This window comes from Rossellomorea sp. QJM3NY_18 (genome assembly GCF_056173145.1).
In genome coordinates this window covers 102,501-159,789 of the sequence record NZ_CM149659.1, presented here as the reverse complement: position 1 = coordinate 159,789, position 57,289 = coordinate 102,501, and the positions used below count along the sequence as shown (strand labels likewise).

The 57,289-nt window shown below is 43.9% G+C and carries 61 protein-coding genes, 9 tRNA genes, 5 rRNA genes, 1 pseudogene and 2 other annotated features (2 of these 78 only partly in view); all 76 genes and pseudogenes read right to left on the bottom strand.

The window, feature by feature from the left end; genetic code table 11:
- Positions 1–171, bottom strand: the 5' portion of a protein-coding gene (rplQ, locus tag AC0VXY_RS00885; protein ID WP_064091234.1) for a 50S ribosomal protein L17. The gene continues 192 nt to the left of window position 1, outside the view; 171 of the gene's 363 nt are visible here — the first part of the coding sequence; the start codon lies at positions 169–171; its stop codon lies off the left edge, out of view.
- 46 nt (positions 172–217) lie between these two features.
- On the bottom strand, positions 218–1,162 hold the full coding sequence (locus AC0VXY_RS00880) for a DNA-directed RNA polymerase subunit alpha (RefSeq protein ID WP_034765941.1): 945 nt from the start codon (positions 1,160–1,162) through the stop codon (positions 218–220).
- A 170-nt stretch (positions 1,163–1,332) separates the two neighbouring features.
- Positions 1,333–1,722 carry a 30S ribosomal protein S11 gene (rpsK, locus tag AC0VXY_RS00875; protein WP_032085294.1) on the bottom strand — a complete coding sequence of 130 codons (390 nt, stop codon included), beginning with the start codon at positions 1,720–1,722 and terminating at the stop codon, positions 1,333–1,335.
- Positions 1,723–1,747: 25 nt separating this feature from the next.
- Positions 1,748–2,113 carry a 30S ribosomal protein S13 gene (gene rpsM, locus AC0VXY_RS00870; protein WP_034765943.1) on the bottom strand — a complete coding sequence of 122 codons (366 nt, stop codon included), beginning with the start codon at positions 2,111–2,113 and terminating at the stop codon, positions 1,748–1,750.
- Positions 2,114–2,137: 24 nt separating this feature from the next.
- Entirely contained in the window at positions 2,138–2,251 is a 114-nt protein-coding gene (rpmJ, locus tag AC0VXY_RS00865) for a 50S ribosomal protein L36 (protein ID WP_435994197.1), read from the bottom strand.
- A gap of 38 nt (positions 2,252–2,289) precedes the next feature.
- The gene (gene infA, locus AC0VXY_RS00860; protein WP_034765945.1) at positions 2,290–2,508 is read right to left on the bottom strand and encodes a translation initiation factor IF-1; all 219 of its coding nucleotides are present in this window, start codon (positions 2,506–2,508) and stop codon (positions 2,290–2,292) included.
- On the bottom strand, positions 2,501–2,824 hold the full coding sequence (locus tag AC0VXY_RS00855; protein ID WP_034765947.1) for a KOW domain-containing RNA-binding protein: 324 nt from the start codon (positions 2,822–2,824) through the stop codon (positions 2,501–2,503). The genes infA and AC0VXY_RS00855 overlap by 8 nt, the downstream gene beginning before the upstream one ends.
- Before the next feature lie 15 nt (positions 2,825–2,839).
- Positions 2,840–3,586 carry a type I methionyl aminopeptidase gene (gene map, locus AC0VXY_RS00850; RefSeq protein ID WP_034765949.1) on the bottom strand — a complete coding sequence of 249 codons (747 nt, stop codon included), beginning with the start codon at positions 3,584–3,586 and terminating at the stop codon, positions 2,840–2,842.
- Positions 3,583–4,236 carry an adenylate kinase gene (locus tag AC0VXY_RS00845; RefSeq protein WP_435994200.1) on the bottom strand — a complete coding sequence of 218 codons (654 nt, stop codon included), beginning with the start codon at positions 4,234–4,236 and terminating at the stop codon, positions 3,583–3,585. The genes map and AC0VXY_RS00845 overlap by 4 nt, the downstream gene beginning before the upstream one ends.
- Before the next feature lie 61 nt (positions 4,237–4,297).
- Complete coding sequence (secY, locus tag AC0VXY_RS00840; RefSeq protein WP_435994202.1) at positions 4,298–5,590, bottom strand: preprotein translocase subunit SecY; 1,293 nt, start codon at positions 5,588–5,590, stop codon at positions 4,298–4,300.
- Entirely contained in the window at positions 5,590–6,030 is a 441-nt protein-coding gene (gene rplO / locus AC0VXY_RS00835; RefSeq protein WP_060674101.1) for a 50S ribosomal protein L15, read from the bottom strand. The genes secY and rplO overlap by 1 nt, the downstream gene beginning before the upstream one ends.
- A gap of 32 nt (positions 6,031–6,062) precedes the next feature.
- Complete coding sequence (gene rpmD / locus AC0VXY_RS00830; protein WP_044340532.1) at positions 6,063–6,245, bottom strand: 50S ribosomal protein L30; 183 nt, start codon at positions 6,243–6,245, stop codon at positions 6,063–6,065.
- Between the two features lie 13 nt (positions 6,246–6,258).
- A complete protein-coding gene (gene rpsE, locus AC0VXY_RS00825; protein ID WP_060674103.1) occupies positions 6,259–6,759 on the bottom strand; it encodes a 30S ribosomal protein S5 in 501 nt (166 codons plus the stop codon).
- A gap of 23 nt (positions 6,760–6,782) precedes the next feature.
- Positions 6,783–7,145 (bottom strand): 50S ribosomal protein L18, encoded by a 363-nt coding sequence (gene rplR, locus AC0VXY_RS00820; RefSeq protein WP_201716422.1) that lies wholly within the window; start codon positions 7,143–7,145, stop codon positions 6,783–6,785.
- 33 nt (positions 7,146–7,178) lie between these two features.
- Positions 7,179–7,718 carry a 50S ribosomal protein L6 gene (rplF, locus tag AC0VXY_RS00815; protein ID WP_435994206.1) on the bottom strand — a complete coding sequence of 180 codons (540 nt, stop codon included), beginning with the start codon at positions 7,716–7,718 and terminating at the stop codon, positions 7,179–7,181.
- A gap of 30 nt (positions 7,719–7,748) precedes the next feature.
- Positions 7,749–8,147, bottom strand: coding sequence for a 30S ribosomal protein S8 (gene rpsH, locus AC0VXY_RS00810; RefSeq protein WP_060674108.1), 399 nt, complete (start codon positions 8,145–8,147; stop codon positions 7,749–7,751).
- 30 nt (positions 8,148–8,177) lie between these two features.
- Positions 8,178–8,363, bottom strand: a complete 186-nt coding sequence (locus AC0VXY_RS00805) for a type Z 30S ribosomal protein S14 (protein ID WP_010191505.1) — start codon at positions 8,361–8,363, stop codon at positions 8,178–8,180.
- Between the two features lie 24 nt (positions 8,364–8,387).
- A complete protein-coding gene (rplE, locus tag AC0VXY_RS00800) occupies positions 8,388–8,927 on the bottom strand; it encodes a 50S ribosomal protein L5 (RefSeq protein ID WP_060674110.1) in 540 nt (179 codons plus the stop codon).
- A gap of 26 nt (positions 8,928–8,953) precedes the next feature.
- Complete coding sequence (rplX, locus tag AC0VXY_RS00795; RefSeq protein WP_034765969.1) at positions 8,954–9,265, bottom strand: 50S ribosomal protein L24; 312 nt, start codon at positions 9,263–9,265, stop codon at positions 8,954–8,956.
- Between the two features lie 39 nt (positions 9,266–9,304).
- Complete coding sequence (gene rplN, locus AC0VXY_RS00790; RefSeq protein WP_060674112.1) at positions 9,305–9,673, bottom strand: 50S ribosomal protein L14; 369 nt, start codon at positions 9,671–9,673, stop codon at positions 9,305–9,307.
- Positions 9,674–9,717: 44 nt separating this feature from the next.
- Positions 9,718–9,981: a 30S ribosomal protein S17 gene (gene rpsQ / locus AC0VXY_RS00785; RefSeq protein ID WP_032085279.1), complete on the bottom strand. Its 264-nt coding sequence runs from the start codon at positions 9,979–9,981 to the stop codon at positions 9,718–9,720.
- Between the two features lie 20 nt (positions 9,982–10,001).
- The gene (rpmC, locus tag AC0VXY_RS00780) at positions 10,002–10,205 is read right to left on the bottom strand and encodes a 50S ribosomal protein L29 (protein WP_060674114.1); all 204 of its coding nucleotides are present in this window, start codon (positions 10,203–10,205) and stop codon (positions 10,002–10,004) included.
- Positions 10,195–10,629 (bottom strand): 50S ribosomal protein L16, encoded by a 435-nt coding sequence (gene rplP, locus AC0VXY_RS00775; protein ID WP_060674116.1) that lies wholly within the window; start codon positions 10,627–10,629, stop codon positions 10,195–10,197. The genes rpmC and rplP overlap by 11 nt, the downstream gene beginning before the upstream one ends.
- 2 nt (positions 10,630–10,631) lie before the next feature.
- On the bottom strand, positions 10,632–11,288 hold the full coding sequence (gene rpsC / locus AC0VXY_RS00770) for a 30S ribosomal protein S3 (protein WP_060674118.1): 657 nt from the start codon (positions 11,286–11,288) through the stop codon (positions 10,632–10,634).
- A 3-nt stretch (positions 11,289–11,291) separates the two neighbouring features.
- Positions 11,292–11,633, bottom strand: a complete 342-nt coding sequence (gene rplV, locus AC0VXY_RS00765) for a 50S ribosomal protein L22 (protein ID WP_034765976.1) — start codon at positions 11,631–11,633, stop codon at positions 11,292–11,294.
- A gap of 19 nt (positions 11,634–11,652) precedes the next feature.
- Entirely contained in the window at positions 11,653–11,931 is a 279-nt protein-coding gene (gene rpsS, locus AC0VXY_RS00760) for a 30S ribosomal protein S19 (protein ID WP_060674120.1), read from the bottom strand.
- A 60-nt stretch (positions 11,932–11,991) separates the two neighbouring features.
- Positions 11,992–12,822 carry a 50S ribosomal protein L2 gene (gene rplB / locus AC0VXY_RS00755; RefSeq protein ID WP_060674122.1) on the bottom strand — a complete coding sequence of 277 codons (831 nt, stop codon included), beginning with the start codon at positions 12,820–12,822 and terminating at the stop codon, positions 11,992–11,994.
- 31 nt (positions 12,823–12,853) lie between these two features.
- Positions 12,854–13,138, bottom strand: a complete 285-nt coding sequence (rplW, locus tag AC0VXY_RS00750) for a 50S ribosomal protein L23 (RefSeq protein WP_034765982.1) — start codon at positions 13,136–13,138, stop codon at positions 12,854–12,856.
- Complete coding sequence (rplD, locus tag AC0VXY_RS00745) at positions 13,138–13,761, bottom strand: 50S ribosomal protein L4 (RefSeq protein WP_475526611.1); 624 nt, start codon at positions 13,759–13,761, stop codon at positions 13,138–13,140. The genes rplW and rplD overlap by 1 nt, the downstream gene beginning before the upstream one ends.
- 30 nt (positions 13,762–13,791) lie before the next feature.
- Positions 13,792–14,421 carry a 50S ribosomal protein L3 gene (gene rplC, locus AC0VXY_RS00740; RefSeq protein ID WP_060674124.1) on the bottom strand — a complete coding sequence of 210 codons (630 nt, stop codon included), beginning with the start codon at positions 14,419–14,421 and terminating at the stop codon, positions 13,792–13,794.
- Between the two features lie 35 nt (positions 14,422–14,456).
- Positions 14,457–14,765: a 30S ribosomal protein S10 gene (gene rpsJ / locus AC0VXY_RS00735; protein WP_034676072.1), complete on the bottom strand. Its 309-nt coding sequence runs from the start codon at positions 14,763–14,765 to the stop codon at positions 14,457–14,459.
- A gap of 1,147 nt (positions 14,766–15,912) precedes the next feature.
- Positions 15,913–17,103 (bottom strand): elongation factor Tu, encoded by a 1,191-nt coding sequence (gene tuf / locus AC0VXY_RS00730; protein ID WP_034765989.1) that lies wholly within the window; start codon positions 17,101–17,103, stop codon positions 15,913–15,915.
- A 127-nt stretch (positions 17,104–17,230) separates the two neighbouring features.
- Positions 17,231–19,309 (bottom strand): elongation factor G, encoded by a 2,079-nt coding sequence (fusA, locus tag AC0VXY_RS00725; protein WP_435994213.1) that lies wholly within the window; start codon positions 19,307–19,309, stop codon positions 17,231–17,233.
- Between the two features lie 51 nt (positions 19,310–19,360).
- The gene (rpsG, locus tag AC0VXY_RS00720; protein ID WP_034765993.1) at positions 19,361–19,831 is read right to left on the bottom strand and encodes a 30S ribosomal protein S7; all 471 of its coding nucleotides are present in this window, start codon (positions 19,829–19,831) and stop codon (positions 19,361–19,363) included.
- Between the two features lie 44 nt (positions 19,832–19,875).
- Positions 19,876–20,298, bottom strand: a complete 423-nt coding sequence (gene rpsL / locus AC0VXY_RS00715) for a 30S ribosomal protein S12 (protein ID WP_034765995.1) — start codon at positions 20,296–20,298, stop codon at positions 19,876–19,878.
- 98 nt (positions 20,299–20,396) lie between these two features.
- On the bottom strand, positions 20,397–20,645 hold the full coding sequence (locus AC0VXY_RS00710) for a 50S ribosomal protein L7ae-like protein (RefSeq protein WP_034765997.1): 249 nt from the start codon (positions 20,643–20,645) through the stop codon (positions 20,397–20,399).
- A 160-nt stretch (positions 20,646–20,805) separates the two neighbouring features.
- A complete protein-coding gene (gene rpoC / locus AC0VXY_RS00705; protein ID WP_435994216.1) occupies positions 20,806–24,405 on the bottom strand; it encodes a DNA-directed RNA polymerase subunit beta' in 3,600 nt (1,199 codons plus the stop codon).
- A 51-nt stretch (positions 24,406–24,456) separates the two neighbouring features.
- Positions 24,457–28,014: a DNA-directed RNA polymerase subunit beta gene (rpoB, locus tag AC0VXY_RS00700; RefSeq protein ID WP_475526610.1), complete on the bottom strand. Its 3,558-nt coding sequence runs from the start codon at positions 28,012–28,014 to the stop codon at positions 24,457–24,459.
- 232 nt (positions 28,015–28,246) lie between these two features.
- A complete protein-coding gene (locus AC0VXY_RS00695; RefSeq protein ID WP_475526609.1) occupies positions 28,247–28,855 on the bottom strand; it encodes a class I SAM-dependent methyltransferase in 609 nt (202 codons plus the stop codon).
- A 123-nt stretch (positions 28,856–28,978) separates the two neighbouring features.
- Positions 28,979–29,338, bottom strand: coding sequence for a 50S ribosomal protein L7/L12 (gene rplL / locus AC0VXY_RS00690; RefSeq protein ID WP_060674138.1), 360 nt, complete (start codon positions 29,336–29,338; stop codon positions 28,979–28,981).
- A 59-nt stretch (positions 29,339–29,397) separates the two neighbouring features.
- Positions 29,398–29,898: a 50S ribosomal protein L10 gene (gene rplJ / locus AC0VXY_RS00685; RefSeq protein ID WP_060674140.1), complete on the bottom strand. Its 501-nt coding sequence runs from the start codon at positions 29,896–29,898 to the stop codon at positions 29,398–29,400.
- A 42-nt stretch (positions 29,899–29,940) separates the two neighbouring features.
- Positions 29,941–30,085: a sequence feature (ribosomal protein L10 leader region), on the bottom strand.
- A 50-nt stretch (positions 30,086–30,135) separates the two neighbouring features.
- Entirely contained in the window at positions 30,136–30,837 is a 702-nt protein-coding gene (rplA, locus tag AC0VXY_RS00680) for a 50S ribosomal protein L1 (protein WP_435994222.1), read from the bottom strand.
- A gap of 125 nt (positions 30,838–30,962) precedes the next feature.
- Positions 30,963–31,388: a 50S ribosomal protein L11 gene (gene rplK / locus AC0VXY_RS00675; protein WP_032085258.1), complete on the bottom strand. Its 426-nt coding sequence runs from the start codon at positions 31,386–31,388 to the stop codon at positions 30,963–30,965.
- 177 nt (positions 31,389–31,565) lie between these two features.
- Positions 31,566–32,099 carry a transcription termination/antitermination protein NusG gene (gene nusG / locus AC0VXY_RS00670; protein WP_435994225.1) on the bottom strand — a complete coding sequence of 178 codons (534 nt, stop codon included), beginning with the start codon at positions 32,097–32,099 and terminating at the stop codon, positions 31,566–31,568.
- A gap of 170 nt (positions 32,100–32,269) precedes the next feature.
- A complete protein-coding gene (gene secE / locus AC0VXY_RS00665; protein WP_044340513.1) occupies positions 32,270–32,449 on the bottom strand; it encodes a preprotein translocase subunit SecE in 180 nt (59 codons plus the stop codon).
- A gap of 44 nt (positions 32,450–32,493) precedes the next feature.
- On the bottom strand, positions 32,494–32,640 hold the full coding sequence (gene rpmG / locus AC0VXY_RS00660; RefSeq protein ID WP_079534455.1) for a 50S ribosomal protein L33: 147 nt from the start codon (positions 32,638–32,640) through the stop codon (positions 32,494–32,496).
- Positions 32,641–32,712: 72 nt separating this feature from the next.
- Entirely contained in the window at positions 32,713–33,372 is a 660-nt protein-coding gene (gene sigH, locus AC0VXY_RS00655) for an RNA polymerase sporulation sigma factor SigH (RefSeq protein WP_397545354.1), read from the bottom strand.
- Positions 33,373–33,434: 62 nt separating this feature from the next.
- A complete protein-coding gene (locus AC0VXY_RS00650; protein ID WP_435994228.1) occupies positions 33,435–33,944 on the bottom strand; it encodes an NYN domain-containing protein in 510 nt (169 codons plus the stop codon).
- Between the two features lie 5 nt (positions 33,945–33,949).
- The gene (gene rlmB, locus AC0VXY_RS00645) at positions 33,950–34,693 is read right to left on the bottom strand and encodes a 23S rRNA (guanosine(2251)-2'-O)-methyltransferase RlmB (RefSeq protein WP_475526607.1); all 744 of its coding nucleotides are present in this window, start codon (positions 34,691–34,693) and stop codon (positions 33,950–33,952) included.
- Positions 34,690–35,115, bottom strand: a complete 426-nt coding sequence (locus AC0VXY_RS00640) for a Mini-ribonuclease 3 (protein ID WP_435994232.1) — start codon at positions 35,113–35,115, stop codon at positions 34,690–34,692. The genes rlmB and AC0VXY_RS00640 overlap by 4 nt, the downstream gene beginning before the upstream one ends.
- Positions 35,115–36,515 carry a cysteine--tRNA ligase gene (cysS, locus tag AC0VXY_RS00635; protein WP_475526606.1) on the bottom strand — a complete coding sequence of 467 codons (1,401 nt, stop codon included), beginning with the start codon at positions 36,513–36,515 and terminating at the stop codon, positions 35,115–35,117. Before cysS ends, AC0VXY_RS00640 begins: the two co-directional genes overlap by 1 nt.
- Entirely contained in the window at positions 36,512–37,162 is a 651-nt protein-coding gene (gene cysE / locus AC0VXY_RS00630; RefSeq protein WP_435994235.1) for a serine O-acetyltransferase, read from the bottom strand. The genes cysS and cysE overlap by 4 nt, the downstream gene beginning before the upstream one ends.
- 71 nt (positions 37,163–37,233) lie before the next feature.
- Positions 37,234–37,453: a binding site (T-box leader), on the bottom strand.
- A 43-nt stretch (positions 37,454–37,496) separates the two neighbouring features.
- Positions 37,497–38,954: a glutamate--tRNA ligase gene (gene gltX, locus AC0VXY_RS00625; protein WP_475526605.1), complete on the bottom strand. Its 1,458-nt coding sequence runs from the start codon at positions 38,952–38,954 to the stop codon at positions 37,497–37,499.
- 85 nt (positions 38,955–39,039) lie between these two features.
- Complete coding sequence (gene ispF, locus AC0VXY_RS00620; protein ID WP_435994239.1) at positions 39,040–39,516, bottom strand: 2-C-methyl-D-erythritol 2,4-cyclodiphosphate synthase; 477 nt, start codon at positions 39,514–39,516, stop codon at positions 39,040–39,042.
- Positions 39,509–40,213, bottom strand: coding sequence for a 2-C-methyl-D-erythritol 4-phosphate cytidylyltransferase (ispD, locus tag AC0VXY_RS00615; RefSeq protein ID WP_435994241.1), 705 nt, complete (start codon positions 40,211–40,213; stop codon positions 39,509–39,511). Before ispD ends, ispF begins: the two co-directional genes overlap by 8 nt.
- An 80-nt stretch (positions 40,214–40,293) precedes the next feature.
- Positions 40,294–41,385 carry a PIN/TRAM domain-containing protein gene (locus tag AC0VXY_RS00610; RefSeq protein WP_435994243.1) on the bottom strand — a complete coding sequence of 364 codons (1,092 nt, stop codon included), beginning with the start codon at positions 41,383–41,385 and terminating at the stop codon, positions 40,294–40,296.
- A gap of 213 nt (positions 41,386–41,598) precedes the next feature.
- Positions 41,599–42,672 (bottom strand): DNA integrity scanning diadenylate cyclase DisA, encoded by a 1,074-nt coding sequence (gene disA, locus AC0VXY_RS00605; RefSeq protein ID WP_435994245.1) that lies wholly within the window; start codon positions 42,670–42,672, stop codon positions 41,599–41,601.
- Positions 42,673–42,675: 3 nt separating this feature from the next.
- On the bottom strand, positions 42,676–44,052 hold the full coding sequence (gene radA / locus AC0VXY_RS00600; protein ID WP_435994247.1) for a DNA repair protein RadA: 1,377 nt from the start codon (positions 44,050–44,052) through the stop codon (positions 42,676–42,678).
- 448 nt (positions 44,053–44,500) lie between these two features.
- Positions 44,501–46,948, bottom strand: a pseudogene (gene clpC / locus AC0VXY_RS00595) (ATP-dependent protease ATP-binding subunit ClpC).
- Between the two features lies 1 nt (position 46,949).
- Complete coding sequence (locus AC0VXY_RS00590) at positions 46,950–48,032, bottom strand: protein arginine kinase (protein ID WP_435994251.1); 1,083 nt, start codon at positions 48,030–48,032, stop codon at positions 46,950–46,952.
- Positions 48,029–48,577 carry a UvrB/UvrC motif-containing protein gene (locus tag AC0VXY_RS00585; RefSeq protein ID WP_435994253.1) on the bottom strand — a complete coding sequence of 183 codons (549 nt, stop codon included), beginning with the start codon at positions 48,575–48,577 and terminating at the stop codon, positions 48,029–48,031. The genes AC0VXY_RS00590 and AC0VXY_RS00585 overlap by 4 nt, the downstream gene beginning before the upstream one ends.
- A gap of 20 nt (positions 48,578–48,597) precedes the next feature.
- Positions 48,598–49,059 (bottom strand): CtsR family transcriptional regulator, encoded by a 462-nt coding sequence (locus AC0VXY_RS00580; RefSeq protein WP_060674173.1) that lies wholly within the window; start codon positions 49,057–49,059, stop codon positions 48,598–48,600.
- A 599-nt stretch (positions 49,060–49,658) separates the two neighbouring features.
- A 5S ribosomal RNA gene (rrf, locus tag AC0VXY_RS00575) occupies positions 49,659–49,775 on the bottom strand.
- Between the two features lie 111 nt (positions 49,776–49,886).
- A 23S ribosomal RNA gene (locus tag AC0VXY_RS00570) occupies positions 49,887–52,822 on the bottom strand.
- 223 nt (positions 52,823–53,045) lie between these two features.
- Positions 53,046–54,596, bottom strand: a 16S ribosomal RNA gene (locus AC0VXY_RS00565).
- A gap of 162 nt (positions 54,597–54,758) precedes the next feature.
- A tRNA-Ala gene (locus AC0VXY_RS00560) sits at positions 54,759–54,834 on the bottom strand.
- Between the two features lie 8 nt (positions 54,835–54,842).
- Positions 54,843–54,919, bottom strand: a tRNA-Pro gene (locus AC0VXY_RS00555).
- Between the two features lie 5 nt (positions 54,920–54,924).
- Positions 54,925–55,001, bottom strand: a tRNA-Arg gene (locus AC0VXY_RS00550).
- A gap of 64 nt (positions 55,002–55,065) precedes the next feature.
- Positions 55,066–55,154, bottom strand: a tRNA-Leu gene (locus tag AC0VXY_RS00545).
- Between the two features lie 5 nt (positions 55,155–55,159).
- A tRNA-Gly gene (locus AC0VXY_RS00540) sits at positions 55,160–55,234 on the bottom strand.
- Positions 55,235–55,242: 8 nt separating this feature from the next.
- Positions 55,243–55,327: transfer RNA gene (locus AC0VXY_RS00535), tRNA-Leu, on the bottom strand.
- Between the two features lie 34 nt (positions 55,328–55,361).
- Positions 55,362–55,437 (bottom strand) — tRNA-Lys (locus tag AC0VXY_RS00530).
- Positions 55,438–55,472: 35 nt separating this feature from the next.
- Positions 55,473–55,548 (bottom strand) — tRNA-Thr (locus AC0VXY_RS00525).
- Between the two features lie 61 nt (positions 55,549–55,609).
- Positions 55,610–55,685: transfer RNA gene (locus AC0VXY_RS00520), tRNA-Val, on the bottom strand.
- Between the two features lie 12 nt (positions 55,686–55,697).
- Positions 55,698–55,814: ribosomal RNA gene (gene rrf, locus AC0VXY_RS00515) — 5S ribosomal RNA — on the bottom strand.
- A gap of 111 nt (positions 55,815–55,925) precedes the next feature.
- Positions 55,926–57,289, bottom strand: a 23S ribosomal RNA gene (locus AC0VXY_RS00510); it runs 1,573 nt beyond the window's last position.
- The 16S, 23S and 5S rRNA genes sit together here with 9 tRNA genes alongside, the layout of an rRNA operon.

Below are 57,289 nucleotides of genomic sequence, written 5' to 3'. Positions count from 1 at the left end.
GTGAATGTCACCACGTTTACCTAGTGTGATCATTTTTTCCACAACTGAACGAAGCTCTTTCGCACGAGTTTCAGTTGTTTCAATGCGCTCGTTAATGATTAGGTCTGTAGCTAAATCACGTAGCATTGCTTTACGTTGAGCACTGGTACGTCCTAACTTTCTGTAAGCCATTAAGGGTTCCCTCCTTTGTTGAATCTATATATGAAAGAAGATGTTATCAGTCGTCTTTACGTAATCCAAGTCCAAGGTCTTCAAGTTTAACTTTAACCTCTTCAAGGGATTTACGTCCTAGGTTACGCACTTTCATCATATCTTCTTCAGTCTTGTTAGCAAGCTCTTGAACAGTATTGATTCCAGCACGCTTCAGGCAGTTATAAGAACGAACAGAAAGATCCAATTCTTCGATAGTCATCTCAAGAACTTTTTCTTTTTGGTCTTCTTCTTTTTCTACCATGATTTCAGCATTCTGCGCTTCATCTGTAAGGCCAACGAAAATATTTAAGTGTTCTGTCAGAATCTTAGCACCTAAAGAAATCGCTTCTTTCGGTCCAATACTTCCATCAGTCCATACATCAAGAGAAAGTTTATCGTAATTCGTCATTTGACCAACACGAGTATTTTCTATTTGATAGTTAACGCGTGAAACTGGAGTGTAAATAGAATCGATTGGGATCACGCCAATAGGAAGATCCTCACGTTTGTTTTGGTCTGCTGGTCTGTACCCACGACCACGGGATGCACTTAAACGTACTCGGAAGTGACCACTCTTGGATAACGTTGCGATGTGTAAATCAGGATTTAACACTTCAACATCACTATCATGAGTAATATCTGCAGCCGTTACGACTCCTTCGCCCTGTACATCAATTTCTAGCGTCTTTTCTTCATCAGAGTAGATCTTCAACGCTAATTTTTTGATATTCAAAATGATGGATGTGACATCCTCTACGACGCCTTCAATTGTTGAAAACTCATGCAGTACTCCATCTATTTGAATAGATGTGACAGCAGCACCTGGGAGTGACGATAGTAGGATACGACGTAAGGAGTTACCCAAAGTTGTACCATATCCACGCTCAAGTGGTTCTACGACGAACTTTCCATATGTGGCATCATCGCTGATCTCAACCGTTTCAATTTTTGGCTTTTCAATTTCGATCATTAATATTTACCCTCCTTCAAAACGTCGAAACTCCGGGCTAAATAATATAAAGTCCGAAATTCCCCATGTTTACGTTCCCTATTGTGCACCAACAACTGGTTACTTTTCTGAATGAACATATCTTGTATCATATCCCATTATAGACAACGATACAAAATTTATACAGAAAATTAAACGCGGCGACGTTTTGGTGGACGGCATCCATTATGTGGAACTGGAGTAACGTCTCTGATTGCAGTAACTTCTAGACCTGCTGCTTGAAGAGCACGGATAGCTGCTTCACGACCAGCACCAGGACCTTTAACTGTTACTTCAAGAGTTTTTAAACCGTGTTCCTGAGAAGCTTTAGCTGCAGTTTCAGCTGCCATTTGAGCTGCGAATGGAGTGGATTTACGAGAACCTCTGAATCCTAGTGAACCAGCACTTGACCATGCAACAGCATTTCCGTGAACATCAGTAATAGTTACGATTGTGTTATTGAATGTAGAACGAATGTGTGCAATACCAGCTTCGATATTCTTTTTCACACGACGTTTACGAGTATTTGTTTTACGTGCCATACTAAGAAGTAACCTCCTTTACCTATTATTTTTTCTTGTTAGCTACAGTCTTACGAGGACCTTTACGTGTACGAGCATTGTTCTTCGTATGTTGTCCACGAACAGGTAGTCCACGACGGTGACGAAGACCGCGGTATGAACCGATTTCCATAAGACGTTTGATGTTTAGTGATACTTCACGACGAAGATCACCTTCTACTTTTAATTTATCAACGATATCACGAATCTTTCCTAGTTCGTCGTCAGTTAGATCGCGAACGCGAGTATCCTCAGATACACCAGCTTCAGATAAGATTTTCGCAGCAGTATTTTTACCAATACCGTAGATGTATGTTAATGAAATGACAACACGTTTGTCACGTGGAATGTCTACACCAGCAATACGTGCCATAGTGATAGCGCACCTCCTTTAAGATTAGCCTTGTTTTTGTTTGTGTTTAGGGTTTTCACAGATAACCATGACTTTACCTTTTCTACGAATAACTTTACATTTTTCGCAGATTGCTTTAACAGATGGTCTAACTTTCATCTTATTCTAACCTCCTTAATAGTACGGAGTGCAATAGATTATTTATAACGATAAGTGATTCTACCACGAGTTAAGTCATACGGTGATAATTCCACTGTTACCTTGTCTCCAGGTAGGATACGAATGAAATGCATACGGATCTTTCCTGAAACATGTGCCAGTACTGTATGACCATTTTCTAATTCTACCTTAAACATCGCATTGGGCAAAGTCTCGGCGACCTTACCTTCAACTTCAATTACATCATCCTTAGCCATCGAACATGTCTCCCTTCTTCTCATCATTTAATACTTCGTTAACAAACTTTGAAACAGCATAACGCAGTTTACCGTTCGTTACTCTGCCTGATTCTATAATACTGTTTTGAACTTCTGGAGAAACATAGTCACACAAGTGAAGATGAGCGATGTTCTTTCGCTTGGCGCGATCGAACTTTCGTCTATCCCCATCTGCTATCAGTACAAAACGTTCATCCAACTGCTGAATAACGACCGAGTAGCTTCCAGTCTCTCTCCCTTTCAGGGTTTGAACAATCTGGCCTATCCTCGGAACCGTTGATTCTGACTCGATCAATCCAATCACCTTCACTTAGGCTTTCGTCAATATCTCATAGCCGTCTTCAGTAATTGCTATGGTGTGTTCAAAGTGCGCACACATTTTATCATCTACTGTGACGACTGTCCAGTTATCTGATAACGTTCTAACATATCGACTTCCTGCATTAACCATTGGTTCAATAGCCAGTACCATGCCAGGCTTTAAACGCGGACCTTTGTTGGGTGGTCCATAATGAGGGATTTGCGGGTCCTCATGTAAGTCTTGACCAACTCCGTGTCCTACATACTCCCGAACGATTGAAAAGCCGTTAGCCTCAACAAAAGTTTGAATACTATGAGAGATATTCGACAGACGCTCGCCTGGTTTCGCTTCTTTAAGTCCCAGAAATAATGATTCTTCTGTTACATCAAGAAGCTTCCGGGTTTCATCATCTATTGTTCCAACTGGATATGTCCAAGCTGAGTCACCGTGATAACCATTATATTTAGCACCGATATCGATGCTGATAATATCGCCATCTTTCAATACCCGATCGCCTGGAATTCCATGTACCAACTCATTGTTGACTGAAGCACAGATGCTGCCACGAAACCCATTATACCCTTTAAAAGATGGAATTGCATCATGTTTACGAATGAATTTTTCAGCAATTGCATCCAATTCCTTCGTCGATATTCCCGGAGAAATATACTTTTGCAATTCCGCATGAGTCAATGCAACAATCTTACCAGCATGCCGCATAATCTCAATCTCTCTCGGAGTTTTAGAAATGATCATTTTGAAAGGCCTCCAAGTAGTTCATCAATGTCATCAAACACTCTATGGATGTCTTGTTGACCGTCAATGTTTTTCAGATAGCCTTTATCTTCGTAGTAAGCCAATAGTGGTTGGGTTTGTTTGATGTTTACGTCCAAACGGTTTTGAACCGTTTCTTCGTTATCATCTGCGCGTTGATATAACTCGCCACTGCAGCGATCACAAACACCCTCTTCTGTTGGCGGATTAAAGACAAGATGATAAGTAGCGCCGCACTCTTTACAGATCCTGCGACCTGTCAAGCGCTCCATCAGGATGTCCTTATCTACATTTATATTAATGACATAATTCATTTTCTTACCAAGATCAGCTAGGATGTTTTCAAGTGCTTCTGCCTGAGCAACCGTTCTTGGAAACCCATCCAGTAAGAAGCCTTTTTCACAGTCCTCTTTGCTTAACCGTTCACGGACGATACCGATTGTCACTTCATCAGGAACAAGATCGCCATTATCCATGAATGATTTAGCCTTCAAGCCTAGTTCAGTACCTTCTTTGATAGCTGCACGGAACATATCGCCTGTAGAGATATGGGGGATACCATATTTATCTACGATTTTTTCAGCTTGAGTGCCTTTTCCTGCGCCTGGTAAGCCCATAAGAACTATATTCACTCGTACTCCCCCTAATTGTCTATAAAATGGTTTCAGGAACAAGTTGTTCCCGAAAACCCTCTTATTTAATAAATCCTTTGTAGTGACGTTTCACTAACTGTGCCTCTAGTTGCTTCATAGTCTCAAGTGCAACCCCTACTACGATCAGTAGGCTTGTTCCACCAATTTGAGCTGCAGGAGGTAATCCTGCAAAGTTAATGAAGAAAACCGGTAGGACTGAAATAACAGCTAAGAAAATGGCCCCGACAAATGTTAGACGATACAGAACGCGAGTGAGATACTCTTGTGTGGTTTTACCTGGACGAATACCAGGGATATATCCACCTTGCTTCTTCAAGTTTTCAGCCATTTGTTCTGGATTCACTTGAATGAAAGCATAGAAATACGTAAAGGCAACGATCAGAGCTACATAGATGATCATACCAACTGGTTTGGTGTAATCAAAGATGTACTGGATAGTACTGGTCACATCATTATCTCCAAAAAAGGATGAAATGGTCTGTGGAGTGATGATAAAAGAAATCGCAAAGATAACTGGAATAACACCCGCAGCATTCACCTTTAATGGTAGATGTGTTGATTGTCCACCAACCGGACTACGCCCCACTAAACGTTTTGCATATTGAATCGGAATCTTACGAAGTGCTTGTTGGATAAACACGACACCAACCACGATTGCAATAACTGCTAAAACAAGAAGTGCAAGAACCACAATACGAAGGAAGAGCTGTTCGCCTGCTCCCTCAATTTGTTGAGCATAGATTTGGTTTACAGTGTTAGGGATCGCAGCAACGATACCTGCAAAGATCAGGATCGAAATACCATTCCCAACACCTTTAGCCGTGATTTGTTCACCCAGCCACATAAGAAAAGCCGTACCAGCTGTTAGAACTAAAGCAATTAGTAGGTACGTACTGACTCCGGGGTTTTGGATAAGCATTCCACCGTAAATTCTATTAAAGCCGTAGGACATTCCCAAAGCCTGGATGAATCCAAGAATGATAGTGAAATAACGTGTGAACTGAGCTAATTTACGGCGCCCGACTTCACCTTGCTTAGACCACTCAGTAAACTTCGGTACAACATCCATTTGCAGGAGCTGCACGATGATCGAAGCCGTGATATAAGGCATGATTCCCATCGCAAAGATGGAGAAGTTCTTTAACGCACCGCCACCAAATGTATTCAGGAATCCAAGGATCCCTGCCTGGTCTTGCATTTTCAATACATTAGCGTCTACGCTTGGTACAGGAATAAAGGTACCAAGACGAAAGACTATTAACATTAGAAGGGTGAAGATAATTTTGTTTCTTATATCACCCACGCGCATAAAATTGGAGACAGCTTGAAACATTAGATCACCTCGGATGTACCGCCAGCAGCTTCGATAGCTTCTTTAGCAGTGGTTGAGAATTTGTGTGCTTTTACTGTAAGCTTTTTCTCGATTGAACCTTTACCAAGAATCTTAATTCCTGCTTTTTCGTTACTCACTACACCAGATTCTACAAGTAGAGCTGGAGTAACTTCTGTACCATCTTCGAAGCGATTCAATACGTCAAGATTGACGATTGCATATTCTTTACGATTGATGTTCGTGAATCCACGTTTAGGTAGACGTTGGAACAATGGTGTTTGACCACCCTCAAAGCCAGGACGAGTTCCGCCACCTGAACGGGCGTTTTGTCCTTTATGACCTTTACCAGAAGTCTTTCCATTACCTGAACCAATACCACGTCCTACACGATTGCGGACTTTACGTGAACCTTCTGTAGGCTTTAACTCATGTAATTTCATGTCGGCACCTCCTTTTTTTTAAGCGTTAAAAATTATTTTTCAGTTACTGTAACAAGGTGAGCCACTTTGTTGATCATACCGCGGATAGCAGCATTATCTTGTTGCTCAACTGTTTGGTGCATTTTGCGAAGCCCTAAAGCTTCAACCGTTTTGCGTTGATCTTGAGGACGACCAATTGTACTGCGAGTGAGGGTAATTTCTAGTTTGTTAGCCATCGTTATCCCTCCCTTATCCTAAAATCTCTTCTACTGATTTACCACGTAATTTTGCAACGTCTTCAGCGGTCTTTAATTGTTTTAAACCTTCGATTGTTGCGCGAACCATGTTAATTGGAGTGTTAGATCCTAAAGACTTAGATAGGATATCTTGAACACCAGCTAATTCAAGTACGGCACGAACAGGTCCACCAGCAATAATTCCTGTACCCGCAGAAGCAGGTTTGATCAGAATTTGACCAGCACCAAATCGTCCAGTTACTAGGTGAGGTGTTGTACCTTCAACCATAGGAACTTCAATTAGATTTTTCTTCGCATCTTCAATCGCTTTACGGATTGCTTCAGGTACCTCTTGAGCTTTACCCGTTCCGAAACCAACGTGGCCGTTTTTGTCGCCCACTACTACAAGAGCAGCGAAACGGAAACGACGTCCACCTTTAACAACTTTCGCAACACGATTGATTGTAACTACGCGTTCTTCAAATTCTAGTTTACTTGGATCAATACGACGCATCTGGATTGTCCCTCCTTTTTTTATTAAAATTCTAAGCCGTTTTCACGAGCTGCTTCAGCTAAAGCTTTGATACGGCCATGATATAAATATCCACCACGGTCAAATACTACGGATTTTAATCCTTTTTCTACTGCACGTTTCGCAACTAGTTCTCCAACTTTAGCTGCTGCATCAGCAGTAGCAGATGAGTCTAGATTGAAATCTTTATCTTGAGAAGATGCACTAACTAGAGTAACACCATTCATATCATCGATAAGTTGAGCGTAGATATTTTTGTTAGAACGGAAAACGTTCAAACGAGGACGAGTTTCAGTTCCAGTAATCTTTGAACGGACACGAGCATGTCTCTTCTTACGTGTTTTGTTCTTATCTGGCTTAGTAATCACCTACGGTCACTCCTTTCTGTTGCCTACGCGGCATTATTTACCTGTTTTACCTTCTTTACGACGAACATATTCACCTTCGTAGCGAATACCTTTTCCTTTGTAAGGCTCAGGAGAGCGTACAGCACGAATGTTAGCAGCTAATGCTCCAACACGTTCTTTGTCGATACCTTTGATAGATATCTTTGTATTAGCCGGTACTTCGATCTCGATACCTTGTTCTGGTTCAATCTCAACTGGGTGAGAGTAACCAACATTAAGGATAAGCTTAGTACCTTGTTTTTGAGCACGGTAACCTACACCGACTAGCTCAAGATTTCTTTGGAATCCTTTAGATACACCTTCAACCATGTTCGCGATTAGGGCACGAGTTGTACCGTGTAACGCGCGGTGTTCTTTTGCATCAGAAGGACGAGTAACTGTTGCTACATTTCCTTCTAATTCAACTTTAATATCAGAATTGAATGTACGAGAAAGTTCCCCTTTAGGTCCTTTTACAGTTACTGTGTTATCTTCAGCAATTGTTAGAGTAACGTCAGATGGAATTTCTACTGGTAGTTTTCCTACACGTGACATCCTGTTGCACCTCCATTCATATAAAAAATATTACCAAACGTAAGCTAGTACTTCTCCGCCTACTTGTTGAGCACGAGCTTCTTTATCAGTTAACACACCTGTAGAAGTAGAAACAAGCGCGATACCTAAACCGTTTAGCACTCTAGGTACCTCTGTAGATTTAGCATATACACGTAAACCAGGTTTAGAGATACGCTTTAATCCAGTAATTACACGTTCGTTGTTTGCTCCATATTTCAAGAAAATGCGGATAACACCTTGCTTGTTATCTTCTACATATTCTACGTCACGTACGAAACCTTCACGTTTGAGGATTTCTGCAATTTCTTTCTTGATGTTAGAAGCAGGAACTTCTAATCTTTCGTGACGAACCATGTTCGCATTACGGATGCGAGTTAGCAAATCTGCAATTGGATCTGTCATTGTCATAATAATTTACCTCCTTCCCAATATGGGGTATTACCAACTAGCTTTCTTAACGCCAGGAATCTGACCCTTGTATGCAAGTTCACGGAAACAAATACGGCAAAGCTTGAATTTACGGATAACTGAATGAGGACGTCCGCAACGTTCGCAACGAGTATACGCTTGAACATTATGCTTTGGCGTGCGTTTTTGTTTCGCAATCATAGATTTTTTAGCCACATTTTCGCCTCCCTTATATAGCGATTACTTTTGGAATGGCATTCCGATTTGTGTCAACAATTCACGAGCTTCTTCGTCTGTGTTCGCAGTTGTTACGATTACGATATCCATACCGCGTGCTTTAGACACTTTATCATAATCAATCTCAGGGAAAATCAATTGCTCTTTTACTCCTAATGTATAGTTACCGCGACCGTCGAATGCTTTTTTAGAAACACCGCGGAAGTCACGTACACGTGGAAGTGAAACAGAAATTAATTTATCTAAGAATTGGTACATACGCTCTCCGCGAAGAGTAACTTTTGCACCGATTGGCATACCTTCACGAAGACGGAAGCCTGCGATAGATTTTTTAGCTTTTGTTACAACTGGCTTTTGACCAGTAATTTGAGTTAATTCATCAACAGCTACATCAAGAGCTTTTGAGTTTGAAACAGCATCGCCAACACCCATGTTGACAACGATCTTTTCAACTTTAGGTACTTCCATTACTGATTTGTAATTGAATTTGCTAACTAGAGCTGGACTGATTTCTTGTTGGAATTTTTCTTTTAGGCGGTTCATTCAGAATACCTCCCTTCTTAATCGTACTATTTATCTAGAACTTCACCTGATTTTTTTGCTACACGTACTTTTTTGCCGTCTTCTGTCTTATAACCTACACGAGTTGGCTCGTTAGATTTCGGATCTAGAAGCATAACATTTGATACATGGATAGATGCTTCCTGGCTGATGATTCCGCCTTGCGGATTCATCTGTGAAGGTTTAGCGTGTTTTTTTACAACGTTGATTCCTTCAACTAGCACTCGGTCTTTCTTTGGGAATGAAGCAAGAACAACACCTGTCTTACCTTTGTCTTTCCCAGTAATGACCATTACTTTATCGCCTTTTTTTACATGCATTTCATCGCACCTCCTTGAATGGCCCAATGCTAATATCTATTAAAGAACTTCTGGAGCTAAAGATACAATTTTCATAAAGTTGCTGTCACGCAGTTCACGGGCAACAGGTCCGAAGATACGAGTTCCACGTGGTCCCTTATCGTCACGGATAATGACACAAGCGTTCTCGTCGAACTTAATGTAAGTACCGTCTTGACGACGTACACCAGATTTAGTACGTACAACAACTGCTCTGACTACGTCACCTTTTTTAACAACGCCACCTGGTGTTGCTTGTTTTACTGTACACACGATAACATCACCGATGTTAGCCGTCTTGCGTCCAGAACCACCAAGCACTTTAATAGTTAATACTTCACGAGCACCAGAGTTGTCAGCAACTTTTAAACGTGATTCTTGTTGAATCATGTAGGTAACCTCCCTTCGGAATATAAAATATCCGAACAAATATATTAGATAATAACTGCTTTTTCAACAACTTCTACTAAACGGAAACGTTTTGTAGCAGATAGTGGACGAGTCTCCATGATACGTACGATATCGCCTACTTTTGCTTCGTTGTTCTCATCATGAGTTTTAAACTTCTTAGAGTACTTAACGCGCTTGCCGTATAGAGAATGCTTTTTATAAGTTTCTACCATAACCGTTACTGTTTTATCCATTTTGTCGGAAACAACACGGCCAGTGTATACCTTACGTTGGTTGCGGTCACTCATTTAAGCAAACCTCCTCTCATTTATCGATTGTTAACCCCGATCTCTCTTTCACGGATTACAGTTTTCATACGAGCGATCCCTTTGCGGACTTCACGGATGCGAGCTGTATTTTCTAATTGTCCAGTCGCGAGTTGGAAGCGAAGGTTAAATAACTCTTCTTTCAGAGTCTTTACTTTTTGTTCAATTTCAGCAGTGGTTAGGTCACGAATTTCATTACTTTTCATTTGATTCACCACCAATTTCCTCACGTTTTACAAACTTCGTTTTGATTGGAAGTTTATGTGATGCTAGACGAAGCGCTTCACGAGCTACCTCTTCAGAAACACCAGCGATTTCAAACATGATTTTTCCAGGCTTAACTACTGCTACCCAACCTTCTGGAGCACCTTTACCTGAACCCATACGTACTTCTAAAGGTTTTGCAGTGTAAGGTTTATGAGGGAAGATTTTAATCCATACTTTACCGCCACGTTTCATGTAACGAGTCATAGCGATACGAGATGCTTCGATTTGACGGTTTGTGATCCAAGAAGCTTCAACTGCTTGTAAACCGTATTCACCGAACGCTACTTCTTGACCGCCTTTAGCACGTCCACGCATTTTTCCGCGGTGTTCGCGACGATGTTTAACGCGTTTAGGTAATAACATAATTATTTGCCTCCTTCCTCAGATTTCTTTCTTGTAGGAAGAACTTCTCCACGATAGATCCATACTTTAACGCCAAGCTTACCATAAGTTGTATCAGCTTCTGCATGAGCATAGTCAATGTCAGCGCGTAGAGTATGAAGTGGAACAGTACCTTCACTGTAATGTTCTGAACGAGCGATATCTGCTCCGCCTAAACGACCAGATACTTGTGTTTTGATTCCTTTTGCACCGGCACGCATCGCACGTTGTAGCGATTGTTTCTGAGCACGACGGAAAGAAACACGATTTTCTAATTGGCGAGCGATGTTTTCAGCTACTAGTTTAGCATCAACGTCAGCTCTTTTGATTTCAACGATGTTGATGTGTACACGTTTTGAAGTAAGTTCGTTTAATGCTTTACGAAGTGCTTCAACTTCTGTACCACCTTTACCGATAACCATACCAGGTTTAGCTGTATGAACAGTAATGTTAATACGATTTGCTGCGCGTTCGATTTCTACTTTAGAAACAGAAGCGTCAACTAAACGTTTTGCAATATATTCACGTACTTTAATGTCTTCGTGTAATAGATTAGCGTAATCTTTATCTGCGTACCATTTAGATTCCCAATCACGGATTATTCCGACACGAAGTCCGACCGGATGTACTTTTTGACCCACAGCTTATCCCTCCTTCTTTTCTGATACGACAAGTGTAATGTGACTTGTACGTTTGTTAATTTGACTTGCACGTCCCATCGCACGAGGACGGAAACGTTTAAGTGTTGGTCCTTCATTTACATAAGCCTCAGTTACCACTAGGCTATTAATATCCATGTCAAAGTTGTGCTCTGCGTTCGCAATAGCAGACTTAAGTACTTTTTCGATTACTGGTGAAGCAGCTTTAGGTGTATGCTTTAAAATAGCAACCGCTTCTCCAACTTGCTTTCCTCGGATTAGATCAACGACTAAACGTACTTTACGAGGAGCAATACGTACTGTTCTTGCAACAGCTTTTGCTTGCATTAGGATACCCTCCTCTCAATTAGCGTCTTGTTTTCTTATCATCACTTGCATGACCTTTGTAAGTACGAGATGGCGCGAATTCACCAAGCTTGTGTCCTACCATGTCTTCAGTGACGTATACAGGTACATGTTTACGACCATCGTAAACTGCGATAGTGTGACCGATGAATGCTGGGAAGATTGTTGAGCGACGAGACCAAGTTTTAACAACTTGTTTGCCTTCAGTTTCGTTCAATTTCTCAACCTTATTCATTAAATGATCATCAACAAAAGGTCCTTTTTTTAAGCTGCGACCCATGTTTGAACCTCCCTTCGTGACTGATCTACGGCTCTTTTCAGGAACCGTAGTACAATCCCGTTATTTTTTGCGACGACGCACAATAAATTTATCAGATTTGTTGTTTTTCTTACGTGTCTTGTATCCAAGAGTAGGTTTACCCCATGGAGACATTGGTGATTTACGTCCGATTGGAGCGCGACCTTCACCACCACCGTGTGGGTGATCGTTAGGGTTCATGACAGAACCACGAACTGTTGGGCGTTTACCTAACCAACGAGAACGACCGGCTTTACCAATGTTGATAAGTTCGTGTTGTTCATTTCCAACTTGACCTATAGTAGCACGACAAGCAGAAAGAATCATACGAGTTTCACCAGAGTTCAAACGTACAAGTACATATTTACCTTCTTTACCAAGTACTTGAGCAGATGTACCAGCAGAACGAACTAACTGACCACCCTTACCTGGTTTAAGTTCAATATTGTGTACGATTGTACCAACTGGGATGTTGATAAGTGGTAATGCATTACCTACTTTGATATCTGCTTCTGGTCCAGACATTACTTCCATACCTACAACAAGTGTTTTAGGTGCTAGAATGTAACGTTTTTCTCCATCAGCGTAGTTGATTAGTGCAATATTAGCTGAGCGGTTTGGATCGTATTCGATCGTAGCAACGCGTCCAGGTATACCATCTTTTTCACGTTTGAAATCGATGATACGGTATTGGCGCTTATGACCGCCACCTTGATGACGAACTGTTAACTTACCTTGGTTGTTACGGCCACCCTTTTTGTGTAGGGGTGCTAAAAGTGACTTTTCCGGAGAATCAGTCGTGATTTCAGCGAAATCAGAACTAGTCATGCCGCGACGACCATTAGAGGTAGGTTTATACTTTTTAATCGCCATGTTTTTCCCTCCTCTTCTTAATTAAAGAATTTTATACTTCAAAGAATTCGATTTCTTTACTGTCAGCAGTAAGCTTAACGATAGCTTTACGACGCTTGTTAGTGTAACCAGCGTGTTTACCCATGCGTTTGAACTTACCTTTGTAGTTCATGATGTTTACTTTATCTACTTTCACGTCAAAGATTGCTTGAACGGCGTCTTTTACTTGAGTTTTGTTGGCTCTAGTATCAACTTCGAAAGTATACTTTTTCTCAGACATAAGATCAGTTGAAGCCTCTGTAATTACGGGGCGCTTAATGATTTCACGTACATCCATTATGCGAGCACCTCCTCTACTTTTTCAACAGCTGATTTAGTCATCACTAGTTTGTCATGTCCTAATACATCCAGAACGCTAATTCCTTCTGCAGTGACAACCGTTACACCAGGGATGTTACGAGCTGAAAGTGCTACGTTTTCGTCAAGACCGTCAGTGATTACTAATGTTTTAGAATCAACAGAAAGACCCTTTAGGACGCTAGCAAATTCTTTTGTTTTAGGAGCATCGAATGATAATGCTTCTAATACTAAGATGTTTTCTTCTACTACTTTAGAAGATAGTGCAGATTTAATCGCTAAGCGACGAACTTTCTTAGGAAGTTTGTAGCTGTAGCTGCGTGGAACCGGTCCAAATACAGTACCACCACCGCGCCATTGTGGAGAACGGATTGACCCTTGACGAGCACGACCTGTTCCTTTTTGACGCCAAGGCTTACGCCCACCGCCACGTACTTCAGAACGATTTTTTACTTTGTGATTACCTTGACGTAAAGACGCTCTTTGCATCAATACTGCTTCAGTCAACACATGTGTGTTTGGTTCAATACCAAAAACAGTGTCATTAAGTTCAATATCACCAACTTTAGAACCGCTTTGGTTAAATAATGCTACTTTCGGCATTCTTGTTTCCTCCTTTCTTGAAAAGTTCTATTAGTTTGCTTTAATAGCAGACTTTACTTTGATCAGTTGTTTCTTAGGTCCAGGTACATTACCTTTGACTAAGATAAGGTTACGTTCAGCATCTACTTTTACAATTTCAAGGTTTTGAATTGTAATTTGCTCTCCGCCCATACGTCCAGGTAGTAATTTACCTTTGAATACACGGTTTGGATCAACAGGACCCATTGAACCGGGACGACGGTGGTAACGAGAACCATGGGACATAGGTCCGCGTGATTGGTTGTGACGCTTGATAGCACCTTGGAAACCTTTACCTTTTGAAACTCCTGTTACATCTACGATTTCGCCTGCAGCGAAAATATCAACTTTGACTTCTTGACCAACTTCGTACTCTTCTACGTTTACACCGCGGATTTCACGGATGAAGCGCTTAGGAGCAGTTTCAGCTTTAGCAACGTGGCCTCTCTCTGGTTTGTTAGAAAGCTTTTCACGTTTGTCTTCAAAACCTACTTGGATAGCTTCGTAGCCATCAACGTCTGTAGATTTCTTTTGAAGTACCACGTTTTGAGCAGCTTCGATAACAGTTACAGGGATAAGATCACCGTTTTCAGCGAAAACTTGAGTCATACCAATCTTTCTTCCTAAGATTCCTTTGGTCATAAGTCACACCTCCTAATTATTATGGTTTTTATGAATTAAAGTTTGATTTCGATATCTACACCTGATGGTAAGTCTAAACGCATAAGCGCATCAACTGTTTGAGGTGTTGGGTTTACAATGTCGATTAAGCGTTTGTGAGTACGCATTTCGAATTGCTCACGAGAATCTTTGTATTTGTGCACAGCACGTAAAATTGTATAAATAGACTTTTCAGTCGGTAGTGGGATCGGTCCTGAAACCGCCGCACCAGAACGTTTTGCTGTTTCAACAATTTTCTCAGCTGATTGATCAAGAATCCTGTGATCATAAGCCTTTAAACGGATACGAATCTTTTGTTTTGCCATTATTTTCCCTCCTTTATCGCCTATTTTTGAATAGACATTCTCCACAGAAATTTCCCACACACTCGCCATGGCAAAGCGGCCGTGTGTGTCAGCAACCTTCTGTTTCATCGCAGTCAAAGACCAACATTGTCTATTATAACTAAAACACCCAGAAGAAGCAAGGGTTTCTTGCAATTTCTTTATGTTTTGCACACTTTCTCTATTATACAAACGAACGGGGATATTTTCAAGGTTATGTGGTATTTTCACAATATTTAATATAACGACCAATACATAACTTTTTGCTGCAATAATACCTTGCAATTTGGATTTACCTATATACATGTTCATGAGTGTGTGCCTGTTGATTTCCACTGCAGGCTCGCTTTCCGCGGGGCTGGCGGTGAGCCTCCTCGGGCTTCGCCCTGCGGGGTCTCAAGATCCAGCTCCGGCGGCTAGTCCCTCGAGGTCATAAGTCAAATCAACCAAAAAGGCAAAGAACGCCTTTCCGGTTGATTCGCCTTATGCTTGTCGGGCCTGACCAAGCCGCCTCCGCTTTTCGTACCTATCCCACATTTCCCGCAGGAGTCAAGCTGCCTTCCGTTCCAATCAACAATGGGTTTTAAATATAAGAATTCATAAATGAATTCTTATTATCTCTTTTATATAAAAAGGTGATAGTAACCTTAACTTCATGAGAGCCATTAAGAATAATCAAATCACCTTACTTATATAGAAGAAAGTCGCAAATTTTATTATTTACCCTTGTTGGATCTAGAGTCGAAGTCATAAAACAGAAAGTGGTGGAATAAAGTGTGAAATTGAAAGGTCGTTCTTCTTTTTGAATCGGCATAGGATATAAATTTTATTTATTTGAACCACCCAGCACTTATTCTGCAGATGCTAGCTGTTGATTGGAGTGCAAGACGGAGACTCCTACGGGAAAAGCGGAATAGGTGAGACCCCGCAGGAGCGACAGTGACGAGGAGGCTCGCCTTCCGCCCGAGGAAAGCGAAGTCTTGCACGGAAATCAACAGCGGTGCAACAAAGCGATTTTTAAGTCCCTTATATTACATATAGTTTTGAATATACTTATCTTCCCATTAATATAATTTTGCACACAAAAAAACAGATGGACATGGTGTCCATCTGTTTTTGATATCAAAGATTACTCAGTGATTGTAGCTACTACTCCAGCACCTACAGTACGTCCACCCTCACGGATAGAGAACTTAGTACCTTCTTCGATAGCGATTGGAGCGATAAGCTCAACAGTCATTTCGATGTTATCGCCAGGCATAACCATTTCTACACCTTCAGGAAGGTTACAGATACCAGTTACGTCAGTTGTACGGAAGTAGAACTGTGGGCGGTAGTTAGTGAAGAATGGAGTGTGACGTCCACCTTCTTCTTTAGAAAGAACATAAACTTCTGCTTTGAACTTTGTGTGTGGAGTGATTGTACCTGGCTTAGCAAGTACTTGTCCACGTTGGATATCTTCACGAGCTACACCACGAAGTAGTGCACCGATGTTGTCTCCAGCTTCAGCATAGTCAAGAAGCTTACGGAACATTTCTACACCTGTTACAGTAGTAGATTTTGGTTCTTCAGAAAGACCGATGATGTCGATAGTGTCTCCAACTTTAACTTGTCCACGCTCAACACGACCAGTAGCAACTGTACCACGACCTGTGATTGAGAATACATCCTCAACAGGCATCATGAATGGCTTATCAGTGTCACGCTCTGGAGTTGGGATGTAGCTATCTACAGCTTCCATAAGTTCGAAGATTTTCGCTTCCCACTCAGCATCTCCTTCAAGAGCTTTAAGAGCAGAACCTTTGATTACTGGTACGTCATCGCCAGGGAAATCGTACTCAGAAAGAAGGTCACGAACTTCCATTTCTACTAATTCAAGTAGTTCTTCGTCGTCTACCATGTCACATTTGTTCATGAATACAACTAGGTATGGAACACCTACTTGACGAGAAAGAAGGATGTGTTCACGAGTTTGTGGCATTGGGCCGTCAGCAGCAGAAACTACTAGGATCCCACCATCCATTTGTGCAGCACCAGTGATCATGTTCTTAACATAGTCAGCATGTCCTGGGCAGTCAACGTGTGCATAGTGACGAGTATCAGTTTCGTACTCAACGTGCGCAGTAGAGATTGTGATTCCACGTTCTCTTTCTTCTGGAGCACCGTCGATTTGGTCATATGCCATTGCAGTTCCACGACCATACTTCTTGTGAAGTGTAGTTGTGATTGCAGCTGTTAGAGTTGTTTTACCATGGTCAACGTGACCGATTGTACCGATATTCGCATGTTGCTTGGAACGATCAAATTTTTCCTTACCCATTTGAAAATCCTCCTTTGATTTTAAAGAAAATAAGTATATGTTGGGTGTCTCAGAGACAGTGAAAACCATCTCTGACACAACAATTGCTTACATTAGTATTTATACTTTATAAAAGCGAATAAATCAATTATTCACCTTTATTTTTTTTGATGATTTCTTCTGAAATCGATTTAGGTACTTCTTCGTAGTGATCGAAGTGCATGGAGTATGTTCCGCGCCCTTGTGTATTAGAACGAAGGGAAGTTGCATATCCAAACATTTCTGATAGAGGTACGAACGCTTTAACGACTTGAGCGTTACCGCGTGCTTCCATACCTTCTACGCGTCCACGACGGGAAGTAACGTCACCCATGATATCTCCAAGGTATTCCTCAGGGATAACAACCTCAACTTTCATCATCGGCTCAAGGATGACCGGCTTACATTTAGAAGCAGCATTCTTAAGGGCCATTGATGCAGCGATTTTGAACGCCATCTCAGAGGAGTCGACGTCATGGTATGAACCATCGAATAATCTTGCTTTAACATCAACAAGTGGGAAACCAGCTAAGACACCATTTTCTAAAGCGTCAGTTAGACCGGCTTGTACAGCAGGGATGTATTCACGAGGAACTACACCACCGACGATACCGTTCTCGAATTCGAATCCTTTACCTTCTTCGTTAGGTGAGAATTCGATCCAAACGTGTCCGAATTGTCCACGTCCACCAGATTGACGGGCGAACTTACCTTCAACTTTAGCCGTATCACGGAAAGTCTCACGGTAAGATACTTGAGGAGCACCTACGTTTGCTTCTACTTTGAATTCACGTCTCATACGGTCAACGATGATATCTAAGTGAAGCTCACCCATACCCGCGATGATAACCTGTCCAGTTTCCTGGTCAGTGTGAGCGCGGAATGTTGGATCTTCCTCTTGAAGTTTTTGAAGAGCAGTCGTCATTTTATCTTGGTCAGCCTTTGATTTAGGCTCAACAGATAGAGAGATAACCGGCTCTGGGAATACCATGGATTCTAAGATAACAAGGCTCTTTTCATCACATAGTGTATCTCCAGTACTTGTATCCTTCAGACCAACTGCTGCTGCAATGTCCCCAGCGTAAACAGTGGAGATCTCTTCACGGGAGTTAGCGTGCATTTGCAGGATACGTCCTACGCGTTCACGTTTACCTTTAGAAGAGTTTCTTACATATGAACCAGAATCTAATGTTCCTGAGTACACACGGAAGAATGTTAATTTACCAACATAAGGGTCAGTTGCAACTTTGAACGCTAAAGCAGAGAATGGTGCATCGTCTGTTGAAGGACGAGTAACTTCTTCTTCTGAATCAGGAACAAAACCTTTGATATCTTCAACATCTGTTGGTGCTGGAAGATAATCGATAACTGAGTCAATTAGTAATTGAACCCCTTTGTTTTTGAAGGCAGACCCACAGACTACTGGATAGAACTCTACAGTTAGAGTTGCTGTACGGATAGCTGCTTTAAGCTCATCGTTTGTAAGCTCTTCACCTTCTAAGTACTTCATCATAAGCTCTTCATCAAGTTCAGATACCGCTTCAATTAGTTTTCCACGGTATTCTTCAGCTTGATCTTTGTACTCTTCAGGAATGTCACGAGCTTCTGCGCGAGTTCCAAGGTCATCTTCATAGAAGTAAGCTTTCATTTCTACTAAGTCGATGATTCCTTCGAAGTCATCCTCAGCACCGATTGGAAGCTGAACAGGATGTGCATTAGCTTGTAGACGCTCATGTAGTGTACCTACAGAGTAAAGGAAGTCAGCACCGATTTTGTCCATTTTGTTAACGAACACAACACGGGGAACCCCGTAAGTTGTTGCTTGGCGCCATACAGTTTCAGTTTGAGGCTCAACACCAGATTGAGCATCAAGTACTGCTACTGCACCATCAAGTACACGCAGGGAACGTTCAACTTCAACAGTGAAGTCTACGTGACCCGGTGTATCGATGATGTTGATACGATGGCCTTTCCATTGGGCTGTCGTCGCAGCAGAAGTGATAGTGATACCACGTTCCTGCTCTTGCTCCATCCAGTCCATTTGAGAAGCACCTTCGTGAGTTTCTCCGATTTTATGGATACGACCTGTATAAAATAGGATACGCTCAGTTGCAGTTGTTTTACCGGCATCGATGTGAGCCATGATACCGATATTACGAGTGTTTTCTAAGGAGAACTCTCTAGGCATGCGGTCTTTCTCCTTCCTTATAAAAGAATGATTTGTTTGATTAAGGTCAGATTACCAACGATAGTGAGCAAACGCTTTGTTCGCTTCAGCCATCTTGTGTGTATCTTCACGCTTCTTGACAGAAGCTCCAGTGTTGTTAGCTGCATCAAGGATTTCGTTAGCTAAACGCTCTTCCATTGTCTTCTCACCGCGAAGACGAGAGTAGTTTACTAACCAACGAAGACCTAATGTAGTACGACGCTCTGGACGCACCTCTACAGGTACTTGATAGTTTGAACCACCTACACGACGAGCTTTTACTTCCAATACCGGCATGATATTTTTTAAAGCTGCATCGAATACTTCCATTGCATCTTTACCTGAACGCTCGCTAATGATATCAAACGCTGCGTATAATTTCTTTTGAGCTTTACCTCTTTTACCGTCAATCATGATTTTATTGATTAAACGAGTAACTAGTTTAGAATTGTACATTGGATCAGGTAAAACGTCTCTTTTTGCTACAGGACCTTTACGTGGCATGTGATTTCCTCCTTTCAACGAGAAATGAATTTATAGTAGTTTGATTATTTTTTAGCTGCTTTAGGGCGCTTAGTTCCGTATTTAGAACGTCCTTGCATACGGCCGTCAACTCCAGCTGTATCAAGTGCACCACGTACGATGTGATAACGTACTCCCGGTAAATCCTTTACACGTCCTCCACGGATAAGAACAACACTGTGCTCTTGAAGGTTGTGCCCGATACCAGGAATGTAAGCAGTAACCTCGATTCCATTCGTTAAACGAACACGTGCATATTTACGTAGCGCCGAGTTCGGTTTCTTTGGAGTCATTGTACCAACACGAGTACATACACCACGTTTTTGTGGAGAAGACAAGTTCGTGTGCACCTTCTTAAAGCTGTTATAACCTTTGTTAAGAGCTGGTGACTTTGATTTAGTTGATTTTGACTGACGAGGCTTGCGAACTAATTGGTTAATAGTTGGCATTTTGTTTTCCTCCCTTCTTATTTGGTAAGCCCACACATCCAGGTGGTTCTTTTTTGGGTAAAAGTAAAGTTTTTGTAGATCCTTCTACAAAAACTATTTTACTGTATAATCGCAACAGCTGCTGCTCCAACATCTATTCCGCACGATTTTCCAAGTTTCTTCATCGAATCCACTTTGTTAACCGGTACATTAAGATCAATCGCGGCCTGAACTACTTTTGCTGTAACCTTGGGATCAGCATCCTCCGCAATTACAACTTCGAGTACATGACCTGTTTTTAGAGCTTTCACTGCTTGCTTTGTTCCTACAATAATTTCTTTAGCCTGCGCTACTTTTTCATAAGACATTTCATATCCTCCAAAGTAACAGGTTATTAATAGGAGCAACCTTGAATATATTATCATCTTAAAAGCTCTATGTCAACATAGATTTGAAAGATTTATAAAAGCTAACTCTTAAGACTGATGTTTGAGCAATCAAACCTGCCTAAGAGTTAGCCTAAATAGATTACTCTACTGTTACTGTTTCTTCACTAGTATCTTCTGCTAATACCGGTTCTGCCTTGCGGTAACGTTCCATACCTGTTCCAGCTGGAACCAGTTTACCAATGATTACATTTTCTTTCAATCCAAGTAACTCATCACGTTTTCCTTTAATCGCAGCGTCCGTCAACACACGAGTTGTCTCCTGGAATGATGCTGCGGACAAGAAGGAATCCGTTTCAAGCGAAGCTTTGGTAATTCCAAGCAGTACAGGGCGTCCTGTTGCCGGAAGTTTGCCGCCGAACAATGCTTTCTCATTCGCATCTCTGAATTGGTGGATATCCATAAGAGTACCTGGTAGTACTTCGGATTCACCAGCGTCGATAACACGAACTTTACGCATCATTTGACGAACCATGACTTCAACGTGTTTGTCGCCGATTTCAACCCCTTGCATACGGTATACCTTTTGTACTTCGCGCAGCAAGTATTCTTGAACGGCTGATACATCACGAACTTTAAGAAGTTCTTTAGGATCAATTGAACCTTCAGTGATTTCCTGACCGCGTATGACTTTATCGTTCACAGCGAACTTCAAGCGCGCTGTGTAAGGAGCTGTGTAACTTCTCGTTTCCACGTCACCTTGTACGGTAATTTCATACTGGCGATCTTTTCCTTCACTGATGGACGTGATTACACCATCGATTTCAGAAATGACCGCTTGACCTTTAGGGTTACGCGCTTCGAATATCTCTTGGATACGAGGCAAACCTTGAGTGATATCGTCTCCTGCAACCCCACCAGTATGGAACGTACGCATCGTTAACTGAGTGCCCGGTTCCCCGATGGATTGTGCAGCGATGATACCAACAGCTTCCCCGACTTCGACTTTTTGACCTGTTGCAAGGTTCGTTCCGTAACATTTTTCACATACACCGTGTCTTGTGTTACATGTGAAGGCAGAACGGATCGAAACATGTTCGACACCAGCATCAATGATAGTCTTAGCCAAGTCTTCTGTGATCAGCTGATTTTCTATAATGATGATTTCATCTGTCTCAGGGTGACGTAACGTCTTACGTGAGTAACGACCGAGTAAACGTTCTTCAAGAGGTTCGATGATTTCCGTACCCTCTTTAATGGAGCCTACGAGTAGGCCTCTGTCCGTTCCGCAGTCTTCTTCACGAACGATGACATCCTGGGCCACATCAACAAGTCGACGTGTCAGATATCCTGAGTCAGCTGTTTTCAGTGCCGTATCGGCAAGACCTTTACGGGCACCATGGGTAGAGATGAAGTACTCAAGAACCGTCAGACCTTCACGGAAACTTGATTTGATCGGTAACTCAATGATACGACCAGCCGGGTTGGCCATCAGTCCACGCATACCTGCAAGCTGAGTGAAGTTGGATGCATTACCACGGGCACCTGAGTCACTCATCATGAAGATCGGGTTACGTTTATCCAGTGTCGCCATTAACTTACCTTGAATCGTATCTTTCGCAGCACTCCAGATGGAAATAACGCGATCGTATCTTTCATCCTCTGTAATGAGACCACGTTTGAATTGTTTCAATACGTTGTCTACTTTACTTTGCGCTTCGATCAAGATCTTTTCTTTTTCCGCTAGTACGACGATATCTGCGATACCAACCGTAATACCGGCTTTTGTAGAATATTTGAATCCAAGGTCCTTCATCTTATCAAGCATACGAGACGTTTCCGTGATGGCAAACTTCTTGAACACTTCCGCGATGATATTTCCTAAGAAACCTTTTTTGAACGGATTGATTAACTCACGGCTTTGGAATACTTCCTTAACGTTTGTTGACGGATCAACAAAGTAGTTCTCAGGAGTCGCAACTTCCAAGTTCGTTCTTGTTGGTTCGTTAATGAACGGGAATGTATCCGGCAAGATTTCGTTGAAGATCACTTTACCAACCGTTGTTAATAATAGTTGTTTGTTTTGCTTCTCGGTGAACGTTTGATTGTTGATGGTGCTTGCATGAATCGCAATACGGGTATGCAAGTGTACATAACCATTTTGATAAGCAAGGATGACTTCATTTGCATCATTGAAGATCATACCTTCACCAACAGCGTTTTCACGTTCAAGTGTCAGGTAATAGTTACCTAATACCATATCCTGGGACGGAGTAACAACCGGTTTACCGTCTTTCGGATTTAGAATGTTTTGGGCAGCAAGCATCAGCATGCGCGCTTCAGCTTGAGCTTCAGAAGATAGTGGTACGTGAACCGCCATTTGGTCACCATCAAAATCCGCATTGTATGCTGTACATACAAGTGGGTGAAGACGGATCGCTCTACCTTCGACAAGTGTAGGTTCAAATGCTTGAATCCCTAGTCTGTGAAGAGTAGGTGCACGGTTTAACAATACCGGATGTTCTTTGATGACGCCTTCTAATACATCCCAGACTTCCGGCTGGACGCGTTCAATCTTGCGTTTGGCACTCTTGATGTTGTGAGCCAATCCTTTTTCGACGAGTTCTTTCATGACGAATGGTTTGAATAACTCAAGAGCCATTTCCTTAGGAAGACCACATTGGTACATCTTAAGGTTAGGTCCAACTACGATTACAGAACGGCCGGAATAGTCAACACGTTTACCAAGAAGGTTCTGACGGAAACGACCTTGCTTCCCTTTAAGCATATGTGAAAGGGATTTTAATGGACGGTTACCCGGTCCAGTAACTGGACGGCCGCGACGACCATTATCAATTAAAGCATCCACCGCTTCTTGTAGCATACGCTTCTCATTTTGAACGATGATGCTTGGAGCACCAAGGTCCAATAAACGCTTAAGACGGTTATTACGATTAATGACACGACGATAAAGATCATTTAAGTCAGAAGTCGCAAAGCGTCCACCGTCAAGTTGAACCATCGGGCGAAGCTCCGGAGGAATGACAGGAAGGACATCAAGGATCATCCAGTCCGGATCATTCCCTGAGTTTCTGAAAGATTCCACAACTTCCAAACGCTTGATTGCACGGGTACGGCGTTGACCTTGGGCTGTTTTCAGTTCTTCCTTCAAGAAATCAGCTTCTTTATCCAGGTCAATGTCCTGCAGAAGCTTTTTAATTGCTTCCGCTCCCATTGCAGCTTGGAATTTCACTCCGTACTTCTCACGGTATGCACGGTATTCTTTTTCAGAAAGAAGTTGCTTTCTTTCAAGAGCCGTGTCACCTGGCTCTGTTACAACATAGGAAGCGAAGTAAATGACTTCTTCCAAAGCACGCGGAGACATGTCTAAAACAAGACCCATACGGCTTGGGATTCCTTTGAAGTACCAGATGTGAGATACAGGGGCAGCAAGTTCAATGTGACCCATACGTTCACGACGAACTTTAGCCTTTGTTACTTCGACACCACAGCGGTCACAAACGACGCCTTTATAGCGGACACGCTTGTATTTACCACAGTGACATTCCCAGTCCTTCGTAGGACCGAAGATACGTTCACAGAACAAACCATCTTTTTCTGGTTTTAACGTACGATAGTTAATGGTTTCGGGCTTTTTAACTTCCCCGAAAGACCACGAACGGATCTTATCGGGGGAAGCTAAACCAATTTTCATATACTCAAAATTATTTACATCTAGCAAGGGGCCTACCTCCCTTTTAATCTACAGGCTCTAACCCTAATTGCTCTAAATTTATTCTTTAGACCCTACTGTCTCGGATTCCTGTGCTTTAGATTCAGAGATATTTAGCGTGTCTGCTTGTTGTACTTCTTCTTCATCCTCTAAGTCGCGCATTTCGATTTCTTCTTCGTTACTAGAGAGGATCTTAACATCCATACCTAAACTTTGAAGCTCTTTGATCAGAACTTTGAATGATTCCGGAACGCCAGGTTCAGGAACGTTTTCACCCTTGACGATGGCTTCGTATGTTTTCACACGACCCACTACGTCATCGGACTTAACTGTTAGAATTTCTTGTAGAGTGTAAGCAGCACCGTAAGCTTCAAGTGCCCAAACCTCCATCTCACCGAAACGCTGTCCACCGAATTGAGCTTTACCACCGAGTGGCTGTTGCGTAACAAGTGAGTAAGGACCGGTTGAACGTGCGTGAAGTTTGTCATCAACCATGTGTGCAAGTTTGATCATATACATGATACCAACTGATACACGGTTATCAAACGGTTCACCCGTTCTACCATCGTAAAGAACGGTTTTGGCATCGCGTGCCATACCTGCTTCTTCAATTGTTGCCCATACATCTTCCTCACGCGCTCCATCAAATACTGGTGAAGCGACATGAATACCGAGGTATCTTGCTGCCATTCCCAAGTGAAGCTCCAGCACCTGACCGATATTCATACGTGATGGTACCCCTAGTGGGTTAAGCATGATATCAATCGGTGTGCCGTCTGGTAAGAACGGCATGTCTTCTTCAGGAAGGATTCTTGAGATAACACCTTTGTTACCGTGACGACCAGCCATTTTGTCACCTTCAGAAATCTTACGTTTCTGAACGATATATACACGTACAAGCTGGTTTACACCTGGTGGTAATTCATCCCCATCTTCACGGTTGAAGACTTTCACATCAAGGATGATTCCGCCGCCGCCGTGTGGCACGCGAAGGGATGTATCCCGGACTTCACGGGCCTTCTCACCGAAGATTGCATGAAGTAGACGCTCTTCAGCAGTCAGCTCTGTTACACCCTTAGGCGTTACTTTACCAACAAGCAGGTCGCCATCTTTAACTTCAGCACCGATGCGGATGATTCCACGTTCATCAAGATTGCGAAGTGCATCTTCACCAACGTTAGGAATATCACGAGTGATTTCTTCAGGTCCCAATTTCGTATCACGGGACTCAGACTCATATTCTTCAATATGAATAGAAGTATAGACATCGTCTTTTACAAGACGCTCACTCATGATGATCGCATCTTCATAGTTGTAACCGTCCCAAGTCATGAATCCAACCATGACGTTACGTCCTAAGGCGAGTTCACCTTTCTCCATGGAAGGACCATCAGCAAGGATTTCGCCTTTCACTACACGGTCACCTTCACTTACGATCGGACGCTGGTTGTAACATGTACCCTGGTTGGAACGGATGAATTTCTGCATACGATACTTATCGAGGTCACCTTTTACTTCCTGACCATCGATTTCTTTCACACGACGCACCCAAACTTGTTTCGCTTCAACTTTTTCCACGATACCTTCGTATTTACAGATCACGGCTGCACCGGAGTCTTTCGCAGATACGTGTTCCATACCTGTTCCGACGATCGGTGATTCCGGATTCATCAAAGGTACTGCTTGACGCTGCATGTTCGCTCCCATTAGAGCACGGTTGGAGTCATCGTTTTCTAAGAATGGAATACATGCTGTCGCAGCTGATACTACTTGTTTAGGAGATACATCCATGTAGTCGAGACGTTCACGCTTGATGACCGTGTTCTCACCGCGGAAACGGGAGATGACTTCTTCATCAAGGAATGCGCCGTCATCTCCAAGACGTGCGTTCGCCTGTGCCACTACATAGTTATCTTCTTCGTCTGCTGTCAAGTAATCGATACGATCGGTTACTTTTCCGGTATCGGGATCGACGCGACGATACGGCGTTTCAATAAAGCCGAATTTATTCACTTTCGCAAAGGAGGAAAGTGAGTTGATCAGTCCGATGTTCGGACCCTCAGGTGTTTCAATCGGACACATACGACCATAGTGGGAATAATGGACGTCACGCACTTCGAATCCAGCACGTTCACGCGTTAATCCACCGGGCCCTAAAGCAGAAAGACGACGTTTGTGCGTTAATTCTGCAAGGGGATTCGTTTGATCCATGAATTGAGACAATTGAGAGCTTCCAAAGAACTCTTTAATGGATGCAATAACAGGACGGATGTTGATCAGTTGTTGAGGCGTGATCGTGTTCGTGTCCTGAATGGACATTCTTTCACGGACCACACGTTCCATACGTGATAAACCGATACGGAATTGGTTCTGAAGCAATTCACCAACCGAACGTAAACGACGGTTACCTAAATGGTCAATATCATCTGTCAGTCCTACTCCATGTAATAAGTTAAAGAAGTAAGAAATGGAAGAGATGATATCTGCAGGTGTAATGTACTTAACCTCTTCTTCAACATACGCATTGCTGATTACGTTGATTTCAAAATCTCCCTCTTCGGTAGGAGAATAGATTTTGATAGATTGAAGAACTACGTCTTCTTCTAATACGCCGCCGGACTGTTGGTAGTTTTTGAAACCAATGCCGTTTTCTAAATAAGGGATGACCTTATCCAGGGCGCGACGGTCAAGAATCGTGCCTTTCTCTGCAAGAATCTCGCCCGTTTCCGGATCTGCTAGAGTTTCTGCTAGAGTCTGACCGAATAAACGATTCTTAATGTGTAGCTTTTTGTTCATTTTGTAACGTCCAACGTTTGCTAAGTCATAACGCTTAGGATCAAAGAAACGAGAAACGAGTAAACTTTTAGCATTTTCTACTGTAGGAGGCTCTCCTGGACGCAGACGCTCATAAATCTCAAGCAATGCCTTGTCGATACCTTCCGTGTTGTCTTTCTCGAGCGTGTTACGAATGTACTCATTATCACCGATCAAATCGATGATTTCTTGATCAGAGCCAAACCCAAGGGCACGTAAAAGAACCGTTACCGGTAGTTTGCGAGTTCGATCAATTCGCACATATACAACATCTTTTGCATCTGTTTCATACTCAAGCCAAGCTCCGCGGTTTGGTATAACGGTAGCAGTAAACCCTTTCTTTCCGTTTTTATCTACTTTTCCGCTAAAGTAAACACTAGGTGAACGTACTAGCTGAGATACGATAACGCGCTCAGCACCATTGATGACAAAAGTACCTGTCTCTGTCATTAATGGGAAATCACCCATAAATACGTCTTGATCTTTTACTTCTCCTGTTTCCTTGTTCACAAGACGGACTTTTACTCTAAGCGGTGCAGAGTAAGTAACATCTCTTTCCTTTGATTCTTCCACCGAGTACTTTGGCTCTCCCAGACTATAATCAATAAATTCCAAAGAGAGATTACCAGTGAAGTCCTCAATCGGAGAAATGTCACGGAACATTTCTCTTAACCCCTCATCAAGAAACCATTGATACGAGGAAGTTTGAATTTCGATTAAATTCGGTAATTCTAAAACTTCACTGATACGCGCAAAACTTCTGCGTTGGCGGTGTCGTCCATACTGAACTAGTTGACCTGTCAACTGATTCACCCCTCAAATCAAGCGTTTTGGTTGTGTCTATATGCCTTAAAGTAGGATTACTACTCTACACAAGACAAAAAGAAAAAGGGTTTTAATGATAAAACCTCATTTTCAAATGACGAACTATTATTTTATAATCTTTTCCAATTTATCCAATGTGTATACATATGGACATAATACCGGAAATTAATATTTTTGCATTTTATAATGTTATCATAGCAGATAAGCTACGTCAACGGATTTCTTTTACAGATTTCAATACATAGTATCCCTTTTTTCTCACGACGACTTCTACGTTTGAAAAGATTTTTTCCATTTTATCCATGGCAGAGGGAGCACCTTGCTTCTTTTGAATAACGACCCACAATTCTCCACGTTCCACCAGATGTTCGTAACTGTTCTCGAGAATCGAATGAACCGTTTCTTTTCCTGCTCGTATCGGAGGGTTCGTTAAAATAGCGGCAAATCCCTTTTCAACGACATTTGTATATCGGTCACTTTGATAGACTTTAACGTTTTGAACTTTATTTTCCCCAGCATTTTCTTTCGCTAAAGATAGAGCCCTCTCGTTTACATCGATCATATGGACCGTCCGATCACTAAGATCTTTAGCCAAGGATAATCCAACCGGGCCATAACCGCAGCCGACATCAAGTAAAGGTCCCTTAACATCAGGTAATTCAAACGTTTCAATCAAGGCTCTTGAACCAAAGTCGACTTCCTTTTTTGAGAAGACGCCCTGGTCTGTCTTAAAACGGAATGTCTGTCCCCTTAATTCAAAGGCAATCATCCCTGGGTTACTTTCCACATCCGGGTTACGGGAATAATAGTGATTGGTCATTATATCATCTCCATCCATTGATAGATCCCGCCTGGTAACCATCTTTTCCAAAATAGAGCAGAGATAGATGCCAGACAAGAAAAAAGCCCGCCAAATATAGCGAGCTTTTCATCTATACAATCATTACTTAACTTCTACGCCAGCTCCAACTTCTTCAAGTTTAGCTTTAAGTTCTTCAGCTTCCTCTTTAGCAATACCTTCTTTAAGAGCTTTAGGAGTGTTATCAACCATTTCTTTCGCTTCTTTAAGGCCAAGACCTGTGATTTCACGAACAACTTTGATAACCTTGATTTTTTGAGCTCCAGCGCTCTCAAGAATTAGGTCGAATTCAGTTTGTTCTGCAGCAGCGTCAGCGCCACCAGCAGCAGCAGCTACAGGTGCAGCAGCAGTTACTCCGAATTCTTCTTCGATTGCTTTAACTAGATCATTTAATTCAAGAACTGACATTTCTTTAATCGCGTCAATGATTTGCTCTTTACTCATTTTAAATTTCCTCCTTGTGATGTTTGCTTAATTTTTTTATTTAAACGACTTGCTTTAGCTTACGCGCCTTGCTCTTCTTTTTGATCTGCAACGGCTTTTGTTGCCAACGCAAAGTTGCGCATTGGTGCTTGAAGCACGCTGAGTAGCATAGAAAGAAGTCCTTCGCGGTTTGGAAGTTCAGCGATTGCTTTAACATCCTCAACTGAAGTGATTGTTCCTTCGATGACACCCGTTTTGATTTCAAGTGCTTCGTGTTCTTTAGCAAAGCTGTTAAGAATCTTTGCAGGTGCAACTACTTCTTCTGTACTGAACGCAATTGCGTTAGGACCAGTTAAGAATTCGTTTAACCCTTCAAGACCAGCTTCTTCTGCCGCACGACGTACCATAGTGTTTTTGTACACTTTGAACTCGATGCCAGCTTCACGAAGTTGTTTACGAAGCTCAGTTAGTTCCGAAACGTCTAGGCCACGGTAATCTACAACGATTGTAGATACACTGTTTTTTAGCTTGTCAGAGATTTCTCCAACGATGTGTTTCTTTTGATCTAGAATGCTGCTCATCATTACACCTCCTGTAGATTGACTGATGAACATTTATACCGTCATCCAATAAAAAATGCCCTTATATCAAGGTAGACATAAGGGCATTGCAAACACGCTATAAGCGGTTATTTTATCGCAATTACCTCGGCAGGATATTAAGCTCACAGTGAGCCCCTACTGTCTACGGTACAAATGTATTCGTTTTTTACAACAGAACTAATTATAATCACTAGTCCTCAGTAAGTCAATACCAAATTATGCCTTAACTGCGAAAGTTGAAGGGTCGACTTTAACGCCAGGTCCCATTGTAGAAGTTACAGAAACATTTTTCATGTAAGTTCCTTTTGCAGCGGCAGGTTTAACTTTAAGCATTGTTTCATACATTGTAGCAAAGTTTTCAACAAGCTTTTCATTGTCGAATGAAACCTTTCCAACAGGAACGTGAACGTTACCTGATTTGTCAGCACGGTATTCAACTTTACCGGCTTTGATTTCATTAACAGCTTTCGTTACGTCGAATGTTACTGTTCCAGTTTTAGGGTTTGGCATTAAACCTTTAGGCCCCAATACGCGACCAAGTTTACCAACTTCACCCATCATGTCTGGAGTTGCAACGATTACGTCGAACTCGAACCAACCTTGGTTGATCTTGTTGATAAGTTCAGCATCACCTACGAAATCAGCGCCAGCAGCTTCTGCTTCTTTTGCTTTTTCGCCTTTAGCGAATACAAGAACTTTTTGAGTTTTACCAGTTCCGTGTGGAAGTACAACTGCTCCACGGATTTGCTGGTCGTTTTTACGTGTATCTACACCTAAGCGGAACGCTACTTCGATCGTTGCGTCAAACTTAGCGAAGTTTGTTTTCTTAACTAGTTCGATTGCTTCTTCCACTGAATAAGCTGTAGTACGATCTACAAGCTTTTGAGCATCAAGAAACTTTTTACCTTTTTTAGCCATTTTAAATTTCCTCCTATATGTGGTTTTAGCGGAATAACCTCCCACGAAATAAGGTTGCGAGTGAAACGTACATTTCATCATCGCAACCTCGTTCAACAGGAACCTCTACTTTAACGAAGCAGGGATTAGTCTTCGATGACGATACCCATGCTGCGCGCAGTTCCTTCTACCATGCGCATAGCTGATTCAACACTAGCTGCATTTAAGTCAGGCATTTTTGTTTCAGCAATTTCACGTACTTTATCGCGTTTAAGTGTTGCCACTTTCTTGCTGTTTGGTTCGCCTGAACCAGACTCGATACCTGCAGCTTTCTTAAGAAGAACAGCAGCGGGTGGAGTTTTTGTGATGAATGTAAATGAACGGTCTTCAAATACCGTGATTTCAACAGGAATGATTAAGCCAGCTTGATCTGCTGTACGAGCATTGAATTCCTTACAGAATCCCATGATGTTAACACCTGCTTGACCTAGTGCAGGACCAACTGGTGGAGCTGGATTAGCTTTACCGGCAGGAATCTGCAATTTAACCATTTTGATAACTTTTTTAGCCACGAGACACACCTCCTTAAGTCCGTGATGTGGTTATTGGGTTTTTCACCCTCCCACTCAAATGTAAAAAATGTCTTTATCAACATAAAGAACGTCTATTAGTTTCAGTATCTCTTTGTGGAGACGCACTGACTTATGAAATAGTACCATTTTTTCAGAATGATTTCAAGTTCTTTTCCATTATAATTTATCTATTTGGGAGAAATCCAGTTCTACCGGGGTATCTCTACCAAACATATTGACGTGTACCTTTACTTTTGCTTTCGCATTATCAATCTCTTCGATCGAGCCTGTAAAGTTCGCAAATGGACCTTCGTTTACTTTTACTGTTTCTCCTAATTCGAAGTCGAACTCTACCTTTTTCTCTGTCATACCCATTTGTTTCAGAAGATTTGTCACTTCTTCCGGCAATAATGGTGTAGGCTTTGAACCGTGTCCTGATGAACCGACGAAACCGGTCACTCCAGGTGTATTTCGGACGACATACCACGAATCATCCGTCATGACGATTTCCACAATTACATAACCGGGAAATACCTTCTTTTTAATTACTTTCTTCTTGCCATTCTTATAATCCGTCTCTTCTTCTTCAGGTACGATCACGCGGAAGATCTTATCTTGCATCCCCATCGTTTCAACACGCTTCTCAAGGTTCGCTTTCACCTTGTTCTCATATCCTGAATAAGTATGGACTACATACCAATTCTTCTCCATCTCATAGGACTAAACGTCCGTCCCTCCTCGCTATTTAAGAATACTCATTCGCCTTTTTTCTCCAAATGAAAAAACCCGTAAAAAGATAACGGGCTCTAAGGTCATGTACTCTATTAACATTCATTATACCATGCTTTCATGGTATATATACAACTAATTCTATGTTTCTCTTACTTAGAACCAATGATCAATCGCATAAGTTCTGAGATGCCCAGGTCGATAACAGCAAAGAAAAGGGCAACAAATACCACTGTCGTAATAACGGTGATCGTATAGCGCGTTAACTCTTTACGTTTAGGCCAGCTGACCTTTCTCATTTCCGATGCAACATTGCGAAAGAATTTAAACATCCGTTAGTAACCTCCAACTAATATCAATACGCAAGACTTCTACACTATTTAGTCTCTTTGTGTAGGGTGTGAGCATTACATGTATTACAGAATTTCTTTAATTCTAATCGAACGGCCTGATTACGGTTTCCCGGCACGGAATAATTCCTGGAACCGCATACCGTACAAGCCAGTATTAGTTTAGTAGTCATATATTCCACCTATACTATACATAGTAAGTCCTATCAAAAATAACACGACCACCAAAATGTGTCAATATGACTTTACATCGTTATTTCGCGAACTTCCAAGTATCGTTCAAGCTTCCGTTTCACTCGCTGTAAGGCATTGTCGATGGATTTCACATGACGGTTAAGCTCTTCTGATATCTCCTGATAGGACTGCCCGTCCAAATAAAGGGCCAGTACTTTCCTCTCAAGATCGCTTAACAGCTGGGCCATCTTATCTTCCATATTATCGAATTCTTCGCGATTGATAATGAGCGCTTCCGGATCCATTACTTTCGCACCTGAAATGACATCTAATAGCGTTCGGTCAGATTCATCATCATAAATGGGTTTATCAAGTGAAACATACGAATTCAGTGGTATGTGCTTCTGTCTCGTGGCTGTCTTGATGGCTGTAATGATTTGTCTTGTGATACAAAGCTCTGCAAACGCTTTAAAAGAAGTCAGCTTGTCCTCCTTATAATCACGGATTGCCTTGTATAATCCAATCATACCCTCCTGGACGATATCTTCCTTATCTGCCCCGATTAAAAAATACGAGCGGGCTTTCGCTCTAACGAAATTACGATATTTCCTGATTAAAAAATCGAGTGCTTCGCTGTGACCCTGATGGACGGCTTCTATTATCTCTTCATCATCCATGCCTTCTAATCGATTATCAAATGCTTCTGTCCTGATGATATTGCTCACACGCATCCCCCCGAGCAAAACAATAGATAGAAATATTATACATTACAGAAAATTCAATCGTCAACCTATCATTGTTCCCCGCGGCGCCATTTTTCGAAAATTTCAGCAACTTCTTCTGATAATTGGATCTTGGAAGCCGGCCGTTTCTCACTTGAATTCCTTACTTTTCTTTCAATCTTTTTTTCGATGACTTCCACCTCGGTCAAGAGCTCCCTCGCTGATTTGCGAAGGGCTCCCTGCCCAAAGATGGCCCATTGCTCTGTAAAATCAGAAGTGGCTACATGAATCTGTGTTTTGATATTGCTTAATTCAATAGCCAATCTTTCAATTCGTTCATCTGCCGTTTCATTTTCTTTGGTGAAGAGCACTTCCACTTTATAATTTTGATATTTCCGGGCAATCCCCTGTACGTAGTATGCATCAAATATGACAATGACACGGTAGCCCGTATACCCTTGATATTCTGCCATTTGTTCGACCAGGCGGTCTCTTGCCGCTGCTAAATCCTTCTGCTTCAAATCATTCAATTCCGGCCAGGCACCGATTATGTTATAGCCATCCACAAGGAGGATATCCATCTTTCCTATTCTCCCAATGGGTGGCGTTTACGATAAACCTCATACATTAAAATACTAGCTGCCACCGAAGCGTTTAATGATGTAACATGACCGATCATAGGCAACTGAACAAGGAAATCACATTTATCCCGCAAAATGCGGCTCATCCCTTTTCCTTCACTTCCGATAATTAAACCGATAGGAAGCGTACCGTCCAGTTGGCGGAAATCCTGCTTACCCTTAGCATCCGTTCCTGCCACCCATACACCGCGTTCTTTCAATTCATCCACCGCTCTCGACAGATTCGTCACACGTGCCACGGGAATATGTTCAATCGCACCAGTGGAAGACTTCGCTACAGTAGAAGTAAGTCCCACCGCTCTTCGCTTCGGGATAATGATTCCATGGGCACCCGCTGCATCAGCCGTCCTCATGATGGATCCCAGGTTATGGGGATCTTCCAATTCATCCAGGATCAGAATAAAAGGATCCTCCCCTTTTTGTGCTGCCTTTTGAAATAAATCATCCAGTTCAGCATACTGATAAGCGGCCACAGAAGCGACGACCCCTTGGTGATTCTCCGATACCATCTGCTCAATTTTCTTCTTTGGTACATACTGGACCATGACATTGGATTCCTTGGCAAGTCCGACGATTTGCTGGATGGAACCTTTCTGTGAACCTTCCGCTATCCAAATCTTATTAATATCCCTTCCTGACTTTAACGCTTCAATGACGGGATTTCTTCCTCCGATAAAATCTTTACTCATTTCTGTTCCTCCTTTCCTGCCTGGGCTTGTTCAAAAATGATCTTCAACAGTTCCTCTAACCGCTCCGTCCGATTAAGTAAAAACAAATATCCAATAAGAGCCTCAAAAGCAGTACTGTGTTTATACGTCTGTACATCCGTGTTTTTAGGCGTTGTCCCCGATTTTGCATTCCGGCCGCGCTTGACAATCGATATCTCTTCTTCCGTTAAGAGGTCCTGATCGAACAATGTTCTGAGAATGGCCGCCTGCGCTTTAGCAGACACATACTTCGTCGCAGCCCTGTGAAGTTGATTCGGTTTGATCTTACCCTTGGTTAACAGGAGCTGCCGTACATATGTTTCATATACAGCATCCCCCATATAAGCCAGTGCAAGTGCATTGATTTGTTTCGCGTCGATTTTTTCGTTTGTCTCGTATAGCATTAAGATCCCCTTTTCCAGCGGGTGCCTTGAGGAGTATCTTCCAGGATGATATCCATGTCTTTCAGTGTGTCACGAATCTCATCTGCCAGTTGGAAGTTCCGGTCTTTACGCGCCTGAATACGCTTTTCGATCATTTCTTCCACTTCTTCGTCCAACATACCCGCTTCCTGCAACGTCAGTCCAAGTACAGAGAAGAAATCTTCAAACCGGTGCAGGAACTCGTCAATGACTTCTGTTGATGTGTTTTTCTCCATCAAATAATAATTCGCCTGTCTTGATAGTTCGAATAGAATGGAAATCCCATTGGCAGTATTAAAATCATCATCCATGTCCGTAATGAATTGAGCTTTAAGCGCATGGATTTTGTCCAGCCATTCCTGATTGTTATCTGTTAAGTTTGTACTTGATTCCTTGCGATGCTTCAAATTTTCATACGCTGTCTTGATTCGATCTAAAGATGTCTCTGCATTCTGCAGAAGTTCTAGATTGTAGTTGATCGGATGACGGTAATGAACGGATAGCATGAAGAAACGAAGTACCTGTGGATCTTGTTCTTTAATAATGTCGTGAACCAACACGAAATTGCCGAGTGATTTCGACATCTTCTCGTTATCAATATTAATATACCCATTGTGCATCCAGTAATTGGCGAATGACTTGCCTGTAAGGGCCTCTGACTGGGCTATTTCATTCTCGTGATGAGGGAAGGTCAGATCCTGTCCCCCTGCGTGAATATCGATGGTATCCCCCAAATAGCGCTTAGCCATAGCTGAACATTCGATATGCCAGCCCGGGCGTCCTTCACCCCACGGGCTCCCCCAGGAGATCTCCCCTTCTTTCGCCGCTTTCCATAAAACGAAATCCAGGGCATCTTCTTTTTTGTCCCCTACATCGATGCGGGCTCCTGCTTTTAGTTCATCAATAGGCTGATGAGACAGCTTACCGTATCCATCAAACTTTCTTGTACGATAGTAAACATCTCCCTGGGATTCATAGGCATACCCTTTTTCTACAAGGGCTGTGATGAATTCAACAATGGTGTCAATATTATCTGTTACAGTCGGATGTACATCGGCTTTCCGGCAACCGAGGGCTCCCGTATCTTCGAAGTAAGCATCGATAAAGCGCTTGGCAATCGTCGGGACATCTTCTCCCAGTTCCTTTGCCGCTCTTATTAATTTATCGTCCACATCCGTGAAGTTAGAGACGAACTGAACATCGTATCCCCTGTATTCCAGATAACGTCTCACTGTGTCAAATACAATCGCAGGACGGGCATTTCCTATATGAATATAGTTATAAACCGTCGGACCGCACACATACATTTTGACTTTACCCTCTTCCATGGGTTTGAATTCCTCTTTCTGCCTTGTCAGTGTGTTATATAAACGAATCGTCATGATGATCGACTCCTTCCCTCATATTCCCTTAATAATGATTTCAATTCATTCACTTCTTTTTCAAGTTGTTTCATTCGGTCGTTCATCGGATCGGGCAGATCACAGTGATTCAGATCCTTCTGTATCTTCACTCCGTCCTGAATGACTACCTTCCCGGGAATACCGACCACGGTTGAATTGGGCGGAACATCTTTCAAGACAACGGATCCTGCCCCTACCTTAGAATTTTCCCCAACAACGATCGATCCTAATACTTTTGCTCCTGTCGCAATCAATGCATTATCCTGGATCGTCGGGTGACGTTTCCCTTTTTCCTTCCCGGTTCCACCGAGGGTGACCCCTTGGAAGAGCGTGACATTGTCTCCGATTTCACACGTCTCGCCAATTACCACACCCATTCCATGATCGATGAAGAAGCGACGACCGATCTTAGCTCCGGGGTGGATCTCCACTCCGGTGAAGAAGCGGCTGACCTGTGAAATGACCCGAGCAATAAAAAAGAATTTACGTTTAAAAAATGCATGGGCAACGCGATGAGCCCAAATGGCATGAAGACCCGAATACGTGAGGATGACCTCCACATAATTCCTCGCAGCCGGATCCTGATCAAACACCACATCCATATCTTCCCTAAGCGACTTAAACATTTGGATCCATCCCCCTTCTTCTTTAAAAATATAAGCTGTTAACAATAAAAAAACGCCTCTGTCAATAAACTGACAGAGACGCTTTTAAAGGCGCGGTTCCACTCTGATTGAGAAGACAAACCTTCTCCAACTCGAATCCTGTTAACGGTAGGAAACCGCCTTTACCTACTCTATTTCAGTAACGGGCTCAGAGGTGCATTTCAGAAATTGAGGGGCTTAAACCACTTTCAGCCGGTGATGGTTCTCTCTACTAAGCATCCTTTTCTTACTTCTCCTCATCAACGCGATATCATTTGACTTGATACTCTTACTATATTACATATCCTCCAAAATGTTAACCTAAAAGACTTTGAAGACGATGTTTAACTGTATCTTTCCCTAAAAGCTCAATGGCATTCGGCAATTCAGGGCCATGTGTCTGGCCTGTAACGGCTACACGGATCGGCATGAACAGCTTCTTCCCTTTATGGCCAGTCGATTTTTGGACAGCTTTGATAGAGGATTTGATTTCTGCCGCTTCGTACTTTTCAAGTGCCTCGATCTCGTTCAAGAAAGCTTGAAGGACTTCTGGTACTTGCTCTTCTTCGAGTACCGCTTTCGCCTCTTCATTATATTCAAGATCTGTCTTGAAGAACATTTCAGACAGCTCCACGATTTCAGCACCGAAGCTCATTTGCTCCTGGTATAAAGAAATGACGCGGCTCGCCCACTCGCGCTGTTCATCGGACATGTTCTCATCCAATTTACCCGCACTGATTAAATGAGGAAGGGATAACTCCACCACTTGAGCCAATTCCAAGTTCTTCATGTACTGATTGTTCATCCATGTAAGCTTCTGATTATCGAACAGGGCAGAAGAAGTGGATAAACGTTCAGGATCAAAGATTTCAATGAACTCATCTTTCGAAAACAGCTCTTCTTCTCCTTTAGGAGACCAGCCGAGTAGGGCGATGAAGTTAAACAAAGCTTCTGGTAAATACCCTAATGCTTCGTATTGCTCGATAAACTGAATGATGCTTTCATCCCGCTTACTCAATTTTTTACGGCTTTCATTGACGATCAATGTCATATGCCCGTAAACAGGTGCTTCCCAACCAAATGCTTCAAAGATCATCAACTGCTTCGGTGTATTCGAAATATGATCTTCTCCGCGAAGAACATGTGAAATTTTCATCAGATAATCATCGACTGCAACAGCAAAGTTATACGTTGGTGTACCGTCCTTTTTCGCGATGACAAAGTCACCGATACCGTCTGATTCAAATGAGACATCCTCTTTCACGATATCATTGAAGGAATATACTTTGCCTGCGGGTACTCGGAAACGAATGCTCGGCTTGCGGCCTTCTGCTGCTAATTTCTCCTGATCCTCTTTCGTCAGGTTACGACATTTTCCGGAGTAGCGGGGCATTTGACCTGATGCTGATTGTGCTTCCCGTTCCGCTTCCAGCTCTTCCTCCGTACAGTAACACTTATAAGCCTGTCCGCTTTCTAACAGCTCATTTAAATACTGCTCATATATATGATTACGCTCGGATTGGCGATAAGGTCCGTATTCACCCGGCTTATCGGTACTTTCATCCCAATCGACCCCAAGCCACTGAAGGTACTTAAGCTGACTTTCTTCTCCACCTTCGATATTACGTTTCTTATCCGTGTCTTCAATACGGATGATGAACTTTCCACCTGTGCTGCGGGCGTATAGGTAATTAAATAAAGCGGTTCTTGCATTTCCAATATGTAAATGACCCGTTGGACTCGGGGCATAACGGACGCGTACTTCCTGTGTCATGTATGTTCCTCCTATAATGATTACTGTTTAAAGTCTCTGACCTATTTTAACACCGTTAAGTATGGGAATAAAGCGAATTTATCCCCTACTTCTTTTTGATCAATATCGTGGTTTGTGCGGCAATCCCTTCGCCTCTTCCAGTAAAGCCAAGCTTCTCAGAAGTCGTGGCCTTAACGTTCACTTCTGCCATATCCGCTTCCAGTAACGTGGCGATGCTTTGTCTCATTTCGTCAATATAAGGAGCCATCTTAGGTTTCTGGGCAATGATCGTGCAATCGATATTCCCTAATTCATAGCCTTCCTTTTTCACAAGGGCCCATACATGCTCTAGAAGCTTTGCAGAATCTGCATCCTTGAACTCGGGATCTGTATCAGGAAAATGCTTCCCGATATCCCCTGCCGCAATGGCACCTAAACACGCATCCGCTACAGCATGCAACAGGACATCTGCATCTGAATGCCCCATTAACCCCTTTTCATATGGAATCGTAATGCCTCCCATGATAAGAGGTCTCTCTTCCACTAACTGATGAACATCAAATCCTTGTCCGATCCTAAACATGTTTCTCTCCTCCACTCATTTCCTCTCGCTTCTTCAAAATCGCCTCGGCAAAATATAGATCTTCAGGTGTTGTCAGTTTAATATTGTCATAATCACTTTCAACGACAGCGACCTCAATGTCCGACCTTTCCACCAGTGAAGCATCATCTGTACCAAGGAAACCATCTTGATCGGCTTCTTTATGTGCCTTTGTTAAAACGGAAACGCGAAAAGCTTGTGGGGTTTGGACCATCCACAAGCTTGAGCGTTCAATCGTTTCCTCGACTTCGCCATCCAGTACTTTTTTGATCGTATCTTTAACAGGAACCGCCGCAATGGCAGCCCCTGTTGAATATGTCTTTTCGACTAATTGGTGAATCGTGGATTCTTTAATAAATGGTCTTGCTCCGTCATGTACGAGAACAATCTCATGTTCAACCTCAAGCAACGCATTGTATACACTATGTTGTCTTTCTTCTCCACCATCCACAAGCTTCACGACCTTCTTGATGCCGTAGCGTTCCAACAGGGACTCGAACACCTGTCGCTCTGATGGATGTATGGCTAGATAGATTCCCTTACAACGGGTGTCATGCTCGAAAACACGCAATGTATGAATGATGACAGGACAGCTATTCAACTCAAGGAGCAGTTTGTTTTTGCCCGCTTTCATCCTTTTCCCTTGCCCTGCAGCCGGAATGACCACTTCATATTCCATAATATAACTCCTTTAACACACAAGTAATACTATTCATTATACCTTACTGCATCAATGGAGTCAGGCTGCAACCCGTTTTCTTACAGAGCTTTTTCCAGTTGCTTCGGCTTCGCAAAGATCATCCTGCCCGCAGATGTCTGAAGAACGGATGTTACAAGGACATCGATATACTTACCGATGTAATTACGCCCTTCTTCTACGACGATCATCGTGCCATCATCCAGATAAGCAATTCCCTGGTTATGCTCCTTACCATCTTTGATGACCTGTACCTTTAATTCTTCTCCAGGCAGTACTACCGGCTTGACGGCGTTGGCTAGATCATTGATGTTTAACACTTGTACACCCTGAAGGTCACACACCTTATTCAGGTTAAAATCATTCGTTACAACGATTCCATTTGTAAGTTTCGCTAATTTCACCAGCTTCGAATCCACTTCCTGAATTTCTTCGAAGTCCCCTTCATAAATCTGGACCTCAACAGGAAGCTCCTTTTGAATGCGATTTAAAATATCCAGCCCCCGGCGTCCGCGATTTCGCTTCAATACATCGGAAGAATCGGCAATATGCTGGAGCTCTTCCAGTACGAATTGTGGAATCACCACGATTCCTTCTAAAAAGCCTGTTTGACAGATATCCGCGATACGTCCGTCAATGATTACGCTCGTATCCAGTATCTTAAGGGTCTTCACACCCTCTTCATCCAAATCCTCATCCGTCCCTTTTTTCTTACCTCGATTTGCCGTGCCGAATAGATTGACCAATTCATCCCTTTTCTTAAATCCAACCTGGAATCCTAAATATCCAAGAAGCAATGTTAATAGAATGGGAACCACCGTGTTGACGATGGGAATCTGCATTTGATTGAATGGGATCCCAAACAAATACGCAACAAATAAACCGATAATCAGGCCTAAACTGCCAAATAACAAATCAGTTACCGGTGCCTTTACCAAGCTATCTTCAAACCACTTGACGAAATTGACGACATACTCGACTGCCCAAAACGTAAGAATATAAAAAATGATGGCACCAAATATAGCAGTCATATAAGGGTTATTAATTAAAGGAATGTCCGATAAATTTATGACGGTAAATAATTCGGGAAGTAGAAATATCCCCAGTGTTCCCCCGACAATGAGGAAGCACGCTTGAACGATTCTTTTTAACATTCCCTCACCTCCTCCTACTCATTATAAACAATTTACTATTTTTGAAACGTCTAAGCCTTGAAAATTTGAAATTTAATCCAACGGAAACGATTTTGATACACTTATCCCATTTTACTAGCTTCCTTAAATGAAGGCTAACACGTCTAATTCAAACTGTCAATTTTTTGGAAATGATACAATCATACCATTTCCTGCAGATATAGGCCTCGATACCTACAGCTGTCGATCTGCAAACGTCTGTTCCTTAATCAGTTTTAGACCCTCTTTGATTTTCCTTGCCCTCACTTCACCGATCCCTTCGACTTCATCCAAATCATCGACTGATGCCCTCACTACATGGGGGAGGGTCTCAAATCTCGTGATAAGATTTTCAATGATCACAATAGGCAGACGGGGGATCTTATTCAACACGCGGTATCCTCGTGGATAGATGGCATCATCGTGATGGACATATCCGTGGTATCCGAGTAATTTTAATAGGACATTATCCTCTAACACTTCAGAGTGAACAAGTTCCTGGAACTTATAGAGAAGCTCGAACGGTTTGATATTTCTTTCCAGGGAATAGTCCCTGATGATGAGCATCGCCTCATCTTCAATATCCGCCAACAGTTCATTCATCTGAAGGCGGATCAATCTGCCCTCGACACCCAGCTCGCTGAGATAGGTCAATAACTCATTCTTGATCCTGAGAACCATCTCGAAACGGTGAAGAACCTGCAGTAAATCGCTTTGGGTGACAAGCTCCTCAAACTCAAGTACGGACAGATTAGAAATGCTTTGATCGAGAACCACCTTATATTTCTCCAAGGTTTGGATCGCCTGGTTGGCTTTCGTCAAGATGACAGAGATGTCCTTTAGAGCATATCGGAAATTCCCTTGATACAGGGTGATGACGTTTCTCCGTTGAGAGATGGCAATGACAAGGGCATTTGTTTGTCTCGCGACCCGCTCTGCCGTCCGATGTCTCATACCCGTTTCCGTGGAGGGTACGTACACATCGGGAGCCAACTGTGCGTTTGCCAAAATAATCTTCGTTCCCGCTTCATTCAGAATGATGGCCCCATCCATCTTGGCCAGTTCATACAGGTAGCTGGGAGAGAATGCACAATTGATATGAAAGCCCCCGTCCAGAACAGATTTCACCTTATCATTGTACCCAACAACAATAAGTCCCCCCGTATTGGCTCTCAGCACATTATCAATGCCGTCCCTGATCGGGGCACCCGGAGCAACGAATTGCAGTATATCCGACATGGACTTATCTCTTGCCTTCTTATCTTCCATTTCTTATCCTCCTAAAATAATTGACAGTGCTTCATTGATGTTCGATACCCCCGTGATCTCTATATCAGAAGGAGGCTGCCACCCGCTTAAGTTATTCTGGGGAATAATCACTCTCTTAAAACCCAACTTGGCTGCTTCCTGCACGCGTTGTTCAATTCTTGATACCCTTCTGATTTCACCTGTTAAACCGACTTCACCTATGATGCAATCATGGGCACTGGACGCCCTATCACGAAAACTTGAAGCGATACTTGCAGCGACCGCCAAATCAATCGCCGGTTCATCCAGTTTCACCCCTCCAGCCACTTTCAGATAGGCATCCTGCTGTTGCAAAAGCATCCCTGCCCGCTTCTCCAATACAGCCATGATCAGTGAAACCCGGCTATGATCAATCCCTGTTGCCATCCTTCGGGGGTTGTTAAAACTAGTTGGGGTCACAAGAGCTTGAATCTCCACAAGAACCGGTCTCGTTCCTTCCATCGAGGCAACGACCGTGGAACCTGCCGCACCTTGTGAACGCTCTTCAAGGAATATCTCAGAGGGATTGGCCACTTCCTCAAGTCCCAGTTCCTTCATTTCAAAAATCCCCATCTCATTCGTAGATCCGAAACGGTTCTTCACCGCTCTTAAAATACGATAGGAGTGATGACGTTCCCCTTCAAAATACAGTACGGTATCCACCATATGCTCCAACAAACGAGGTCCTGCAATTGAGCCTTCCTTAGTAACATGCCCTACAATAAAGATGGCAATGCCCTTTGTTTTCCCGATTCTCATCAGTTCAGCCGTACACTCCCTTACCTGGGATACACTACCGGGGGCAGATGTCACGTCAGGATGAAAGACCGTTTGAATCGAGTCGATGATGACGAAATCCGGTGAGATTTGCTCAATCGTTTGATGAATCAGCTCAAGATTTGTTTCCGCAAATATATATAAATCATCTGATTTCACATGCAGTCGATCTGCCCGGAGCTTGGTTTGCTTGATGGATTCCTCTCCGGAGATGTATAACACCTTCTGCTTCTGATCAGCAAGCTGAGCCGAAACTTGAAGCAGTAAAGTGGATTTTCCGATCCCCGGGTCTCCACCAATCAATATAAGTGAACCTGGTACCACGCCTCCCCCAAGCACACGGTTCAACTCTTTCGACTCGGTCAATACCCTGGGCTCCTGCTTGGTTTCGATGGAGATCAGCTTCTCTGCTTTAGAAGGTCCGGTATTTTCTGAGTGCATAAACGACGTCCTGGGTTTCTTCCCGGTCATCTCAACCTCTTCCACCATCGTATTCCACTCGTTACACCCCGGACATTTCCCCATCCATTTAGCAGACTCATACCCACAAGATGAACACACAAATTTAGTCTTTTTCTTTGCCAATCTATTCTTCCCCTCTTTTACTCTATTTGTACTCCTACCCATTCAGGATAATACCATTTGGAATGATTGTATCCGTTTTATGTATCAGATTCAATCGAAAAGCGGAGCCGGCTTGCCCAGAGGCGACAAGCATAAGACGAGTGAACCGGAAAGGCGTCCTTTGCCTTTTTGGTTCACTTGGCTTATGACCTCGAGCCACTAGCCGGCGGAGCTAGACAATCAGAAAAGCGGAGGTGGCTTGCCCAGAGGCGACAAGCATAAGGCGGGTTACCCGGAAAGGCGTCTTTTTGCCTTTTTGGGTAACTTGACTTATGACCTCGAGCCTCTAGCCACCGGAGCTAGACAATCAAGAAAAGCGGAGCCGGCTTGATCACGTCCGACAAGCATCCATTATGATAAAAGAGGTACACGAAAAACATATACGTGTACCTCTTCATCACCCTTGCTATTATGTCGGAGTATTGGCTGCTTCCTCTTCTTTAACTTTTACAACAAACTCACTGTCTTCTACGTCGATCAAAATATTCTGCCCTGTCAGCACTTTTCCTCTTAATAATTCTTCTGACAGTTTATCCTCTACATGTTTCTGAATGGCCCGACGAAGAGGTCGTGCACCATATTCGGGATCGAACCCTTCATCTGCTATTTTCTCTTTGGCAGCAAGTGAAAGTTCTAAATGAATATCCTGCTCTTTCAAGCGGGTTGTCAATTGGTTGGACATCAATGTCACAATCTCTTTCAAGTGATCTTTTTCAAGGGAATGGAACACGATGATTTCATCGATACGGTTAAGGAACTCAGGTCGGAAAGCACGTTTCAGCTCTTCCATGACCTTTCCTTTCATATCTTTATAATCCTGTTTCCCGTCCTGAATATTGAACCCTACGTATTTATTGCTCTTAAGGGACTGGGCACCAACGTTTGAAGTCATGATCAATACCGTATTCCTAAAGTCTACGGTTCTACCTTTTGAATCTGTCAAACGGCCATCCTCCAGTACTTGAAGGAGAATGTTGAATACATCTGGATGTGCTTTTTCGATTTCATCTAAAAGAACGACCGAATATGGCTTGCGGCGAACCTTTTCCGTTAACTGTCCGCCTTCTTCATATCCTACATACCCTGGGGGTGAACCAACCAAGCGGGAGGTCGAATGCTTTTCCATGTACTCGGACATATCAATACGGATCATCGCATCCTCATCACCGAACATAGACTCGGCAAGCGCCCGTGCCAATTCCGTTTTCCCGACTCCTGTAGGTCCTAAGAAAATGAAGGAACCAATCGGACGCTTCGGATCTTTCAGGCCGGCCCTTGCACGGCGCACGGCTTTTGATACCGCAACGACTGCTTCTGATTGCCCGATGACTCTGGAATGAAGGATTTCCTCTAATTTGAGTAAACGATCCGTTTCCGTTTGGGCCAATTTCGATACCGGTACTCCCGTCCAGTTTGAAACAACCTTCGCAATATCTTCAACAGTCACTTCTGTATTTTCCTGCCCTTGCTTTTCTTTCCATGTGTTCTTTGTTTCTTCCAGCTCTTCACGAAGCTTTTGTTCTGAATCTCTTAGAGAAGCTGCTTTTTCAAATTCCTGGCTTTGAACCGCTGCATCCTTCTCTTTGCGGATTTCTTCCAGCTTTGCTTCAAGCTCTTTCAAGTTTGGCGGCGTCGTATAAGAACGCAAGCGCACCTTAGAACCTGCTTCATCAATTAAATCGATTGCCTTATCCGGTAAGAAGCGGTCTGAAATATAGCGATCAGAAAGCTTCACTGCCGCGTCAATCGCTTCATCCGTAATCGACACGCGGTGATGCGCTTCATAACGATCACGTAACCCTTTAAGGATCTGGACGGACTCTGCTGCCGTCGGCTCATTGACTTGGATTGGTTGGAAACGGCGCTCAAGCGCTGCATCCTTTTCAATATATTTGCGATACTCATCTAATGTTGTGGCACCGATACATTGTAATTCCCCGCGTGCAAGGGATGGTTTTAAGATGTTGGAAGCATCAATGGCTCCCTCAGCCCCACCTGCTCCGATTAAAGTATGGAGCTCATCGATGAAGAGGATGATATTACCCGCCTGACGGATTTCATCCATGACCTTCTTCAGTCGGTCCTCGAATTCCCCGCGGTATTTCGTACCTGCTACAACCGTACCCATATCAAGGGTCATAACGCGTTTGTCGCGCAGGATTTCAGGAACTTCATTGGCGATGATCTGTTGCGCGAGGCCTTCTGCGATCGCTGTCTTACCTACCCCAGGCTCACCAATTAACACTGGGTTATTCTTCGTACGACGACTCAGTACTTCAATTACACGCTGAATTTCCTTGCTTCGGCCAATGACCGGATCCAAGCTGCCTTCACGGGCAATGGCTGTCAAATCACGGGCTAAACTGTCAAGTGTGGGCGTATTGGCATTGGCGTTGCCTCCACCCTGGTGATTGCCTGCATCATTACTGCCAAGCAACTGCAATACCTGCTGTCTTGCTTTATTCAAGCTGACACCCAGATTACCGAGTACCCGGGCGGCCACTCCTTCACCCTCGCGGATCAATCCCAGTAAAATATGTTCCGTTCCTACATATGAGTGACCCAGCTTACGGGCCTCATCCATGGAAAGTTCAATCACTTTCTTCGCACGAGGTGTGTAATGGATCGTTTGAGATTTCTCGCTTCCTTTCCCGATCAACCCTTCAACTTCCTTCTGAATCTTTTCAGGGCTCAGTCCCAATGCTGTAAGTGCCTTGGCGGCGATACCTTCACCTTCGCGGACAAGTCACAATAAAATATGTTCAGTACCAATATTACTGTGCGACAAACGAATCGCTTCTTCTTGAGCTAATGCCAATACTTTTTGGGCTCTTTCTGTAAATCGACCAAACATCATATTATTTTTCCTCCTCACATGTATCTTTATCTAACTTAATTCGTTCCCGAATCAAAGAAGACCTTCTTATATCTCGTTCATTTGGTCTCAGTGGACCTCCAGAATATTGTTGTAAAAATCCAGGCTGGGTTAAAATCATTAGTTCATTCAATATATTCTTAGATATCACTTTGATGTATCCTAAATCGATTCCAAGTCTGACATCCGATAAACACTTCGCAGCTTCCTTGGACTCAATGATCCTGCTGTGCTCCAGGACCCCAAGAGAACGGAAAATCCTATCTTCTAATTGTATGTTTGACGTTTGAACTAATGCGTCCCTTGCCGTTTGTTCTTTCTCGATGATCTGTTTCACAACACTCAACAAGTCTTCTACGATGTCCTCTTCCGACTTACCAAGTGTCGTTTGATTGGAAATCTGAAAGATATTCCCAAGCGCTTCGCTGCCTTCTCCGTATATCCCTCTTACCACTAACCCCAATTGATTGATCGCAGGAATGATACGGTTTAATTGCTGCGTTAACACAAGTCCCGGCAAGTGCATCATGACAGAAGCCCTGAGTCCCGTCCCCACATTGGTAGGACAAGTCGTTAAGTAGCCATGCTTCTCATCAAACGCAAAGTCAAATTCACCTTCAAACCAATCGTCGATCTGATTGGCTTTCTGTAAAGCTTCCTTCAGTTGCAGACCAGGATATAAACACTGTATTCGAATATGGTCCTCTTCGTTTACCATTATGCTAATATCTTCCTCACTTGATAAAAGGACAGCTCCGTAGTTCGTTTCCTCTGCCAGATTCGGACTAATGAGGTGTTTCTCCATTAATACCCTCTTTTGGAGAGGCTGAATCTCACTTGTAGGTAAAAATTCTAATTCTCCTAAATTCTTTGGATATGATGTAAGTTTCTCCTTTACCTGATTCACAATCTCCCGCGCTTCTTCAGAAGAGTAAAGAGTGGAAAAACGAAAGTCAGTCAGATTCCTCGCTAGTCTTACCCTCGAGCTGAGGACAATATCCGAATTCGGTCCCTCCTCACTCATCCAGGAACTGACGGCATTACTCAGGAACTTCTCAAGACTCATTCTTTATCGCCTCCCTCTTTCTTTATCTCCTTTTCCAGGGAGCGGATTTCGTCTCGGATCTCGGCTGCTTTCTCAAACTCTTCATCCGCAATCATCGTTTGCAATTCAGACTTCAACTGCAACACCTTCTTTTTCACATGGATGGCTCCACCCATACGCTCCGGAACCTTCCCGTGATGTTCGACATTGCCACTATGAACACGCTTTAATACAGGAGTTAGTTCATCTTTAAACGTTTCATAACAATGGGCACAACCAAAGCGACCCACATTTATGAACTGATGAATCGTCATTTTACATTTTTCACACTGTAAAACTTCTGTCTTAGGAATCTCAGTTTCCTTTGCCTGCTTAAATGCAGGAGCTATATTAAGAAGACCTGCCAATAGATTGTTCACAGAAAAGCCGGGAGAAGAATCAAACATAAACATCTCACCCTTATCCTGAGCACATTGCTCACATAAGTGAACCTCTGTCTTTTCCCCGTTTACCACCTTGGTAAAATGAAGGGTCGCAGGTCTTTCATTACACTCTTGACAAACCATCCCATTCACCTCTTTAACCCTTACTCATACTTCAATGTATCCAGCATGGCTCTAAGCATTCTTCCTCTCAGGATATCCCGTTCCGGTAATTCGACCATGATGACCGACCGATCCATCACACTCAGCATGATCTTGGCTTCCCTTTCGGAAATGATCTCTTCTTCCACTAACCGAAAAACAATATCAGCTGCCGTATTCTGGCTGATCGTTTGTGTAATCAGTGCCACCAACTGATCAATCAAGTGAACCTGATCGTGGGCCTTCACCTTCATGATCCGGATGTATCCACCGCCGCCACGTTTACTTTCTACTACATACCCTCGTTCGATGGTAAAACGGGTATTAATCACATAATTAATTTGAGAAGGAACACATTGAAACTTATCAGCGATCTCGCTTCTTTTAATCTCGACTATCTCACTTTCACTCAGTTCTAACACATTTTTTAAATAATTTTCAATGATGTCGGATATGTTCCTCATCAAACCTCCTCCTCATTTTGACTTTGACTATATTTGACTATAATTATACAACCGCGTTTTAAACTTTGCAATTATGAAGTTTGACCTTAGAAGTTTTCCTGTTTAAGGGAGGTTTTAAACGTGTGAAAGTGAGATTGTTGGATAGAAATTTGAAAATGGGGCACTTGGTGGGTGGGAGTTTTGTGAACGGGGAATTGGTGGGAGTCGATTTCAAGAGGATTTAAAGTTTGTGTTGTGTTGTGTTGTGTTGTGTTGTGTTGTGTTGTGTTGTGGGTTGCTGGATTGGGTGTTTATGTGATCAATTCTTAATGAAAAGTTTAGAGAATCGTAATTCGAGATATTTTAGTGGTCTCTTTTATAGCAATCCTGCTGATTTGACTGGTGAAATGTGTGTGGCTTTTGATGAATTCGTGTTGATTGCGTCGTTTTCGAAGGTGACTGCGTCATAATTTTATTAATTGCGTCATTTACACCCTTAATTGCGTCATTTTTTCGTTTATTGCGTATTTTTCCAAATAATTACTTTTTATACACTCATCCTTATCTAACAGTGAAACCAAAAAAAGAGTAACCCCTAAGAGCTACTCTTTTTCCTATTTGCCTGGCGACGTCCTACTCTCACAGGGGGAGATCCCCCAACTACCATCGGCGCTGAAGAGCTTAACTTCCGTGTTCGGCATGGGAACGGGTGTGACCTCTTCGCCATTGTCACCAGACGACTATTCAATTGAAGGAATTGTTCCTTCAAAACTAGATAAAGAATTGATAATTGATGTCAAGAAAGCCGAATACCGACCAACTGTTATTCATTAAAATAATGACTCTTTTTGGTTAAGTCCTCGATCGATTAGTATCAGTCAACTCCACATGTCGCCATGCTTCCATCTCTGACCTATCTACCTAGTCATCTTCTAGGGATCTTACTCACTTACGTGATGGGAAATCTCATCTCGAGGGGGGCTTCATGCTTAGATGCTTTCAGCACTTATCCCTTCCGCACATAGCTACCCAGCGATGCCTTTGGCAAGACAACTGGTACACCAGCGGTGCGTCCATCCCGGTCCTCTCGTACTAAGGACAGCTCCTCTCAAATTTCCTGCGCCCACGACGGATAGGGACCGAACTGTCTCACGACGTTCTGAACCCAGCTCGCGTACCGCTTTAATGGGCGAACAGCCCAACCCTTGGGACCGACTACAGCCCCAGGATGCGATGAGCCGACATCGAGGTGCCAAACCTCCCCGTCGATGTGGACTCTTGGGGGAGATAAGCCTGTTATCCCCGGGGTAGCTTTTATCCGTTGAGCGATGGCCCTTCCATGCGGAACCACCGGATCACTAAGCCCGACTTTCGTCCCTGCTCGACTTGTAGGTCTCGCAGTCAAGCTCCCTTGTGCCTTTACACTCTGCGAATGATTTCCAACCATTCTGAGGGAACCTTTGGGCGCCTCCGTTACTCTTTAGGAGGCGACCGCCCCAGTCAAACTGCCCACCTGACACTGTCTCCCACCCCGATAAGGGGCGCGGGTTAGAATTTCAATACAGCCAGGGTAGTATCCCACCGATGCCTCCACCGAAGCTAGCGCTCCGGTTTCCAAGGCTCCTACCTATCCTGTACAAGCTGTACCAAAATTCAATATCAGGCTACAGTAAAGCTCCACGGGGTCTTTCCGTCCTGTCGCGGGTAACCTGCATCTTCACAGGTACTATAATTTCACCGAGTCTCTCGTTGAGACAGTGCCCAGATCGTTACGCCTTTCGTGCGGGTCGGAACTTACCCGACAAGGAATTTCGCTACCTTAGGACCGTTATAGTTACGGCCGCCGTTTACTGGGGCTTCGATTCGCACCTTCGCTTGCGCTAAGCACTCCTCTTAACCTTCCAGCACCGGGCAGGCGTCAGCCCCTATACTTCGCCTTACGGCTTCGCAGAGACCTGTGTTTTTGCTAAACAGTCGCCTGGGCCTATTCACTGCGGCTCTCTCGGGCTTGCACCCTACCAGAGCACCCCTTCTCCCGAAGTTACGGGGTCATTTTGCCGAGTTCCTTAACGAGAGTTCTCTCGCTCACCTTAGGATTCTCTCCTCGCCTACCTGTGTCGGTTTGCGGTACGGGCACCTTTTTCCTCGCTAGAGGCTTTTCTTGGCAGTGTGGAATCAGGAACTTCGCTACTATAATTCGCTCGCTATCACAGCTCAGCCTTCACGATGACGGGATTTGCCTCATCATCAGCCTAACTGCTTAGACGCACATATCCAGCAGTGCGCTTACCCTATCCTCCTGCGTCCCCCCATTGCTCAAACGGAAAAGAGGTGGTACAGGAATATCAACCTGTTGTCCATCGTCTACGCCTATCGGCCTCGACTTAGGTCCCGACTAACCCTGAGCGGACGAGCCTTCCTCAGGAAACCTTAGGCATTCGGTGGATGGGATTCTCACCCATCTTTCGCTACTCATACCGGCATTCTCACTTCTAAGCACTCCACCAGTCCTTACGGTCTAGCTTCGCAGTCCTTAGAACGCTCTCCTACCACTGACACCTAGAGGTGTCAATCCACAGCTTCGGTGATACGTTTAGCCCCGGTACATTTTCGGCGCAGAGTCACTCGACCAGTGAGCTATTACGCACTCTTTAAATGGTGGCTGCTTCTAAGCCAACATCCTGGTTGTCTAAGCAACTCCACATCCTTTTCCACTTAACGTATACTTTGGGACCTTAGCTGGTGGTCTGGGCTGTTTCCCTTTCGACTACGGATCTTATCACTCGCAGTCTGACTCCCATGGATAAGTCTTTGGCATTCGGAGTTTGTCTGAATTCGGTAACCCGATGAGGGCCCCTAGTCCAAACAGTGCTCTACCTCCAAGACTCTTACACATGAGGCTAGCCCTAAAGCTATTTCGGAGAGAACCAGCTATCTCCAAGTTCGATTGGAATTTCTCCGCTACCCACACCTCATCCCCGCACTTTTCAACGTGCGTGGGTTCGGACCTCCATTCAGTGTTACCTGAACTTCATCCTGGACATGGGTAGATCACCTGGTTTCGGGTCTACGACCACATACTAAATTCGCCCTATTCAGACTCGCTTTCGCTGCGGCTCCGTCTTATCAACTTAACCTTGCATGGGATCGTAACTCGCCGGTTCATTCTACAAAAGGCACGCCATCACCCGTTAACGGGCTCTGACTACTTGTAGGCACACGGTTTCAGGTTCTATTTCACTCCCCTTCCGGGGTGCTTTTCACCTTTCCCTCACGGTACTGGTTCACTATCGGTCACTAGGGAGTATTTAGCCTTGGGAGATGGTCCTCCCAGCTTCCGACGGGATTTCACGTGTCCCGCCGTACTCAGGATCCACTCAAGAGGGAATGAAGTTTCAACTACAGGGTTGTTACCTTCTTTGACGAGCCTTTCCAGACTTCTTCGTCTACTTCATTCCTTTGTAACTCCGTATAGAGTGTCCTACAACCCCAAGAGGCAAGCCTCTTGGTTTGGGCTATATCCCGTTTCGCTCGCCGCTACTCAGGGAATCGCAATTGCTTTCTCTTCCTCCAGGTACTTAGATGTTTCAGTTCCCTGGGTCTGCCTTCCATACTCTATGTATTCAAGTAAGGATATTGTTCCATTACGAACAATGGGTTCCCCCATTCGGAAATCTCTGGATCAAAGCTCACTTACAGCTCCCCAAAGCATATCGGTGTTAGTCCCGTCCTTCGTCGGCTCCTAGTGCCAAGGCATCCACCGTGCGCCCTTCATAACTTAACCGAATTGGTTGTTACATCAGGTTTAAAACCTAAAATGGCGATACTCGGTAATTTCTTGACTATCAATTTATCTTTATCTAGTTTTCAAAGAACAAATCCTTTTTTATCTCTTAAGAGACAAAAAGTTTTGATGGTGGTTATTTTGCTGTCGCAAAAAACCTTGTTGAACCATCAAAACTGAACAAAACTTCGACGTGTCAAACGTTTTTGTAAATCTTCCTTAGAAAGGAGGTGATCCAGCCGCACCTTCCGATACGGCTACCTTGTTACGACTTCACCCCAATCATCTGTCCCACCTTAGGCGGCTGGCTCCAAAAGGTTACCTCACCGACTTCGGGTGTTACAAACTCTCGTGGTGTGACGGGCGGTGTGTACAAGGCCCGGGAACGTATTCACCGCGGCATGCTGATCCGCGATTACTAGCGATTCCAGCTTCATGTAGGCGAGTTGCAGCCTACAATCCGAACTGAGAACGGTTTTATGGGATTGGCTAAACCTCGCGGTCTTGCTGCCCTTTGTACCGTCCATTGTAGCACGTGTGTAGCCCAGGTCATAAGGGGCATGATGATTTGACGTCATCCCCACCTTCCTCCGGTTTGTCACCGGCAGTCATCTTAGAGTGCCCAACTGAATGCTGGCAACTAAGATCAAGGGTTGCGCTCGTTGCGGGACTTAACCCAACATCTCACGACACGAGCTGACGACAACCATGCACCACCTGTCACTCTGTCCCCCGAAGGGGAAAGCCCTATCTCTAGGGTTGTCAGAGGATGTCAAGACCTGGTAAGGTTCTTCGCGTTGCTTCGAATTAAACCACATGCTCCACCGCTTGTGCGGGCCCCCGTCAATTCCTTTGAGTTTCAGTCTTGCGACCGTACTCCCCAGGCGGAGTGCTTAATGCGTTAGCTGCAGCACTAAGGGGCGGAAACCCCCTAACACTTAGCACTCATCGTTTACGGCGTGGACTACCAGGGTATCTAATCCTGTTTGCTCCCCACGCTTTCGCGCCTCAGTGTCAGTTACAGACCAGAAAGTCGCCTTCGCCACTGGTGTTCCTCCAAATATCTACGCATTTCACCGCTACACTTGGAATTCCACTTTCCTCTTCTGCACTCAAGTTCCCCAGTTTCCAATGACCCTCCACGGTTGAGCCGTGGGCTTTCACATCAGACTTAAGAAACCACCTGCGCGCGCTTTACGCCCAATAATTCCGGACAACGCTTGCCACCTACGTATTACCGCGGCTGCTGGCACGTAGTTAGCCGTGGCTTTCTGGTTAGGTACCGTCAAGGTGCCGCCCTATTCGAACGGCACTTGTTCTTCCCTAACAACAGAGCTTTACGATCCGAAAACCTTCATCACTCACGCGGCGTTGCTCCGTCAGACTTTCGTCCATTGCGGAAGATTCCCTACTGCTGCCTCCCGTAGGAGTCTGGGCCGTGTCTCAGTCCCAGTGTGGCCGATCACCCTCTCAGGTCGGCTACGCATCGTGGCCTTGGTGAGCCGTTACCTCACCAACTAGCTAATGCGCCGCGGGTCCATCTGTAAGTGATAGCCGAAGCCACCTTTCAACATTTCCTCATGCGAGGAAATGAGTTATCCGGTATTAGCCCCGGTTTCCCGGAGTTATCCCAGTCTTACAGGCAGGTTACCCACGTGTTACTCACCCGTCCGCCGCTGATATCAGGGAGCAAGCTCCCTTCAATCCGCTCGACTTGCATGTATTAGGCACGCCGCCAGCGTTCGTCCTGAGCCAGGATCAAACTCTCCGATAAAAGTTTGAATAGCTCTTTAAAAATAAATCTAGAATTAACGTTGACGTATTGTCTTGTTTTGTTCAGTTTTCAAGGTTCAATGTGTATGTGCTTCGTTTGAAGCGACTTAATAATCATATCATTTCCACTCATTGAGTGTCAATAACTTTTTTAAAAACTTTTTGGTGGAGCCTAGCGGGATCGAACCGCTGACCTCCTGCGTGCAAAGCAGGCGCTCTCCCAGCTGAGCTAAGGCCCCAAATAAGGTGGTCGGGAAGACAGGATTCGAACCTGCGACCCCTTGGTCCCAAACCAAGTGCTCTACCAAGCTGAGCTACTTCCCGATATATGGCGCGCCCGAGAGGAGTCGAACCCCTAACCTTTTGATCCGTAGTCAAACGCTCTATCCAATTGAGCTACGGGCGCAAAATAATTATAGTTTTTCCAATAAGCATCGTAAGGATAGATATTTTGCTGACGCAAAAATCTTTGGTGCCGAGGACCGGAATCGAACCGGTACGGTAGTCACCTACCGCAGGATTTTAAGTCCTGTGCGTCTGCCAGTTCCGCCACCCCGGCTAGCTTGGAGCGGAAGACGGGATTCGAACCCGCGACCCCCACCTTGGCAAGGTGGTGTTCTACCACTGAACTACTTCCGCGCTAGTATTGGTGCGGGTGAAGGGACTTGAACCCCCACGCCTTGCGGCGCCAGATCCTAAGTCTGGTGCGTCTGCCAATTCCGCCACACCCGCAAATGGTAAGATATTTTGCTGACGCAAAAATCTATGGTGAGCCATGAAGGATTCGAACCTTCGACCCTCTGATTAAAAGTCAGATGCTCTACCAACTGAGCTAATGGCTCCTAAAATTAAAAAAAGACACAAAATAAAAAACCAATGGTGCCGGCAAGAGGACTTGAACCCCCAACCTACTGATTACAAGTCAGTTGCTCTACCAGTTGAGCTACACCGGCATGGGTAGAAAATTTGCTTAGGCAAATTGAATGAAGTTTATTTTACTTTCGTAAAAAAACATGGTGGAGGATGACGGGATCGAACCGCCGACCCTCTGCTTGTAAGGCAGATGCTCTCCCAGCTGAGCTAATCCTCCGAAATATGTATCGCCTGGCGACGTCCTACTCTCACAGGGGGAGATCCCCCAACTACCATCGGCGCTGAAGAGCTTAACTTCCGTGTTCGGCATGGGAACGGGTGTGACCTCTTCGCCATTGTCACCAGACGACTATTCAATTGAAGGGATTGTTCCTTCAAAACTAGATAAAGAATTGATAATTGATGTCAAGAAAGCCGAATATCGACCCATTGTTGTTCATTAAAATAATGACTCTTTGTGGTTAAGTCCTCGATCGATTAGTATCAGTCAACTCCACATGTCGCCATGCTTCCATCTCTGACCTATCTACCTAGTCATCTTCTAGGGATCTTACTCACTTACGTGATGGGAAATCTCATCTCGAGGGGGGCTTCATGCTTAGATGCTTTCAGCACTTATCCCTTCCGCACATAGCTACCCAGCGATGCCTTTGGCAAGACAACTGGTACACCAGCGGTGCGTCCATCCCGGTCCTCTCGTACTAAGGACAGCTCCTCTCAAATTTCCTGCGCCCACGACGGATAGGGACCGAACTGTCTCACGACGTTCTGAACCCAGCTCGCGTACCGCTTTAATGGGCGAACAGCCCAACCCTTGGGACCGACTACAGCCCCAGGATGCGATGAGCCGACATCGAGGTGCCAAACCTCCCCGTCGATGTGGACTCTTGGGGGAGATAAGCCTGTTATCCCCGGGGTAGCTTTTATCCGTTGAGCGATGGCCCTTCCATGCGGAACCACCGGATCACTAAGCCCGACTTTCGTCCCTGCTCGACTTGTAGGTCTCGCAGTCAAGCTCCCTTGTGCCTTTACACTCTGCGAATGATTTCCAACCATTCTGAGGGAACCTTTGGGCGCCTCCGTTACTCTTTAGGAGGCGACCGCCCCAGTCAAACTGCCCACCTGACACTGTCTCCCACCCCGATAAGGGGCGCGGGTTAGAATTTCAATACAGCCAGGGTAGTATCCCACCGATGCCTCCACCGAAGCTGGCGCTCCGGTTTCCAAGGCTCCTACCTATCCTGTACAAGCTGTACCAAAATTCAATATCAGGCTACAGTAAAGCTCCACGGGGTCTTTCCGTCCTGTCGCGGGTAACCTGCATCTTCACAGGTACTATAATTTCACCGAGTCTCTCGTTGAGACAGTGCCCAGATCGTTACGCCTTTCGTGCGGGTCGGAACTTACCCGACAAGGAATTTCGCTACCTTAGGACCGTTATAGTTACGGCCGCCGTTTACTGGGGCTTCGATTCGCACCTTCGCTTACGCTAAGCACTCCTCTTAACCTTCCAGCACCGGGCAGGCGTCAGCCCCTATACTTCGCCTTACGGCTTCGCAGAGACCTGTGTTTTTGCTAAACAGTCGCCTGGGCCTATTCACTGCGGCTCTCTCGGGCTTGCACCCTACCAGAGCACCCCTTCTCCCGAAGTTACGGGGTCATTTTGCCGAGTTCCTTAACGAGAGTTCTCTCGCTCACCTTAGGATTCTCTCCTCGCCTACCTGTGTCGGTTTGCGGTACGGGCACCTTTTTCCTCGCTAGAGGCTTTTCTTGGCAGTGTGGAATCAGGAACTTCGCTACTATAATTCGCTCGCTATCACA

Excerpts from the sequence above, each read along its gene's own strand:
- rlmB (WP_475526607.1), bottom strand. The coding sequence starts at position 34,693 with ATGAGTAAAGATTTTATCGGAGGAAGAAATCCCGTCATTGAAGCGTTA.
- rplB (WP_060674122.1), bottom strand. The coding sequence starts at position 12,822 with ATGGCGATTAAAAAGTATAAACCTACCTCTAATGGTCGTCGCGGCATG.
- rplE (WP_060674110.1), bottom strand. The coding sequence starts at position 8,927 with ATGAACCGCCTAAAAGAAAAATTCCAACAAGAAATCAGTCCAGCTCTA.
- AC0VXY_RS00640 (WP_435994232.1), bottom strand. The coding sequence starts at position 35,115 with ATGCTATACGAGACAAACGAAAAAATCGACGCGAAACAAATCAATGCA.
- rpsK (WP_032085294.1), bottom strand. The coding sequence starts at position 1,722 with ATGGCACGTAAAACAAATACTCGTAAACGTCGTGTGAAAAAGAATATC.
- rplF (WP_435994206.1), bottom strand. The coding sequence starts at position 7,718 with ATGTCACGTGTAGGAAAACTACCAGTAGAAATTCCATCTGACGTTACT.
- secE (WP_044340513.1), bottom strand. The coding sequence starts at position 32,449 with ATGTTTAAATTCTTTCGCAATGTTGCATCGGAAATGAGAAAGGTCAGC.
- rpsQ (WP_032085279.1), bottom strand. The coding sequence starts at position 9,981 with ATGAGTGACCGCAACCAACGTAAGGTATACACTGGCCGTGTTGTTTCC.
- nusG (WP_435994225.1), bottom strand. The coding sequence starts at position 32,099 with ATGGAGAAGAATTGGTATGTAGTCCATACTTATTCAGGATATGAGAAC.
- AC0VXY_RS00695 (WP_475526609.1), bottom strand. The coding sequence starts at position 28,855 with ATGACCAATCACTATTATTCCCGTAACCCGGATGTGGAAAGTAACCCA.
- ispF (WP_435994239.1), bottom strand. The coding sequence starts at position 39,516 with ATGTTTAGGATCGGACAAGGATTTGATGTTCATCAGTTAGTGGAAGAG.
- ispD (WP_435994241.1), bottom strand. The coding sequence starts at position 40,213 with ATGGAATATGAAGTGGTCATTCCGGCTGCAGGGCAAGGGAAAAGGATG.
- rpsS (WP_060674120.1), bottom strand. The coding sequence starts at position 11,931 with ATGGGTCGCAGCTTAAAAAAAGGACCTTTTGTTGATGATCATTTAATG.
- rpsE (WP_060674103.1), bottom strand. The coding sequence starts at position 6,759 with ATGCGTCGTATTGATCCAAGTAAACTAGAATTTGAAGAACGCGTAGTT.
- AC0VXY_RS00585 (WP_435994253.1), bottom strand. The coding sequence starts at position 48,577 with ATGGTTTGTCAAGAGTGTAATGAAAGACCTGCGACCCTTCATTTTACC.
- rpsL (WP_034765995.1), bottom strand. The coding sequence starts at position 20,298 with ATGCCAACTATTAACCAATTAGTTCGCAAGCCTCGTCAGTCAAAATCA.
- rpmD (WP_044340532.1), bottom strand. The coding sequence starts at position 6,245 with ATGGCTAACAAACTAGAAATTACCCTCACTCGCAGTACAATTGGTCGT.
- AC0VXY_RS00880 (WP_034765941.1), bottom strand. The coding sequence starts at position 1,162 with ATGATCGAAATTGAAAAGCCAAAAATTGAAACGGTTGAGATCAGCGAT.
- AC0VXY_RS00590 (WP_435994251.1), bottom strand. The coding sequence starts at position 48,032 with ATGAGTCTTGAGAAGTTCCTGAGTAATGCCGTCAGTTCCTGGATGAGT.
- infA (WP_034765945.1), bottom strand. The coding sequence starts at position 2,508 with ATGGCTAAGGATGATGTAATTGAAGTTGAAGGTAAGGTCGCCGAGACT.
- map (WP_034765949.1), bottom strand. The coding sequence starts at position 3,586 with ATGATCATTTCTAAAACTCCGAGAGAGATTGAGATTATGCGGCATGCT.
- rplC (WP_060674124.1), bottom strand. The coding sequence starts at position 14,421 with ATGACCAAAGGAATCTTAGGAAGAAAGATTGGTATGACTCAAGTTTTC.
- rplN (WP_060674112.1), bottom strand. The coding sequence starts at position 9,673 with ATGATTCAACAAGAATCACGTTTAAAAGTTGCTGACAACTCTGGTGCT.
- rpsM (WP_034765943.1), bottom strand. The coding sequence starts at position 2,113 with ATGGCACGTATTGCTGGTGTAGACATTCCACGTGACAAACGTGTTGTC.
- rpsJ (WP_034676072.1), bottom strand. The coding sequence starts at position 14,765 with ATGGCAAAACAAAAGATTCGTATCCGTTTAAAGGCTTATGATCACAGG.
- fusA (WP_435994213.1), bottom strand. The coding sequence starts at position 19,309 with ATGCCTAGAGAGTTCTCCTTAGAAAACACTCGTAATATCGGTATCATG.
- rpsG (WP_034765993.1), bottom strand. The coding sequence starts at position 19,831 with ATGCCACGTAAAGGTCCTGTAGCAAAAAGAGACGTTTTACCTGATCCA.
- rplO (WP_060674101.1), bottom strand. The coding sequence starts at position 6,030 with ATGAAATTACATGAGTTAAAGCCTACAGAAGGTTCACGTAAAGTCCGC.
- rplA (WP_435994222.1), bottom strand. The coding sequence starts at position 30,837 with ATGGCTAAAAAAGGTAAAAAGTTTCTTGATGCTCAAAAGCTTGTAGAT.
- tuf (WP_034765989.1), bottom strand. The coding sequence starts at position 17,103 with ATGGGTAAGGAAAAATTTGATCGTTCCAAGCAACATGCGAATATCGGT.
- cysS (WP_475526606.1), bottom strand. The coding sequence starts at position 36,515 with ATGACGATTCGTTTATATAACACACTGACAAGGCAGAAAGAGGAATTC.
- rplW (WP_034765982.1), bottom strand. The coding sequence starts at position 13,138 with ATGGATGTACGTGAAATCATTAAGCGCCCCGTAATTACAGAGGCTTCA.
- cysE (WP_435994235.1), bottom strand. The coding sequence starts at position 37,162 with ATGTTTAAGTCGCTTAGGGAAGATATGGATGTGGTGTTTGATCAGGAT.
- AC0VXY_RS00610 (WP_435994243.1), bottom strand. The coding sequence starts at position 41,385 with ATGTTAAAAAGAATCGTTCAAGCGTGCTTCCTCATTGTCGGGGGAACA.
- rplD (WP_475526611.1), bottom strand. The coding sequence starts at position 13,761 with ATGCCGAAAGTAGCATTATTTAACCAAAGCGGTTCTAAAGTTGGTGAT.
- gltX (WP_475526605.1), bottom strand. The coding sequence starts at position 38,954 with ATGACACAGGAAGTACGCGTCCGTTATGCCCCGAGTCCAACGGGTCAT.
- rplJ (WP_060674140.1), bottom strand. The coding sequence starts at position 29,898 with ATGAGCAGCATTCTAGATCAAAAGAAACACATCGTTGGAGAAATCTCT.
- sigH (WP_397545354.1), bottom strand. The coding sequence starts at position 33,372 with ATGCGTGTGAGCAATATCATCAGGACAGAAGCATTTGATAATCGATTA.
- rplL (WP_060674138.1), bottom strand. The coding sequence starts at position 29,338 with ATGAGTAAAGAGCAAATCATTGACGCGATTAAAGAAATGTCAGTTCTT.
- secY (WP_435994202.1), bottom strand. The coding sequence starts at position 5,590 with ATGTTTCAAGCTGTCTCCAATTTTATGCGCGTGGGTGATATAAGAAAC.
- rpmG (WP_079534455.1), bottom strand. The coding sequence starts at position 32,640 with ATGACTACTAAACTAATACTGGCTTGTACGGTATGCGGTTCCAGGAAT.
- rplV (WP_034765976.1), bottom strand. The coding sequence starts at position 11,633 with ATGCAAGCAAAAGCTGTTGCAAGAACAGTACGTATTGCTCCTCGTAAA.
- disA (WP_435994245.1), bottom strand. The coding sequence starts at position 42,672 with ATGGAAGATAAGAAGGCAAGAGATAAGTCCATGTCGGATATACTGCAA.
- AC0VXY_RS00710 (WP_034765997.1), bottom strand. The coding sequence starts at position 20,645 with ATGTCTTATGAAAAAGTAGCGCAGGCTAAAGAAATTATTGTAGGAACA.
- rpmJ (WP_435994197.1), bottom strand. The coding sequence starts at position 2,251 with ATGAAAGTTAGACCATCTGTTAAAGCAATCTGCGAAAAATGTAAAGTT.
- AC0VXY_RS00580 (WP_060674173.1), bottom strand. The coding sequence starts at position 49,059 with ATGAGGAACATATCCGACATCATTGAAAATTATTTAAAAAATGTGTTA.
- rpmC (WP_060674114.1), bottom strand. The coding sequence starts at position 10,205 with ATGAAAAGTAATGAAATTCGTGACCTAACCACTGCTGAAATTGAACAA.
- rplP (WP_060674116.1), bottom strand. The coding sequence starts at position 10,629 with ATGTTATTACCTAAACGCGTTAAACATCGTCGCGAACACCGCGGAAAA.
- rpsH (WP_060674108.1), bottom strand. The coding sequence starts at position 8,147 with ATGACAATGACAGATCCAATTGCAGATTTGCTAACTCGCATCCGTAAT.
- AC0VXY_RS00650 (WP_435994228.1), bottom strand. The coding sequence starts at position 33,944 with ATGGATATCCTCCTTGTGGATGGCTATAACATAATCGGTGCCTGGCCG.
- rplX (WP_034765969.1), bottom strand. The coding sequence starts at position 9,265 with ATGCATGTAAAAAAAGGCGATAAAGTAATGGTCATTACTGGGAAAGAC.